Genomic DNA, 55287 nt, shown 5'->3' with positions numbered 1-55287 from the left:
GTTTGCAACACGGTATGGCGAAAACTCGCCGAGCAAGGAGCTAACATGGGGACGGTCATCTTTGATCTGGATGGGACATTGGCGGACACGTCCGGGGATTTGCTGGCCGCAGCAAACCACTGTTTTCGGCAGATGGGATATGGTGACGTTCTTGTGCACGGGCAGGATGCCGGGATCGCTTTGCGCGGCGGTCGCATGATGCTGACCCACGGTCTTGAGCGCGTGGGGGCCTATGACATCGAGACTGTCCACACCTATTATCCCGTGTTGCTGGATGCATATTCCGAAGCCATCGACATTCACACAAGCTTCTATCCGGGTGCGATGGACGCGGTCGAAAAACTGAAGTCCGCAGGTTACGGCGTGGGTATTTGTACGAACAAACCCGAAGCACTGGCGCATCAGTTGTTGAAACAGATGGGGGTGCGGGACAGTTTCGCATCGCTGGTTGGCGCAGACACTCTGCCCGTGCGCAAGCCTGACCCCGAACCGCTGCGCGAAGCGGCGCGGCGTGCGGGCGGTGATCCGGCGCGATGTGTGCTGATTGGGGATTCGGATACCGACCGGAATACGGCACGGGCTGCAGGTGTGCCCTCGGTACTGGTGACATTTGGTCCCTCGGGCGACAATATGGCTGCGTTGGAGCCAGAGGCATTGCTGGATCATTTTGACGATTTGCCGGGATTGGTGCCGGACCTGATCGGTGCAGCGGCCTGACAGGCGATTGTTGCCTTGACCCGGCCTGCGCCCGGCTTCACAACAGGGCCATGACAGAGAAATTCACCGGCAGTTTTACCCAGCAGGAACCTATCCCGGATGACGCGATCGACGCGGCGATGGCCGTGCTTCGCCATGGCCGTTTGCACCGCTACAATGTGGCACCTGGCGAATTGGGTGAAACAGCCTTGCTGGAGCAGGAATTCGCGGCACAGCTTGGGTCAAAGTATTGTCTGGCTGTGGCTTCAGGCGGTTATGCGCTGGCAACGGCCTTGCGCGCGGTTGGCGTGAAGCCGGGTGATCCCGTCCTGACCAACGCATTTACGCTTGCACCGGTTCCGGGGGCCATCGCCTCGGTCGGGGCGAAGCCGGTGTTTGTCGGCGTAACCGAAAACCTGACCATTGACCTAGACGATCTGCAATCCAAGCTTGGGCAGTCCAAGGTCCTGATGCTGAGCCATATGCGCGGACATCTGTGCGACATGGACAGGTTAATGCAGATTTGTGATGCGGCGGGCGTCACTGTGATCGAGGATTGTGCCCACACCATGGGGGCCGCTTGGAACGGTGTGCCGTCCGGGCGCAGCGGCGCAATCGGCTGTTACTCTTGCCAGACCTACAAGCACGTGAATTCGGGTGAGGGTGGTCTGCTTGTCACTGATGACGAAGAGTTGGCGGCCAAAGCCATCATGCTGTCCGGGTCATATATGCTGTATGAACGCCATCTGGCTGCTCCCCCGTCAGAGGTCTTTGACCGGATCAAATACCACACTCCGAATATTTCGGGACGAATGGACAATTTACGGGCTGCGATCCTGCGACCTCAGCTACGCGACCTTGATGCGCAGGTCGCGCGATGGAACGAACGCTACCAAGTGATCGAAAACGGATTGCGCGGTACGCCCGGATTGACTGTTGTGGAAAGGCCCGAGGCTGAAACCTATGTCGGCTCTTCCATTCAGTTTCTTTTGTTGGACTGGGCTGCCGAGCGCATTTCAGAGGTCATCCGCCGTTGTGCTGCGCGCGGGGTCGAACTCAAGTGGTTTGGCGGGGCAGAGCCCACCGGCTTCACGTCACGCTATGACAGCTGGCGCTATGCAGAAAGCGAGCAGATGCCCGAAAGTGACCGCGTTCTGGGCGGCATCATGGACATGCGCGTTCCGCTGACCTTTACGCTGGAGGATTGCAGCCTGATCGCGCGCATTATTCGTGCCGAAGTGGGTGCGGTTTATCAATCCTGAGCGCCGCAGCCGCAGGTTCTGGTGATGTCGCCCAGAGTGTTTTTTTGTTGCCACCATTCTACGATGTTTTTCTTCTGCTTGCCTGCCGGGATGGTAGTTGGTGAAAGGGAGCAGCATTGCCGCTCGTTGGGCGGGAGTGGACCGGAATGCGCATAATCGTGTGTCAGTGTCTGTAACGGCACCATTGCCGGACCTGAGTTGGCGATTGTCTTGGACGCCGTGTTTGCCTGCTTGCCTTCAGAAACGCGCTATCCGGGTCGGTTAGCGGTTTCGCTGTCAAAAGTTTCGACAATCCTGTGACTCGATGGCTCTGGATTAAAATTGAGTGATTTTGGTCGGTTAGTCGAATTCATTTTTAGTAATTGATGAGTGTTCGGTGCATTTGCACTCCTTGGCCGCGACCGGGTGCAATTACTGTGCTTGACCCACCGCGCTGTCCGTGCCAATTTATTTGAACAGATGTTCATTAATTCCGGGAGGAGAGCGGGGATGTTCACTGCGACAATGCAATTCGATCTGGGTGAAGATGTGAACGCCCTGCGTGAAATGGTACACCGCTGGGCGCAGGAGAGGGTCAAGCCGATGGCCGCCGAGATCGATGCCAGCAACGAATTTCCCAACGAGCTTTGGAAGGAAATGGGCGAGCTGGGGCTGTTGGGCGTAACCGTGCCCGAAGAATATGGCGGTGCCGGTATGTCCTATCTGGCCCACACCATTGCGGTGGAAGAGATTGCGCGCGCCTCGGCTTCGGTTTCGCTTTCATATGGTGCGCATTCCAACCTCTGCGTGAACCAGATCAAGTTGAACGGCAACGAAGAGCAAAAGCAGAAATATCTGCCGCGCCTCGTTTCTGGTGAACATGTGGGCGCGTTGGCGATGTCCGAACCTTCGGCCGGGTCGGATGTGGTGTCAATGAAGCTGCGCGCCGAAAAGCGCAATGACCACTACCGCCTGAATGGCAACAAGTACTGGATCACCAATGGCCCGGATGCCGATACGCTGGTGGTCTATGCCAAGACCGACCCCGAGGCCGGTTCGAAAGGCATCACGGCCTTTTTGGTCGAAAAAGAGATGAAGGGGTTCTCGACCTCTCCCCATTTCGACAAGTTGGGTATGCGTGGGTCGAACACGGCTGAACTGATCTTTGAGGATGTGGAGGTGCCGTTCGAGAATGTGCTGGGCGAAGAGGGCAAGGGTGTTGCCGTTCTGATGTCCGGGCTGGATTACGAGCGGGTGGTGCTTGCAGGCATCGGAACCGGCATCATCGCGGCTTGTTTGGACGAGATCATGCCGTATCTGGCCGAACGCAAGCAGTTCGGCAAGCCGATCGGAACCTTTCAGCTGATGCAGGGTAAGATCGCGGATATGTACACGGCCATGAATTCTGCACGGGCCTATATCTACGAAGTGGCCAAGGCCTGTGACCGGGGCGATGTCACGCGCCAGGATGCGGCGGCCTGCTGTCTGTACGCTTCGGAGCAGGCGATGACTCAGGCGCATCAGGCCGTGCAGGCGATGGGTGGGGCCGGATTCCTGTCGGACGCTGCCGTCAGCCGCATATTCCGTGACGCCAAGCTGATGGAGATCGGTGCGGGTACCAGTGAAATTCGCCGGATGCTGATCGGGCGCGAATTGATGAACGAAATGCTCTGAGCGTGAAACGCCCCGCAGCCGAGGGAACTGCGGGGCGTTTCGGTGAAAGGATCAGAAGCGATGGACGTAGGACACGCCAATCAGCCACGGATCGATTTCGGCTTTGCCGATGTTGCGTCCGTTAAGCGTGACATCCGAGTCGATATCGAACCAGCGGACGTTCAGCCGAACACCGTTGTCATCGTTGATCATATAGTCCAGGCCAACCTGCAGCGACACGCCGAACGAGTCGTCGATCTTGAGGCCGGGGAGCTCTTCGTCGAAGAAGGTGGTGTAGTTCAAGCCGGCGCCGACGTACGGTTTCCAAGCGCTGTTGGTGGGGAAGTGATAGTTCAGCGACAGGGTGGGCGGCAGTTGTTTGACGCTGCCTGCGTCAATGCTGCCGCCGAGCGTGATGTCATGCTTGAACGGAGTGGCAGCCAGCAACTCGATCCCCAGATTGTCCTGAATAAAGTATTCGACGGTGAAGATCGGGCGGGTATCCGAGCTGATATCCGTGCTTTGGCCAAGGACCGTGCCGTTGTCGGATTTGGGGTTGAGGTATCCAAGACCGATACTGGCCGTCCAGTCGCCTTTCGATTGCGCAAACGCGGGTGCTGCAAGGGCGACGAGCGCAGTGGACAGAGTGAATGCGGCGAGTTTCTTGTTCATCTTCAAGCCTTTGGTTTCGTTAACACACACGCATTGCGCCATGCGCAACATCCTCTCTCTGATCTGTGTCAAAACGAGTGCTGTGAGTTCCATTCGACTCGACCCGAAGCGCCCAATGAAATAAGGGGAATTCGCCATGCCTCGCTCTGAGCGCATACCCGGATTGCATTCAGCGGGCGGCTGGGATGTGCCTGATCGGCTGAATATGGCAAGCCAATGCCTGTCCAAGCCGAAACAGCAAGTTGCACTGATTGATCTGACGGAAGGTAGTTTCAGGCAGGTCACCTATGGCCAGCTGTCAGACATGACGGATGGAATCGCTCGCGCGCTGCTGCAGCGGGTGCAGCCCGGTGATCGGGTTGGTGTGTTGCTCAGCCAGTCACGCTGGTGTGCGGCGGCCCATCTTGCGATCTGGAAAATCGGAGCGATTTCGGTTCCCTTGTTCAAACTGTTCAAACGGGACGCCCTGAAGTCCCGCGTTGGCGATGCGGGTGCCCAATTTGTGCTGACCGACGCCGAGGGCGCCGCCATGCTGACGGATCTGGCCACCCCGTTGATCGCAGCTGAAATCGGTGAAGCTGGTGAGCCGGTGCCATTCGCCGATGCCAGCTCCGAAGACCCTGCAGTGCTGATCTATACCTCCGGGACAACGGGCAGTCCAAAGGGTGCCTTGCACGGTCATCGGGTGCTGACCGGCCATCTGCCCGGCGTTTCGATCAGTCACAATCACCTGCAGGACGGTGATTGCTTGTGGACACCTGCCGACTGGGCCTGGATCGGTGGATTGTTCGACGTGCTGATGCCGGGCTTGGCGCTGGGCGTTCCGGTTGTTGCCGCGAGGTTGGAGAAATTCACGCCTGAGGCCTGCGCCGAAGTGATCGAACGCGGCGGTGTGCGCAACGTTTTCTTCCCGCCGACTGCATTGCGGATGCTCAAGGCTGCGGACCAGTCCATTCCGGGCCTGCGCTCTGTCGCTTCGGGCGGTGAGCCGCTGGGCGCCGAAATGCTGGCTTGGGGGGAAAAGGCTTTCGGCCTGACGATCAACGAATTCTACGGTCAGACCGAATGCAATATGGTCGTCTCTTCCTGCGCCCGGGATTTCCCGGTGCAGCCCGGCTGCATCGGCAAGCCGGTGCCGGGGCATGAGGTGGCGGTGATCGACGATGACGGTAATCCGACAGAGGAAGAGGGCGATGTGGCCATCCGGCGCGGTTCGGCCTCGATGCTGCTGGAATACTGGAACCGACCTGAGGCAACGGCCGAGAAATTCCGGGGTAACTGGCTGATTACCGGCGATCGTGGCGTGTGGGAAGGCGACTATCTGCGTTTCGTGGGTCGGGATGATGACGTGATAACGTCCGCTGGATACCGCATCGGTCCGGCCGAGATCGAAGATTGCCTGCTGACGCACCCGGCGGTGGCGACGGTGGGCGTGGTCGGCAAGCCCGACCCGCTGCGGACCGAGATCGTCAAGGCTTATGTCGTGCTGAAACCGGGGGGCGAGGCGTCTGGCGCTGAGTTGCAGGAATGGGTCAAGGACCGTCTGGCGCAGTATTCCTATCCACGTGAAGTCGCGTTTCTTGAGGAACTGCCGATGACAGTGACCGGGAAGGTGATCCGGAAGGAATTGAAGGCGCTGGCGGCAGGGGAAGTGTCTTAATGAGCATTTCTGATCGCATAAGCGGCCTACGATGCCCAAACTGCACCACTCTATTGCCGAGTTGGAAAATGTGGGGGACCGCTTATGGTACGGACGTTGGTGTCAAATTCGTACACTGCATAAATTGCAACGAGAAACTCCGTGTGACTGCGTTTTCAACGTTTGTTTATTGGGTTGTCTGCTTTGCTTGCGCCTTTGCCGTTTCCTATTCGTTTGATTTCGAAGGAGGTGGCAAAACCGTTCAGGAACTGCGCGAATTGTTTAACTGGCCCGGATTTCTGCTCGGTACGCTAAAAATCGTAAGCGTTCTTATCGTAACAATCTGGGGCGTTCTTCCGTTGGCAAACCGTTTATTCAAAATCGAGGTGGCTGAATGAAGCTCACATCCAAAGCTATGCCTACTTCTGAGGGCTTCAAGGCAAACCGCGCAGCGCATCTCGATGCGCTTGCCCAAATCTCTGCTGCTGCCGAAGCGGCCCGCATGGGTGGTGGCGAGAAATCACGCGCACGCCATGAATCGCGCGGCAAGATGCTGCCCCGCCGTCGGGTTGCGAACCTGCTGGACCCTGGGTCTCCGTTTTTGGAAATTGGTGCAACGGCGGCGCATGGGATGTACGGCGATGCAGCTCCGTCCGCCGGGGTTGTTGCCGGTATTGGCCGGGTGCAGGGGCTGGAGGTCATGGTGGTCTGCAACGACGCCACCGTTAAGGGCGGCACCTATTATCCGATGTCGGTCAAGAAACACCTGCGCGCGCAGGAGATTGCCGAGGAAAACAATCTGCCCTGCATCTATCTGGTCGATAGTGGCGGCGCGAACTTGCCCAATCAGGATGAGGTCTTTCCAGACCGAGACCATTTTGGCCGCATCTTCTACAATCAGGCGCGGATGAGCTCAAAGGGCATCCCTCAGATCGCGGTTGTCATGGGGTCTTGTACGGCGGGCGGCGCTTATGTGCCCGCGATGTCGGACGTGACGATCATCGTCAAGGAGCAGGGCACGATCTTTCTGGCCGGTCCGCCCTTGGTCAAGGCCGCAACAGGTGAGGTTGTCAGCTCCGAGGACCTGGGTGGCGGTGACGTCCACACCCGTTTGTCCGGTGTGGCCGATTATCTGGCCGAGGATGACGCCCACGCGCTTGCACTGGCGCGCCGCGCGGTTGGATCGCTGAACCGACGCAGGCCGCAGACGGTGGATTGGGCCAGCCCCGAAGACCCGGCATATGACCCCGAGGAAATCCTAGGGGTTGTCCCGGCTGATCTGCGCACTCCTTATGACATTCGTGAAGTGATCGCCCGGCTGGTTGATGGATCGCGTTTCGACGAATTCAAGCCGCGCTTTGGCGACACACTCGTGACAGGGTTTGCCCATGTCAAAGGCTGCCCGGTTGGGATCATCGCCAATAACGGCGTGCTGTTTTCAGAGGCCGCGCAAAAGGGCGCGCACTTTGTCGAGCTATGTTCGCAGCGCAAAATCCCTCTTGTGTTCCTGCAGAACATCACCGGGTTCATGGTTGGGCGTAAATACGAGAACGAGGGCATCGCACGGCACGGGGCCAAGATGGTGACCGCCGTGGCGACGACCTCGGTGCCCAAGATTACGATGTTGGTGGGCGGCTCTTTCGGGGCCGGGAACTACGGCATGGCGGGCCGCGCCTATCAGCCCCGGTTCTTGTGGACATGGCCGAATTCTCGAATCTCGGTCATGGGTGGAGAACAGGCGGCAGGTGTACTGGCCACCGTCAAACGAGACGGCATCGAACGGCAGGGCGGCACATGGTCGGTTGAGGAAGAGGCCGAATTCAAACGCCCGACGCTGGAAATGTTTGAGGAGCAATCGCATCCCCTCTACGCATCCGCGCGTCTATGGGATGATGGCATCATCGATCCGCGCAAAAGTCGTGATGTGTTGGCGCTTTCGCTGAGCGCAGCCTTGAATGCACCCATCGAAAAGACACGTTTCGGCGTGTTCAGGATGTGACCGCGATGGAGAATTTTCTGAGAAAGTTCTTTTGGCAAAACCCTTCTTTGAAGGATTCCGCCGGGGAAGGAAAAGTTAAGCATGTTCAATAAAATCCTGATTGCCAACCGGGGCGAGATTGCCTGCCGGGTGATGGAAACGGCTCAGAAGATGGGCGTCTCCTGCGTGGCCGTTTATTCGGACGCTGACGCCGCCGCCAAGCACGTTCAAATGGCGGATGAGGCGGTGCATATCGGTGGTGCGGCACCGGCTGAAAGTTATCTGAAGGGGGATGTGATCATTCAGGCCGCGCTCGATACCGGCGCGCAGGCAATTCACCCCGGTTATGGCTTTCTGTCTGAAAACCCCGATTTCGTGGATGCTGTTGAGGCTGCGGGTCTGACCTTCATCGGCCCCTCGGCGGCAGCGATTCGCAAGATGGGCCTTAAGGACGCGGCTAAGGTGCTGATGGAACAGGCTGGAGTTCCGGTGGTTCCCGGATACCACGGTGACAATCAGGACGACGAACACCTTGCCGGAGCTGCTGATGCTATCGGCTATCCGGTGTTGATCAAGGCAGTTGCCGGCGGTGGCGGCAAAGGCATGCGCCTTGTGGAAAGGCCCGAGGATTTCGCAGCGGCTTTGGACAGTGCACGGGGTGAGGCACGCACAGCGTTTGGTAACGACGCCGTGTTGGTCGAGAAATTCGTCGCCAAACCGCGTCACATTGAAGTGCAGGTTTTCGGCGACGGTACAAACGCGGTCCATCTGTTTGAACGTGACTGTTCGCTGCAACGGCGACATCAGAAAGTGATCGAAGAAGCCCCGGCCCCCGGCATGACGACCGAGATGCGTGAGGCGATGGGGCAGGCCGGTGTGCGCGCGGCCGAGGCGATCGGGTACAAGGGGGCAGGGACGGTTGAGTTCATCGTCGATGCCTCGGACGGATTACGTCCGGACCGCTTCTGGTTCATGGAAATGAACACTCGATTGCAGGTGGAACACCCCGTTACCGAGGCGATCACCGGCATAGATCTGGTCGACTGGCAGCTGCGGGTTGCCTCAGGGGAACGCTTGCCCGCGCGGCAAGAGGAATTGGCGATTTCAGGTCATGCTTTCGAAGCGCGGCTTTATGCAGAAGACGTGCCAAAGGGCTTTTTGCCTGCCACCGGAACACTGACGCATCTGGAGTTTCCGAAAACGTGTCGCGCCGACAGCGGTGTTCGGGCCGGTGATACGATCAGCCCCTGGTATGATCCCATGATTGCCAAGGTTATCGTGCACGGTCCAACGCGTGAGGTCGCCTTGGCGTCGTTAAGCCGCGCATTGTCCGGAACCGAGGTCGCAGGCACCGTCACAAATCTGGCGTTCCTGGGTGAACTGGCGCGGCACAATGGCTTTGCTTCGGGGGACGTGGATACCGGGCTTATTGCCCGAGATCTTGATTCACTGGTGCAGGAGGTTTCGCCTGAACCGATACAGACAATCGCCGCTGCGATGGCTGCGTCTCAGTTGACGGATACTCAGGATGTCAGCGGCTTCGCCCTCTGGGCACCGTTGCATCGCGCTGTTCAATTAACTTGGGGCGGTGACGTTGTGAATCTGGATGTTCAGGTGCAATCTCCTGATCTGCAAAACTGGACAATCGACGATACCCGGTTTGTTGCAGAGCGGAGTGATGGTGTCTGGTGCTTAGGAGGTATGAAGTTGCCTCGGGTTGCAATCTCCGGTTCGGTCGCTACGGTTTTTGGCGCCAACGGGACGGTTTTTGGAATTGTTGATCCGCTTGACCGCGACACCAGTGCCACCGGTGATGTCAACGTGATCGAGGCGCCGATGCCGGGGTTGGTCAAGGCCGTCTTTGCGAAAGCAGGTCAAGCGGTCAAAGAAGGTGACCGGATGGCCATTCTGGAAGCCATGAAGATGGAGCATTCGTTGCTTGCGGCGCGCGATGGTGTCGTGGCGGAGGTGCTGACCGACGCGGGCAGTCAGGTTGAAGCCGGCGCGGCACTGGTGAGGTTGGAAGAAGTCGAGTGATCCGGCAATCCCGGTGTGATTAAAAGAACTTCGGAGGGAATAATGGGCGACCGCGTTGAAATTTTTGAAGTTGGCCCGCGCGACGGGTTGCAGAACGAGGCACGCGAAATTCCGGTCGCCAGCAAGGTCGCGTTGGTCGATTGTCTGAGCCGTGCTGGTTTCAGCCGGATCGAGGTTGCCAGCTTTGTCTCACCTAAATGGGTGCCACAGATGGCGGGCAGCGGCGAAGTTCTGGCGGGTATCACCCGTGCAGACGGCATTCGCTATGCGGCGTTGACCCCCAACATGCGCGGATATGAGGATGCGCTTGCTGCGAAAGCCGACGAGATTGCAGTATTTGCATCGGCGTCGGAGGGTTTCTCGAAAGCGAATATCAACGCGACAATTGAGGAATCGATAGAGCGGTTCGTGCCGATCCTCGAAGCCGCGCGTCACATCGATTTGCCGGTGCGCGGCTATGTCTCTTGCGTGACCGACTGCCCCTATGACGGTCCTACGCCGCCGGAAAAAGTGGCCGAAGTCGCGGATCTGCTGTTCTCGCACGGGTGTTATGAAATTTCGCTGGGCGATACGATTGGTCAGGCGACGCCGGACTCGATTGCACATATGCTTTTGGCCGTTCGCGAACGGGTGCCCGTAACCCGATTGGCGGGGCATTTCCATGACACGTCAGGGCGCGCCATAGACAACGTCGACGCCTCGTTGGCGCTGGGCGTGCGGGTGTTCGATGCAGCGGTTGGCGGTCTGGGGGGATGCCCCTATGCGCCGGGGGCTGCCGGAAACGTGGCGACCGAGGCGCTGGCTGCGCATCTTGAGCGGCTAGGATACGAGACCGGGCTTGACCTCGCGGTTATTGAGGAGGCGGCGACAATGGCGCGCGCCATGAGGCAGGAATAAGGGCAAGGCATGTTCGAAACGATCTCATTGGTGACTGATGAACGCGGTGTCGCGACGCTGACACTTAACCGTCCAGAAAAACACAACGCCATGTCTGCACAGATGATTTCTGAACTGACTGAGGCTGCTAAACGTCTTGCCGGGGATGATGCGGTGCGGGTCGTGGTTTTGACCGGCGCGGGCAAGACGTTTTGCGCGGGGGGCGACCTGGGATGGATGCAGGCCCAGATGGCGGCTGATCCCGACACCCGGTTTGCTGAGGCGCGCAAACTGGCCGAGATGTTGCAGGCGTTGAATACCTTGCCCAAACCGCTGATCGGCGCGTTGCAGGGCAATGCTTTTGGTGGCGGTGTAGGGATGGCATCTGTATGCGATGTGGCAATTGGCGTGAACAGCCTGAAAATGGGACTGACCGAGACTCGTCTGGGTCTGATCCCGGCCACGATCGGGCCATATGTAATAGCCCGGATGGGTGAAGCGCGGGCGAGGCGCGTGTTCATGTCCGCACGATTGTTTGACGCGTCCGAGGCGGTGGAGCTTGGACTTCTTGCAAAGGCGGTGCCGTCAGATGATCTGGCGGGCGCGGTCGAAGCCGAAGTGGTGCCATATTTGTCCTGCGCCCCCGGCGCGGTTGCATCGGCCAAGCAACTGATCGGGACACTTGGTCCTGGAATTGATGACAACGTGATCGACCAGACGATTCAGGCGCTGGTCGATCGCTGGGAAACGGACGAGGCCCACGAGGGGATCGAAGCGTTTTTCGAAAAAAGAAAACCTGCATGGAAAACTTAGGTTTAGCATCTGTTGCTCGAAAGTCGACAATCGCAAAACCAGTTGGAAATCTGTCCCGATTTGTTCCGAATAATGCGCCGGTGCGTGGTTGTGTTCGGTTGACCCTCTGACCCCGCGCGGATAGAGAATGTCCAGTCAACACGCCAATTGACGGCGCACCCTTTTGGGGCACGCGCAGGAAAGGAGCTATTCGTGGAAGACCTGTTGCGGGAGTATCTCCCGATCCTGGTGTTTCTTGCCGTTGCCGTAGGCCTTGGAATCGTCCTGATTCTTGCGGCTGTGGTTCTGGCCGTCCGCAATCCCGACCCCGAAAAGGTCAGCGCATATGAATGTGGGTTCAACGCCTTCGACGATGCGCGGATGAAATTCGACGTCCGATTCTATCTGGTCTCGATTCTTTTCATCATCTTCGATCTGGAAATCGCCTTCCTGTTCCCATGGGCCGTCGGGTTCAAGGACATCAGTGATGTGGGGTTCTGGTCGATGATGGTGTTCCTGGCAGTGCTGACCATTGGCTTTGCCTATGAATGGAAGAAAGGGGCCCTGGAATGGGAGTGATGACGGGCGCAAACACCGCCGGCGTCGACAAGGAAGTCGCCACCCAGGCCCTGAATGCCGAGTTGCAGGACAAAGGGTTCCTTCTGACCTCGACCGAAGACATTATTAACTGGGCCCGTACCGGCTCGTTGCACTGGATGACCTTTGGTCTGGCCTGCTGCGCGGTTGAGATGATGCACACCTCGATGCCGCGTTATGACGCGGAACGGTTCGGCATCGCCCCGCGCGCCTCTCCGCGTCAATCCGACGTGATGATCGTGGCCGGTACTCTGACCAACAAGATGGCCCCGGCGCTGCGCAAGGTCTATGACCAGATGCCCGAGCCGCGCTATGTGATCTCAATGGGGTCCTGTGCCAATGGCGGTGGTTACTATCACTATTCTTATTCAGTGGTACGCGGCTGTGACCGTGTCGTGCCGGTCGATATCTACGTCCCCGGCTGCCCTCCGACGGCTGAGGCGCTGCTGTACGGCCTGATGCAGCTGCAACGCAAAATCCGCCGCACCGGCACCATCGTACGCTGAGGAGAGAGCTGATGAGCGACGCACTCAAGGAACTCGGCGCGCAGTTGGAGCTGAAACGGGCCGATTGTGTTCTGTCCTGGGATGTGACCCATGGCGAACTGAATATCGATGTTGCCCCGTCAAACCTGGTGGAGTTCGTGGAGTTTCTGAAATCCGATCAGAACTGCAAGTTCTCATCACTGGTTGATATTACTGGCGTCGACTACCCCGAACGGGTCAAACGGTTCGACGTGGTCTATCACTTCCTGTCGATGTACCAGAACCAGCGTATCCGCCTGCGGGTGTCCATCCGTGAAGAGGACATGGTGCCCTCGATCGTGGACGTTCACCCCTCGGCCAACTGGTTCGAGCGTGAAGTATTCGATATGTTCGGGATCCTGTTCTCGGGTCACCCGGACCTGCGGCGTATCCTGACTGACTATGGTTTTCGCGGCCACCCTCTGCGCAAGGACTTCCCGACCACCGGCTATACCGAGGTGCGGTACGATGAGGCGCAAAAGCGCGTGGTCTACGAACCTGTCAGTCTGGTGCAGGAATACCGTCAGTTTGACTTCATGTCACCGTGGGAAGGTGCGAATTACATTCTGCCGGGGGATGAAAAGCAGGAGACCGAATAATGGGTGGCATCTGGTGGCTGATCCTGTCTGCGCTAACCATCATTCCGATGGTGAAGATATTGCCGTTTTTCGGGATCAACAAATACTGGTGCCTTCTTTGTCTGATCCCATTTGGCACGATTGCGTTGCTGTGGTGGGTTGGATTGAAACTGCAAGAGCTGGAGCGCCGTTGAGATGCTGATGCTGCTGGGGGAACTGTTCGCACTGGGTGCGCTGGGGGTCCTGCTGGCAGGGGCCGCAGCCAAAGCTGCCGAGGCGAAAAAGGTCCGGGTTCGGGCCGAAGCGAAAAAGAACAAACGGGGGCGTTGATGGACGGCTCAAGATACGATGACGGCAGCACGGACGCGCTGAGCGGAGAACAGAAGATCCGCAATTTCAATATTAACTTCGGCCCGCAACACCCTGCGGCACACGGAGTTTTGCGTCTGGTGCTTGAACTGGACGGCGAGATCGTCGAACGCTGCGACCCACATATCGGCCTGCTGCACCGCGGTACCGAAAAGCTGATGGAAAGCCGGACGTATCTGCAGAACCTGCCGTATTTTGACCGTCTGGACTATGTGGCCCCGATGAACCAGGAACACGCCTGGTGTCTGGCCATCGAAAAGCTGACCGGAGTCGAGGTGCCGCGCCGTGGGTCGCTGATCCGGGTGCTGTATTCCGAGATCGGGCGCATCCTGAACCACCTGCTGAACGTGACCACGCAGGCGATGGACGTCGGCGCGCTGACCCCGCCGCTTTGGGGCTTTGAAGAACGCGAAAAGCTGATGGTGTTCTATGAGCGGGCCTGTGGCGCCAGACTTCATGCGGCCTATTTCCGCCCGGGCGGTGTGCATCAGGACCTGCCGCCGGAATTGCTGGATGATATCGAGGCGTGGAGTCACGAATTCCCGGCAGTTCTCGATGATATCGACGGTCTGCTGACAGAAAACCGCATCTTCAAGCAGCGCAACGCTGATATCGGTGTCGTGACCGAAGACGATATCCAGAAATATGGTTTCTCGGGTGTTATGGTGCGTGGGTCTGGTCTGGCATGGGACCTGCGTCGCGCGCAGCCCTATGAATGCTATGACGAGTTCGAGTTTCAGATCCCCGTCGGCAAGAATGGCGACTGCTATGACCGTTACCTCGTCCGCATGGAAGAGATGCGCCAGTCGCTGCATATCATCCGTCAGGCCATCGCCAAGCTGCGTGACTGCCCGGGCGACGTTCTGGCACGCGGCAAGATCACCCCGCCGAAACGCTCGGACATGAAGACTTCGATGGAAAGCCTGATCCATCACTTCAAGCTTTACACCGAAGGTTTCCACGTCCCAGCGGGCGAAGTGTATGCCGCCGTCGAGGCCCCCAAGGGCGAGTTTGGCGTTTATCTGGTCGCCGATGGCACCAACAAACCCTACCGCGCCAAACTGCGCGCGCCGGGTTTCCTGCATCTGCAAGCCATGGACCACGTCGCCGGAGGGCACCAGCTGGCTGACGTCGCCGCCATCATCGGCACCATGGACGTCGTATTTGGAGAGATTGACCGCTAATGCTCCGCCGTCTTCATCCCGAACAACCCGAAAGCTTTGCCTTCACCGCTGCTAACCAGCAATGGGCCGAAGCGCAGATCACCAAGTACCCCGAGGGGCGTCAGGCCAGCGCGGTCATCCCGCTGCTGTGGCGCGCGCAGGAACAAGAGGGCTGGTTGACCCGTCCGGCGATCGAATCCGTCGCTGACATGCTGGGCATGGCCTATATCCGCGTGCTTGAGGTTGCGTCCTTCTACTTCATGTTCCAGCTGCAACCGGTTGGGTCTGTCGCGCATATTCAGGTGTGCGGCACCACGTCGTGCATGATCTGCGGGGCTGAGGATTTGATCGCGGTCTGCAAGGAAAAGATCGCCGCCAAGCCGCATGAGCTGTCCGCAGATGGCAAGCTCAGCTGGGAAGAGGTGGAATGCCTCGGGTCCTGCACCAATGCGCCGATGGCTCAGATCGGCAAAGATTATTATGAAGATCTGACTGCTGATAGCTTTGGCAAAATCCTTGATGATCTGGCGGCGGGCAAGGTGCCGACACCGGGGCCGCAGAATGGCAGGTATGGGGCCGAACCACTCAAGGGGTTGAGCAGCCTCAAGGACTATGAAAGCGGCAAGACACAGTACAATGCCAGCGTGCAACTGGCCGCAGACATTGGCGACACCGTCAAGCGGATCGACGGGACCGAGGTTCCGATCCTGACCCCTTGGCTGGGCAAGGATGGTAAGGCCGCGGCGACAAAGGCGGCGCCGAAGCCGCCCAAGGCTCCGGCTCCGGCGAAACCTGCGGTGAAACAGGCTGAAGAGGCGCGGGCGGCAAAGGAAGATCAGCCCGAAACTCTGACCGGCCCTCGTGACGGGAAAGCCGACGATCTGAAGATGCTGAAGGGCGTTGGTCCCAAGCTGGAAGAGACGCTGAATGAGCTGGGTTTTTACCACTATGACCAGATCGCGGCCTGGACTGCGGAAAACGTGGCATGGGTAGATGCGCGGCTGAAGTTCAAGGGCCGGATCGAGCGTGATGGATGGATCGAACAGGCCGGAAAACTTGCGGCGGGTGAGGAAACCGAATTCGCCAAACGTGCCAAGGAAGACGGCACTTACGAAGACTGAATGACGGTGCCCATCCGGGGCATCAGGGTGAGATGGACAAGGACAAGGAACAGGCCATAGCCCGCAAGGGCCGCCATATCGGCATCGTCATCGCTGTGACGATGGCGCTTTGGCTTGCCATGAACTTGTTCATCGGTCCCGCACTGGAACTGACGACGCGACATGCACTGCTGTTTGATTTTGCCGCTCTGGCAGGGTTCATCTATGCAGGCGTCAACATTTTTCAACTCTGGCGCATGCGTCAGGATAGCCAAAGGTAAGTAGCGATGCTGAAGGATCAGGACCGGATCTTTACCAACATCTACGGGATGCACGAGCGTACGCTGAAAGGCGCGCAGGCCCGGGGGCATTGGGACGGCACCGCTGGCCTGATCGACAAGGGGCGCGACTGGATTATCCAGACCATGAAGGACTCTGGCCTTCGTGGACGCGGAGGCGCTGGTTTCCCGACGGGTCTGAAATGGTCATTCATGCCCAAGGAAAGCGATGGTCGTCCGGCCTATCTGGTTGTGAACGCGGATGAATCCGAACCCGGCACCTGTAAGGACCGCGAGATCATGCGCCATGATCCACATACGCTGATCGAAGGTTGCCTGATCGCATCTTTCGCGATGAACGCGCATACCTGCTATATCTACCTACGCGGCGAATATATCCGTGAGCGTGAGGCGCTGCAGGCCGCGATTGACGAAGCCTATGACGCCGGTCTGCTGGGCAAGAACGCCGCCGGGTCGGGCTGGGATTTCGACCTGTTCCTGCATCATGGGGCAGGGGCCTATATCTGCGGTGAGGAAACCGCTCTGATCGAAAGCCTTGAGGGCAAGAAGGGTATGCCGCGGATGAAACCTCCGTTCCCTGCGGGCGCGGGGCTTTATGGCTGCCCTACCACTGTGAACAACGTTGAATCCATCGCTGTCGTGCCGACGATCCTGCGCCGTGGTGCCGACTGGTTCGCGGGTTTTGGCCGCCAGAACAACGCGGGCACCAAGCTGTTTGCGATCTCGGGCCATGTCAACAACCCTTGTGTCGTCGAAGAGGCGATGTCGATTTCCTTTGAAGAGCTGATCGAAACCCATTGCGGCGGAATTCGCGGTGGATGGGATAACCTGCTGGCAGTTATCCCCGGGGGATCGTCGGTGCCTTGCGTGCGTGGTGAGAACATGCGCGATGCGATTATGGATTTCGACTACTTGCGCGGCGAATTGGGCTCGGGCCTGGGTACGGCGGCTGTGATCGTCATGGACAAGTCCACCGACATCATCAAGGCAATCTGGCGTCTATCGAAGTTCTACAAGCACGAAAGTTGCGGTCAGTGCACGCCTTGCCGCGAAGGCACCGGCTGGATGATGCGTGTCATGGACCGGCTGGTGCGTGGTGAGGCCGAGCTGGAAGAGATCGACATGCTGTTCGACGTGACCAAGCAGGTCGAAGGACACACGATTTGCGCCTTGGGCGACGCGGCTGCCTGGCCGATCCAGGGCCTGATCCGCAACTTCCGGGATGAAATCGAGGACCGCATCAAGGCCCAGAAATCGGGCCGAATGGGTGCGATGGCAGCGGAGTGAACCTGATGGATATCTTTGCCGAATATTCCCATGCGATTGCCTCGCTGATGATCTTTACTTTGATTGTTTTGGCCCTCTCGCCGTTTTCGGCTCTGGCCAAGGCAGGCAAGGGGCTGGCACCGGGCGCGACACCGGAGCAAGATTATTCGGATAAAGCCTACCGTTTGAACAGGGCATACCTGAACGGAACCGAAACGCTGCCCGCCTATCTGGCGGTCACGGTGGCCGCGATCCTGCTTGGGGCCAGCCCGGTTTGGGTTAACCTGCTGGCATCGCTGGTACTGGTTGCGCGGGTTGTCATGCTGGTGATCCACCTGCGTGGTATCGGGAAACCCCACAGCGGGCTGCGGTCGGTTTTCTACGTGATCGGATGGGCCTGCATGGTCGTTCTGGCACTGATGGCACTGGTGGCGGCGTTTTGATTCAGCCTGACGGATATCATCTGGCGGAACTGAACGTGGGCCGCCTGCTGGCACCCACGGACGATCCGCGTGTGGCCGAGTTCATGGCGAACCTTGATCGCGTGAACGGGCTGGGCAAGCGTATGCCCGGTTTCGTCTGGATGATGGAAGGATCGGGTGAACCGGGTACCGGGAACACCGAAAACGCCATCGGCGATGACCCGCAATTCGTCGCCAATCTGACAGTCTGGGAAGATGTGCAGAGCCTTGAAAAGTTTGTCTGGGGGACAATTCACAAACAGTTCTACGAACGCCGTCAGGAGTGGTTCGAAGTTCTGGGGCAAATGCACTTTGCGATGTGGTGGGTACCAGCCGGTCACAAACCCTCGCTTGATGAGGCAGTCGAACGGCTTGAACATCTGCGTTCAAATGGTCCCAGCGACCATGCCTTTGGCTGGAATGAACTGAAACAAGCCACCCAATGGCGCAACAACGTTTGCGCCCCGGTAGCAGCGGAGTGAGAGCGATGAAGATCATATCGCAAAACCAAACCGTTGCGCCGGACCATCCGGCCCATGCTGCTGAACCGGAGATCTGCTGCCATGAATAAACATATCTCAGCCCTTGGACTGATCGCCGCGCTGGCCATTGTCGCAAGTTGCGGACGAGGATCGAACGATCAGGTCCTGTTCGACGGTCACGCGTTTCGAACCAAGGCCAAAGTTGTCGACAAGAAGGTGACGCTTGCGGATTTCACGGTGACCGTGGATGGCGCTTCAGTGTCGCTGGATGGTGCACGCGAAGCCGGCCGCTTTGAAGGAACCAAATACTGCATCGCCAATTACGGCTCGTCCAAGATCGACTGGAAGGTTGGACCGGACACCGATCCTAAGAACCTGCGCATTGTGGATGACACGCTGACTTTTGCAGGAACCTGCCAAAGACCATGAGCGGTGTTTTTGCATATCATCTGAGGCAAGGCCCGATGTTATTGAATAGCGTGGCCAAATCCTTTCGCTTGGGAAAACCCAAGACGAAAGGAATTGCCATGTCTGGTTTCAAGATTGCCGTATTGTCCGCTTTGCTGATCGCTCCGACGTTCGCACAAGCCAAGCCGCCCTTGCGCGAAGTCAAAGAGATCGACAACGAACTCTACTACATCGCCATTGCAAATGAGATTTCTGAGTACTGCGACGATATCAGTGGACGCAGACTCAAGGCGATCGGGGTGATGTGGGGTTTGAAGTCAAAGGCCAATAAACTGGGTTATTCGGATGCGGAAATCCGCGCCTATGTGGAATCCGATGCCGAAAAGGCACGGATGCGGACCAAGGGCGAGTCCTACCTGGCCCAGCACGGCGTTTCCTACGGGCAGCCACAGACATTCTGCACGCTGGGGCGGGCAGAGATTGAAAGAAACAGCGCCATTGGCGTGTATTTGAGGGCGAACTAGACCATGTCTGACCTCCGCAAAGTCAATATCGACGGGCAGGAAATCGAAGTCGACGGCGCGATGACCCTGATCCAGGCCTGCGAAGAGGCCGGGGTCGAGGTGCCGCGCTTCTGCTATCACGAGCGCCTGTCGATTGCCGGGAACTGCCGGATGTGTCTGGTGGAGGTTGTTGGCGGCCCGCCCAAACCTGCGGCCTCTTGCGCCATGCAGGTCCGCGATCTGCGTCCGGGGCCTGAAGGACAGGCGCCGGAGGTCAAGACAAACTCGCCCATGGTCAAGAAAGCCCGCGAAGGGGTGATGGAGTTCCTGCTCATCAACCACCCGCTGGATTGCCCGATCTGCGATCAGGGCGGTGAATGCGACCTGCAGGATCAGGCGATGGCCTATGGTGTGTCGGGCTCGCGCTTCAAGGAAGCCAAGCGTGCGGTCGATGATCTGGATCTGGGGCCGTTGGTCGGCACTGCGATGACCCGCTGCATCAGTTGTACCCGTTGTGTGCGCTTCACGACCGAAGTGGCTGGAATCACTCAGATGGGTCAGACCGGACGTGGCGAGGATGCCGAGATCACCTCGTATCTGAACCAGACGCTGGATTCGAACCTGCAGGGTAATATCATCGACCTGTGCCCGGTTGGGGCGTTGACATCAAAGCCATATGCCTTCACTGCGCGTCCTTGGGAACTGACCAAGACCGAGAGCATCGACGTGATGGATGCCTTGGGTTCGAACATTCGTGTGGATACCAAGGGGCGCGAAGTGATGCGCTTTTTGCCGCGTAACCATGACGGCGTGAACGAGGAATGGATCAGCGACAAGACCCGCTTTGTGTGGGACGGTCTGCGTCGTCAGCGTTTGGACAAGCCTTACGTGCGCGAAAACGGCAAGCTGCGCCCGGCGACATGGCCCGAAGCACTGACCAAAGCGGCTGAGGCACTGAAAGGGGCTGAGAAGCCCGCAGGGATCGTCGGTGATCTGGCACCGGTCGAGGCTATATTTGCCCTGAAACAGATGATCGAAGGGCAGGGCGGTGTTGTTGAATGCCGCACTGACGGGGCCAAGCTGCCTGCGGGTAACCGGGGCGCTTATGCCGGGACCGCAGCGATTGAGGATATCGACGCTGCCGAACGTATCCTTCTGATCGGAACCAACCCGCGCGAAGAGGCACCTGTCCTGAATGCGCGCATCCGCAAGGCATGGGCGCATGGGGCTGAGGTCGCTCTGGTTGGCCCGGCTGTGGACCTGACTTATGGCTATCACCATGTCGGAGATGATCGCGCGGCGCTGCAACAGGTCGTGGACATGGGTGGCGACGATGTGATCAAGGGCAAACGCTCGTTGGTTATTGTCGGGCAAGGCGCACTGCAAGAGGCCGACGGCGCTGCTGTTCTGGCCGCCGCGCAGGCCATAGCTGCCAATACAGAAAGCGGCTTGATCGTTCTGCACACCGCCGCCGCGCGCGTGGGTGCCATGGATGTGGATGCCACCAACGAGGATGGCATGGACGCCGTCAGCGCGGCGGATGTGATCTATAACCTCGGGGCGGATGAGGTCGAAATCGGTGAGGGCGCTTTTGTCATCTATCAGGGCAGCCACGGCGATCGGGGCGCGCACCGCGCTGATGTGATCCTGCCGGGTGCGGCCTATACCGAAGAAAACGGCCTGTTCGTCAACACCGAAGGCCGCCCGCAACTCGCGATGCGCGCAGGCTTTGCTCCGGGTGAGGCAAAGGAAAACTGGGCCATCCTGCGAGCGTTGTCCGCGGAACTGGGGGCGACATTGCCCTTCGACTCGCTGGCGCAATTGCGCACTGCCCTGCTCGAGGCGGTTCCGCATCTGGCTCGTATCGACGAGGTGATCGAGAACGAAATTCAGCCGTTGGATGCCGCGCCACTGGGCAAAGCGACGTTCCGCAATGCGGTCACGGATTTTTATCTGACCAACCCGATTGCACGCGCCTCGCAACTGATGGCGGAACTATCCGCGCAGGCTCAGGCCCGCAAGAACCAGAAGATCGCGGCGGAATGAACCAGAGCTGTTTCATATCGCTCTCTGACACCTGTGCTGTGCTAAGTGGCGCAGGCAACAGAGAATTGCGCGTGAAACGCAACAATAAGGGTGGCGCAACGGCTGCAGATGCTGTTTACACCAACGCGCCGACCCAGCCGCAGTTTGCGCAGGCACATGGCCTTTGCAACGCCCGCGGAAAACGGAATACCCACGGTGTGAGGACCAATGGCTGAATTCTTTAACACCCCAGGCGGAATAGCCATCATCATTCTGGCGCAAGTGCTTGCAGTCGTTGCCTTTGTGATGATCTCGCTGTTGTTCCTTGTGTATGGCGACCGCAAGATCTGGGCCGCAGTTCAGATGCGCCGAGGCCCCAACGTTGTGGGCGTCTATGGCATCCTGCAATCGGTGGCGGACGCGCTGAAATATGTGGTGAAAGAGGTCGTGATCCCCGCGGGTGCTGACCGCACGGTTTTCATCCTTGCTCCGCTGACATCCTTCGTACTGGCGATGATCGCCTGGGCGGTGATCCCGTTCAACGATGGCTGGGTTCTGTCGGATATCAACGTTGCCATCCTCTATGTTTTTGCTGTGTCTTCGTTGGAAGTTTATGGCGTGATTATGGGCGGTTGGGCGTCGAACTCAAAGTACCCGTTCCTGGGTTCGTTGCGTTCTGCGGCGCAGATGATCTCGTATGAGGTCTCTATCGGCCTGATCATCATCGGCATCATCATTTCGACCGGTTCGATGAATTTCGGAGACATCGTCCGGGCACAGGATGGCTCGTTCGGCTTCTTCAGCTGGTATTGGCTGCCGCACTTCCCGATGGTCTTCCTGTTCTTCATCTCGGCGCTTGCAGAGACCAATCGCCCCCCATTCGACCTTCCGGAAGCGGAATCAGAACTGGTTGCCGGCTATCAGGTCGAATACTCGGCCACACCTTTCCTGTTGTTCATGGCGGGTGAGTACATCGCAATCTTCCTGATGTGCGCGCTGACGTCGCTGCTGTTCTTCGGTGGCTGGCTGTCCCCGATTCCAGGCCTGCCCGATGGCGTGCTGTGGATGGTGGCGAAGATGGCGTTCTTCTTCTTCATCTTCGCGATGGTCAAGGCGATCACGCCTCGCTACCGCTATGACCAGCTAATGCGGTTGGGCTGGAAAGTATTCCTGCCGTTCTCGCTGGTCTGGGTGGTGTTCGTGGCCTTTGCGGCGAAATTCGACTGGTTCTGGGGTGCGTTCGCCCGTTGGAGCGTAGGAGGCTGATCATGACCCAAATCGACTACACCCGCGCTGCCAAATATTTTCTGCTGCAGGATTTCTGGGTCGGCATGAAGCTGGGGCTGAAGTATTTCTTCGCCCCCAAAGCCACCATCAACTATCCGCACGAAAAGGGGCCGCTGTCCCCGCGCTTTCGCGGTGAGCATGCTCTGCGCCGTTATCCCAACGGCGAGGAACGCTGCATCGCCTGCAAACTGTGCGAAGCCGTCTGCCCGGCACAAGCCATCACCATCGATGCCGAACCGCGCGAAGACGGCAGCCGCCGCACCACGCGCTATGACATCGACATGACCAAATGCATCTATTGCGGCTTCTGTCAGGAAGCTTGCCCGGTCGATGCTATCGTCGAAGGTCCGAACTTCGAATTCGCGACTGAGACCCGCGAAGAGTTGTTCTACGACAAGCAGAAACTGCTGGATAACGGCGAACGCTGGGAAGCCGAGATCGCTCGCAATCTGGAAATGGACGCGCCGTACAGATGAGTGACACGCCCCAAAATCCGTTTGAGCTGATGATGAAGCAGGCTCAGGAAATGGCCAAGGCGATGAACCCGGCGATGGAGAATTTTTCGCCCAAAGGGTTCGAGGCACTGTGGCCGACCATGCCGAAAGAGGTCATGGAGATGATGTTCGGCAACACCGTCAACAAAGACGGGCTGGATGCCAAAACCCGCCTGCTGCTGACACTGGCCGGGCTGACCTGTCAGGGCGCTCAGGCGGACTCGGCGGTGCGTCAGACCGTGCGCCACGCGCTTGAGGCTGGTGCCAAGAAACAAGAGATCGTGGAAACGATCGGTCAGATGTCGGTCTTTGCCGGCATCCCGGCCATGACCCGTGCGCTGGATCTGGCGCAAGAAGTCATGGGCGATAACGAGGATGAGGATCAATGACCGTCTTTGCCTTCTATCTGTTTGCCATCAGCGCCATCACCGGCGGGCTGTTCACGGTGATCAGCCGCCAGCCGGTGCATTCGGTGCTGTGGCTGATCCTGTCCTTCCTTTCCTCGGCGGGCCTGTTTGTTCTGCTGGGGGCCGAGTTCGTGGCGATGCTGCTGATCATCGTCTATGTGGGCGCGGTCGCGGTTCTGTTCCTCTTCGTGGTGATGATGCTGGACGTGGACTTTGCCGAGCTGAAGGCCGAGATGGCGCGCTATATGCCGCTGGCGCTGTTGATCGGATTGGTGATCCTGATGCAGTTCGTCATGGCCATCGGAGCATGGGACAGCGCGCAGGGTGCTGCGGCTAACCTAGCACAGCCGGTTCCGGCGGACCGCCACAACACTGAGGCGCTCGGCGTCATTCTTTACGATCAATACTTCCTTCTGTTCCAACTGGCGGGCCTGATCCTGCTGGTGGCCATGATCGGCGCCATCGTTCTGACGCTGCGCCACCGTCAGGACATCAAGCGTCAGGACATCGTCGGCCAGATGATGCGTGACCCGGCCAAGGCGATGGAGCTGAAGGATGTGAAACCGGGGCAGGGACTTTGAGACGATGATCGGACTTGAACACTATCTTACGGTCGCGGCGACGCTGTTCGTCATCGGCATCTTCGGTCTCTTCCTGAACCGCAAGAACGTCATCATCCTGCTGATGAGCATCGAATTGATGCTGCTGGCGGTGAATATCAACCTGGTGGCGTTTTCCAGTTTCCTCGGCGATCTGGTCGGGCAGGTGTTTACGCTGTTTGTGCTGACCGTGGCGGCGGCCGAGGCGGCGATCGGGCTGGCCATTCTGGTCTGCTTCTTCCGCAACCGCGGCACCATCGCGGTTGAAGACGTCAATATGATGAAGGGGTAAGGGAACATGGAAACTACCATCCTCTTTGCCCCGCTCGTGGGCGCTATCCTATGCGGGTTCGGTTGGAAGTTCATTGGCGAAAAAGCTGCCATGTGGACCGCGACTGGGCTGCTGTTTCTGGCCTGTCTGCTCAGCTGGATCGTGTTCTTCACCTTCGACGGGCACACCCAGCAGATCGAGATCATGCGCTGGATCGAAAGCGGTTCGCTGTCGACAAGCTGGGCGATCCGTCTAGACCGCCTGACCGCGATCATGCTGATCGTGGTGACAACCGTTTCGGCGCTGGTGCACCTCTATTCCTTCGGCTACATGGATCACGATCCGCAATGGCGCGAAGGCGAAAGCTATAAGCCCCGTTTCTTTGCCTATCTCAGCTTCTTTACCTTCGCGATGCTGATGCTGGTGACGTCGGACAACCTGGTTCAGATGTTCTTTGGTTGGGAGGGCGTGGGTGTCGCATCCTACCTGCTGATCGGGTTCTACTATCGCAAACCGTCAGCCAACGCCGCTGCCATCAAGGCTTTTGTCGTCAACAGGGTGGGTGACTTTGGCTTTGCACTGGGGATTTTTGCGCTGTTTTTCCTGACCGACAGCATCAATTTTTCCGACGTGTTTGCCGCCGCACCGTCACTGGCGGAAAGCAAGCTGACCTTCCTGTGGGGCGAGTGGTCTTCGATCGAGGTCGTCTGCGTGTTGCTGTTCATCGGTGCGATGGGCAAGTCAGCGCAATTGATCCTGCACACCTGGTTGCCGGACGCGATGGAAGGCCCGACGCCCGTGTCGGCGCTGATCCACGCTGCGACAATGGTGACGGCGGGTGTGTTCCTGGTATGCCGGATGTCGCCGTTGTTCGAGTTCGCGCCGGGTGCTGCGGGTTTCGTGACCGTGCTGGGTGCCTCGACTGCATTCTTTGCTGCGACCATTGGTTTGGTTCAGACGGACATCAAACGTGTCATCGCTTATTCGACCTGCTCTCAGCTGGGGTACATGTTTGTGGCTGCTGGTGTGGGCATGTACTCGGCGGCAATGTTCCACCTGTTCACGCACGCCTTCTTTAAGGCCCTGCTGTTCCTTGGTGCCGGTTCGGTCATCCACGCGATGCATCACGAGCAGGACATGATGAACTATGGCAATCTGCGGAAAAAGATTCCCTATACCTTCTGGGCGATGATGATCGGCACTTTGGCCATCACTGGGGTTGGTATCCCGCTGACGACCTTTGGTTTTGCCGGGTTCCTGTCCAAGGATGCCATTATCGAGAGTGCCTATGCGGGTGGTTCGGCCTATGGCTTCTGGCTGTTGGTAATCGCGGCAGCGTTCACTTCGTTCTATTCGTGGCGCCTGATCTTCCTGACCTTCTATGGTGAGGAGCGCGGAGACAAGCATACGCACGAACATGCGCATGAAAGCCCGATGTCCATGCTGGTTCCGCTGGGTGTTCTGTCATTGGGTGCCGTGTTTGCGGGTATGATCTGGTACGGCAACTTCTTTGGCCATGCGGATCAGGTCGGGAAATTCTACGGAATCCCGATGAGCGGCGCTGAGGTGCACGCAGATGCGGGCGATCATGGCGAAAGCAAAGGGCATGGTGAAGAAGAGCACGGTGACGAAGCTGCAGCCACGCACGGTGAAGAAGCTGGCCATGGCGAAGAAACCGCGCATGCGGCGACGTCGGATGAAGGACATGGTGAGGCCGTTGCAGATGATGGCCACGGCAAGGCCGCTGATGGGCACCATGCATCCTTTGCAGGTAAGCCGGGTGAAGGCGCGATCTATATTTCGCCAGACAATCATGTGCTTGATGATGCACATGCCGCACCGAAATGGGTGAAAGTGTCACCGTTCATCGCGATGGTCCTGGGCTTTGCACTGTCTTACCTCTTCTACATCGTGAATCCTTCGTTGCCGGGGCGTCTGGCGGAAAACCAGCGCCATCTGTACCAGTTCCTGCTGAACAAGTGGTATTTTGATGAGATTTACGACGCAGTTTTCGTCAAGCCGACACTGGCCTTGGGGCGGTTCCTGTGGAAGCGCGGTGACGGCAACACAATCGACGGCTTCCTGAACGGAGTAGCAATGGGCGTTGTACCCTTCTTTACCCGCCTCGCAGGCAAGGCGCAGACGGGTTACATCTTTACTTACGCCTTCTGGATGGTTCTGGGCATTGCCGCCCTAGTCACCTGGATGTCGATCGGCGGAGGCGCTCACTGATGGACAATATCCTATCCATTGTCACATTCATTCCCGCCATCGCGGCGCTGATACTGGCGCTGTTTCTGCGGGGGGAAGATGCTGCCGCGCAACGGAACGCGAAATGGGTTGCACTGGTTGCAACGACCGTGACGTTCCTGGTGTCGATTGGCATCTATACCGACTTTGATCCGTCGAATACCGGCTTCCAGATGGTGGAAGAGGGTAAGTGGCTGATGGGCCTTAAGTACAAGATGGGTGTGGACGGTATCAGCGTTCTTTTCGTTCTTCTGACCACGTTCATCATGCCACTGACCATTCTGGCCAGCTGGAACGTGACTGACCGCGTCAAGGAATACATGATCGCCTTCCTGCTGCTGGAAACACTGATGCTGGGCGTGTTCATGGCGCTGGATCTGGTGCTGTTCTACCTGTTCTTCGAAGCGGGCCTGATTCCGATGTTCCTGATCATTGGTATCTGGGGCGGCAAGGAACGCATTTATGCCAGCTTCAAGTTCTTCCTATATACCTTCCTCGGCTCGGTGCTGATGCTGGTCGCCATGGTGGCGATGTATGCGGATGCGGGCACAACCGACATTGAAGCGTTGATGAGCCATCAGTTCTCGTCCGAAAGCTTCAGTGTTCTGGGCATCTACGTCGTTGGCGGGATGCAGACACTGATGTTCCTGGCCTTCTTTGCTTCGTTTGCGGTGAAAATGCCGATGTGGCCGGTGCATACCTGGTTGCCCGATGCCCACGTTCAGGCGCCGACTGCCGGTTCCGTGGTTCTGGCCGCGATCCTATTGAAAATGGGTGGATACGGTTTCCTGCGTTTCTCGTTGCCGATGTTCCCGGTGGGATCAGCTGTGATGACGGACCTTGTGCTGTGGATGTCAGCGATTGCCGTCGTCTACACCTCGCTGGTTGCGCTGGTGCAGGAGGACATGAAAAAGCTGATCGCCTATTCCTCGGTCGCGCATATGGGTTTTGTCACGATGGGGATCTTTGCGGCGAACCAGCAGGGCGTGGATGGGGCGATTTTCCAGATGCTCAGCCACGGCTTCATCTCCGCTGCTCTCTTCCTCATCGTCGGTGTGATCTATGACCGGATGCACACCCGCGATATTGAGGCGTATGGCGGACTGGTGATCAGGATGCCTGCATATGCGCTGGTCTTCATGCTGTTTACCATGGCCAATGTAGGGCTGCCCGGTACCTCTGGATTTGTCGGCGAATTCCTGACGCTTATGGGGGCGTTCCAGGTCAATACGTGGGTCACCGCAGTAGCGGCTTCGGGCGTGATCTTCTCGGCCGGTTATGCGCTGTGGCTTTATCGGCGGGTCGTCTTTGGCGACCTGATCAAGGAAAGCCTCAAGTCGATCACCGACATGAGCACGCGTGAGCGTGTGGTGTTTGCTCCGTTGATCGTCATGACCATTCTGCTGGGCGTTTACCCGTCGCTGGTGACCGATGTGATCGGCAACTCTACTGCAGCGCTGATTTCGAACTATGACACGGCTCTGGCCGCGGCTGAGGCCGCGACCCAGGTTGCCGCTTCGCATTAAGGGGGCTTTGGAGACATGATCCAAGCTGATCTGATTGTAATTCTGCCGGAAATCGTTCTGGCGATCTATGCGATGGCGGCGCTGATCGGGGCTGTCTATACCTCGAAGGACGCGCTGGGGCCGCTGTTGGTCTGGACCACCGCTGGCCTTATGGTTTTGCTGTCTTTCTGGATCGCAACGCAAGGTGGTGGCACCAAGGTGGCATTCAACGGAATGTTCACCGATGACAGTTTCGCCCGTTTTGCGAAGGTGGCGATCCTGCTTTCCGCAGCAGCGGTTCTGGTGATGAGTCAGGAATACATGGCGCGCCGGGGTCTATTGCGGTTTGAATACCCCATTCTGATCGCGCTTGCCGCAGTCGGCATGATGATGATGGTCAGCGCCAGCGATTTGATGTCGCTTTACATGGGGCTGGAACTGCAATCGTTGTCACTTTACGTGGTTGCTGCCCTGCGCCGAGACAGTGCCAAATCGACCGAAGCTGGCTTGAAGTATTTTGTGCTTGGCGCGCTCAGCTCGGGGCTGTTGCTCTATGGTGCATCGCTTGTCTATGGCTTTACCGGCACCACCCTGTTCTCGGGCATCATTCAAACGGTCAATGAGGGAGAGGTTTCTGTTGGCCTGCTGTTTGGTCTGATCTTCCTGATATCAGGTCTGGCCTTCAAAGTATCCGCGGTTCCGTTCCACATGTGGACACCGGATGTTTACGAAGGGTCGCCCACACCGATTACCGCGTTCTTTGCAACCGCGCCGAAGGTCGCCGCGATGGCGTTGTTCGCGCGTGTTCTTCACGACGCCTTTGGCTCTGTTGTCTCGGATTGGCAGCAGGTCATCGTGCTGTTGTCGGTTCTGTCCATGTTCCTTGGCGGTATCGCTGCCATCGGGCAACGGGATATCAAACGGCTTATGGCGTATTCTTCGATTGCGCATATGGGCTATGCCCTGATCGGGTTGGCCGCGGGTACGGAAATGGGCGTCAAGGCGATGCTGCTGTATCTGGCAATCTACATCACAATGAACGTTGGCACCTTCGCCTTTATCCTGATGATGGAGCGCGATGGGCAGCCAGTTACCGATATCGACGCGCTGCGTCAGTATTCGCGCCGCGATCCGGGTAAGGCATTGGCGGTTCTGATCCTGATGTTCAGCCTTGCCGGTGTTCCGCCGATGTTGGGCTTTTTTGCCAAATTTGGCGTCTGGCAGGCTGGTGTCGATGCGGGTCTGACCGGTCTGGTCATTGCCTCTGCCATCGCCTCAGCCATCGGTGCGTTCTACTACCTGCGGATCGTATTCTACATGTACTTCGGAGAAGAAAACGAGGATCCGATCGAGACCAACTCATCTCCCGTTCTTTGGGGTGCGCTGATGGGGTCGGCGGCATTGATGCTGTTTGGTGTGTTCTATCAGTTTGGTGTTGAAGGCGCGGCAGCAGCCGCGGCAGCAACGCTTGTCAACTAAGAGAAACCGAAACAACATTGGGGGGCTCGGTCACATGACCGGGCCTTTTTGACATGAGTGACTGGCCACAGGGGTATGGGCTGCATGTCCTGCAGGAAGTAGACAGCACCCTGAGTGAAGCCGCCCGGATCGCGCCCTCTGCACAAGGCCCGGTGTGGATTATGGCGCACCACCAGACGGCCGCCCGTGGGCGGCGCGGGCGCGCATGGGCGAACCCCAAAGGCAATCTGGCAGCCACATTGCTTTTGCCCCCGGACGGCTCGCCTGAGCGTGCGGCGCTGCGCAGTTTTGTGGCCGCACTCGCGTTGTTCGATGCCTGTGTCGCGGTAACCGGGCGTGCTGCGGGGTTGTCGCTGAAATGGCCCAACGATGTTCTGCTGAATGGCGGGAAACTGGCGGGAATTCTGTTGGAAAGCACTGGGCAGGGCAACGGCGTCACCCATCTGGCCATCGGTATCGGTGTTAACCTGACCGAGGCCCCGAGTGTGGACGCGGTTGAACCAGGCGCGGTTCGCCCCGTCTCGTTGTTGTCCGAAACCGGAGCGCAGGTCGAGCCAGAGGACTTTCTGACCGAACTGGCCGCCGCATACGACCGCTACGAGGTTCAGTTCAACACTTATGGGTTCGAGCCCATCCGAACCGCGTGGCTGGCCCGTGCGGCCCGTCTGGGAGAGATCATTACCGCCCGCACCGCGGCGTCGGAAACAGTGGGTACGTTCGAAACGGTGGACGCGCAGGGCAACCTTGTCTTAAACACCGCCAAGGGTCGCGTCGGAATTCCCGCCGCGGACATATATTTCTAAGGGGGCGCAAATGCTTCTGGCCATTGACTGCGGTAATACCAATACGGTGTTCTCGATCTGGGACGGCGAGGAATTTCTGTGCACTCTGCGCACTTCGACCCATCATGCGCGGACGGCAGATGCCTATTTTACTTGGTATTCGACATTGGTGCGGCACTACGGAATCGACGCGCAGATCACGGATGTCATCATCGCATCAACTGTTCCACGCGTCGTGTTCAACCTGCGCGTATTTGCGGATCGGTTCTTTGGCTGCCGCCCGCTAGTGGTAGGCAAGCCCGACTGCCTGTTGCCAGTCAATCCGCGCGTCGATGAAGGCACCCATCCCGGGCCGGACCGGCTGGCCAATGCAGCGGGGGCATTCGACCGGCACGGCGGAAACATCGTCGTCGTTGATTTCGGTACAGCGACAAACTTTGATGTAGTAGCCGCTGACGGGGCTTATGTCGGTGGGATTATTGCCCCCGGCGTGAACCTCAGCCTTGAGGCGTTGCATCAAGGGGCTGCGGCCTTGCCCCATATCGACGTCACCCGCCCGGAAAAAGTGATCGGAACAAACACCGTCGGCTGTATTCAGTCCGGCGTCTACTGGGGGCATTCGGGCCTGATCGAGGGGCTGATCTCCCGTATCAAGGCCGAATATGGAATGCCAATGAAGGTAGTCGGAACTGGGGGGCTTGCGCCCTTGTTCGATCAGGCAGATGTAGGTTTCGACGCAATCGAAGACGATCTGACGATGCACGGGCTGACCGTGATTCATCGCTATAACAAGGATAATGGCTCGGAATGAGCAGTGACAGATTGATTTACCTGCCCCTTGGCGGCGCGGGCGAAATTGGCATGAACGCCTATGTATACGGCTATGGCAAACCCGGGAAAGAAAGGCTGATCCTTGTGGATCTGGGTGTTGCATTCTCGGATATGGACACCTCGCCCGGTGTTGATCTGATATTCGCGGATGTCACATGGTTGAAAGAAAACGCCGATCGGTTGGAGGCGATTTTCATCACCCACGCGCACGAGGATCACATAGGCGCAGTGGCGCATTGCTATGACGCACTCAATGTGCCGGTCTATGCGCGCACCTTCACCGCCAATATCGCTCGGCGTAAGATGGAAGAGCATGGCCAGCCGCCCGAGGCTGTTCACACGGTTTCCAGCTGGCCTGAACAGGTTTCCGCAGGGCCGTTCACTGTTGGGTTTCTGGCGGTGTCGCATTCAATCCCTGAAAGCGCTGGTCTGGTCATCGATACTCCGGCCGGGCGTATCGTGCATACCGGTGACTTCAAACTGGATACGGATCCAGTGGTGGGCGAAGCGTTCGACGCGGAGCTATGGGCCGAGGTTGCGAAACCGGGTGTCAAAGCACTTGTTTGCGACAGTACGAATGTGTTCTCGACCCATCCCGGACGCTCAGAATCCGAGGTTGGGCCGGAGATCGTCAAACTGGTCGAAAGCGCAGCCGGAATGGTTGTCGCCACGACCTTTGCCTCCAATGTCGCACGCGTGAAAACTCTGGCCGAGGCTGGGGAACGGGCAGGGCGGTCTGTTGTTTTGTTGGGTCGCGCTATGCGTCGAATGATCGAGGCGGCGACTGAGACGGGCATATTATCCGACTTTCCGCGTGTCATCAGCGCGGAAGAGGCCGTGGACCTTCCGCGACAAAACCTCATGTTGATCGTAACCGGCAGTCAGGGCGAACGACGCGCTGCCAGCGCGCAACTGGCCCGGGGAAAGTATCGCGGTCTGGAGGTCAAAGAAGGCGATCTGTTCCTGTTTTCGTCCAAGACCATTCCGGGCAACGAGCGCGGCGTGATCCGTATCATGAACCAGTTCAGTGAAAAGGGCGTGGACGTGGTAGACGACAGTTCCGGCCGCTATCACGTTTCAGGTCACGCGAACCGTCCTGATCTGGAAAAAGTTCATGCACTGATTAATCCGCAAATGGTGATCCCGATGCACGGCGAGCATCGCCATCTGCGAGAGCACGTGAAGCTTGCCGAAAGCGGCGGGCGTGCCGGAATTCTGGCGGTAAACGGCATGATGCTGGACCTGTCCGGCAATTCGCCCACCGTTGCCGAATATGTTGAAACCGGACGCACCTATCTGGACGGGTCGGTCAAAATCGGTGCGATGGACGGCGTGGTTCGGGATCGCATTCGAGTGGCTTTGAACGGTCATGTGACCATAACGGTTATACTGGATGAAGAGGACGAGCCGCTTGGCGAGCCGTGGTGCGATACGATCGGCCTGCCGGAAACCGGTTCTTCGCGCGCGGCATTGGTCGAGGTGCTGGAAGAAGATCTGAACCAGTTCCTTATGCGAGCCGGGGCCAAGACGATGCGTGACGATGACAAGCTTGAGGGGGAACTGCGCCGGATCGCGCGTCAGACTTCGCAAGCCGAGATAGGTAAGAAACCCGAAGTCACGGTGGTTGTCAGTCGCATGCGATGAGGCGGCGCACCAATTGGTGCGCCACATCCTCGCAGGCAGTCCGGTCAGTCCAGTTCTGGCATTGGATAACCTCTGAGACGCAGGAACAGGCTGGCCTCTTCATTGTTGAGGAAGAATGGGACCGACAGGGGCGGCGCGCGGTCTTTCACGCGCTCGCCAATCTCAGCCAGAACGACTTCGGTAATGAAAGGAAGATCAAATTCTCGGGCTTCACTGAGTTTGATCCATTGCAGATGCGATAACTCATCCGAGGCACGGGCGAAATCGTCAAGATCGCCCTTAATTTCATCCGCATCCACCAGAAAAAACCGAGCGTCAAATCGCCGTGGGCGTCCGGGGGGCGTCAGGGCCCGGAACACAAACTGAAGGGCGTTTGCGGCTGGTTGATAACCCATGTCCGCAAAACCGGTCCAATCCTCGGGGATGTCCCCGGTCCATGAACCACGGCGTCCTAAAATCAGCCCCGTTTCCTCCCATAGCTCGCGGATTGCTGCGACGGCCAAAGCGTCTTGCAACCCATCTTCGGCTTTTTCAGAAAGCCGGTCGAAGCAAACCGATGGAAGCGGCGTGGCCAATGGAATATCTGCATCCGCCGCATCGACCGCACCACCGGGAAAGACAAATTTGTTGGGCATGAACGCAGCCTTCGCCCCGCGTTGCCCCATCAGAATTGCCGGTTCAGTCATGCGATCACGTAGAACGATCACCGTTGCGGCGTTTCGAATTGCGGTTTTGTCTGTGCTCATTTCCCCTCCTGCCTGTTGAAAGGGGTTAGTCGGATTTTCCGAACCCGTGCATGCGGCGCGCCCATTGATAAGCGACGACCACCCCCTTCAGCCTCGGTAGAAGGTAGAGGGAGAGCGCCAGGCAACCAAGAGCAAAGATCAAAAACAGCGTAAGCGGTTCGGGTCGCCAGTGAACGTAGGATACGTGCAGAGCGGGGGCCATAAGGTGGCCAACGATCAGGATTGTCAGATATGCTGGTCCATCATCCGCGCGATGGTGGAACAGTTCCTGCCCACAATGTGCGCACCCGTCGTTTACCTTCAGGTAGCTGTGCAGCAGCTTTCCCTTGCCACAGTTCGGGCACCTGCAACGAAATCCTTTGACGATGGCCGGCCATGTGGGGCGCTCGTCCGTTGCCGATGCGTCGATTGAGTGATCTGTCATAGTGATACTCGTGCGTTGGAATGGGGCGATATTGCACATGTTTGCTGGCGATGGGAATGAGCCTGCAGGGGTGTTGCGTCGTGATGCCGCGAAAATAGAGGTTTCAGAGTCAGTTTCAATAGATCCGGTTTTGGCAAAAAAATATTTCCAAATGGCGACGGAATTCTGACTGTGCTGCGTTTGAATAGGTAGAAACGGCGGCACAGGGTCGCCGCAATTTGGGGAAATCGCCATGAAACACTCGAGCTTTATTTCGGCAATCGTTCTTTCCGCAGTTGCCTTCACCGGCACTAGCGCATTGGCAATGGGACCGCGGGGCGGGGCACCGGCATCCTTTGAAGAACTGGACGCCGACGGGAATGGCGAAGTGACAAAGGCAGAGCTGGAGGCGCATCGCGCCAGCCGGTTTTCTGATGCGGATACCGATGGTGACGGTAAACTGAGTGTCGAGGAAATGCAGGCGGCCGCGCAGAAAAAGGTAAATGACCGCGTCGCAAAGATGTTCGAACGTCGGGACGCCAACAATGACGGGTTTTTGAGCGAAGATGAAATGCCGAAACCGCGCCGCGCCGACAAGATGTTTGATCGTGTTGATGCAGACGGAAATGGTACCATATCGGAACAGGAATATGCAGACGCGCGCGAAAGAATGGGCAAACATCGCAAGAAGCATGGCCAGGGTGGTGCTGACAAGAACTGATGCGGGATGGAGGATCTGATCTCCATAGCGGATACAACTCGTGGCGGCAGCGCCGCCGCGAGTGAGCCCGGTGATGACGAGTTGCTGGAGCAATTCGCGAATGGAGATGGTGTTGCAGCGCGTTTGCTGACGGATCGTCTGGGGCCTCGCACTTATTCCGTGGCATTGCGGATGCTGGGAAACCGTGCCGAAGCCGAGGATGTCGCGCAAGAGGCGATGATGCGCCTTTGGCGGATGGCACCGGACTGGCGGCCGGGACAGGCCAAGATTTCCACCTGGCTATACCGAGTAACATTGAATTTGTGCGTCGATATACGGAGAAGGAAGCGCCCCGAGGCATTGGATAATGTTCCAGAGCCGCAAGACGCCACCGCAAGCGCCGCCGAACGAATGCAGGAAGCGGCACGAATGGGTGCGCTGGAGGAGGCGTTGGCCCAACTGCCGGATCGGCAAAGACAGGCGGTGATTCTGCGCCACATCGAAGAACTGCCAAATCCGGAAATCGCCGGAATCATGGATGTTTCCGTGGAGGCAGTGGAAAGTCTAACGGCACGTGGCAAGCGTGCTCTGACCGGCATTCTTGCAGATCGCCGAGAAGAACTGGGGTATGACAATGGCTGAGAACGACACCGAACTGGATCGCCTGTTTGCAGCTGCACGGCAAAACCGGAACCATCTGCCGGACGATCTGGCCATTCGCATGATAACCGATGCCGAAGCCGTTCGGTTGGAGCGTTTGAAGCCCAAACCAGCGCCAGCGCATCGGCTAAGGCGGCGCATACTTGACGCCATCGGTGGCTGGCAGGGGCTTGGCGGGTTGGTAGCGGCCAGTGCGGCCGGCGTCTGGATCGGGTTTGCGGCGCCGGGTTTCTTACCCGATCCCGCAAATCTGTGGATGCCACAGGACACCGTCTTTGTGATCGCGGATATCACTCTGGATGAGGTTTATTCGGAGGATGGGCAATGAGTGAAGAAAGAAAAAAGAAGTTCAGGTGGATGCCGGTGATGCTGGCGGTTTCGCTGGCTTGCAATTTGCTGGTGGTGGGGGTCATCGCCGGAACTGCGCTTCGGTTCAGGGATGGTGGAGGTGTCCGGTTCTCGCAAGGGTTTGGGCCTGCATTGTACCGCGCACTGCCGGACCAGGACCGCAAAGCGTTCAGATCGGACCTGGCAGATCGCCACAAGCATGGCGCGCGCGGGCGGTCTCAGGATCTAAAGGCTTTGAGTCAGGCATTACGTTCCGTGCCCTTCGACGCCGAAGAAGTACAGGTTCTCATTGAAAGCAAGGCGCAAGAGCGGGCAGACGTTCATAAGGCGCTGAACCAAATTTGGCTGGTGCGTGTGACCGAAATGTCAGACGAGGAAAGGTCAGCTTACGCGGATCGTTTGGAGGAGATCATGGCCAAGGGTCACCGCCATTGGAAAAAACGGGATTAAGACGCTCACGCAGCGGATCGCAGAAGCCTCCCCGTGACCTCAACCAATAGTGTCGGTTGTGCAGCCAGGTCCGGGGAGATTTACAATCCCCCGGCGCAATGATGCACGCAAATTGTCGTTCTTTAACTTCTTCCCGAGTTGCGCATTCAGCCTCAAAGAAAGCTCGTGTTCGCAGAACGGTCCCTGCATGATTGCATCCGCGCCGCGATCCAACGCTGCGGCGACCAATTCAATGTTTGCCTCGGTTGAAACTGCAATTAACACAGAGTGACGGGTTGCGATGTGAGACCGAAGGTCAGCCAACACTTTCAACCCTGCACGGTCCGTTCCCAATTCGATAACAGCTGCGTCAGGTGTGGGAGAGGGCAGGTCGGCAAGAAAATCCTGTAGGGAGTGATGAGTTAGCGTATGTCGGGTGCCATGCTTCAGTTTGCTCACCCATTTATGTCCGGTTTCAACCCTTTGTGTAAGAACGACAATTTGGGAAGTGAGTTCGGGAGAAATCAGGCCGCCAGCAGGTTCGGCAAATCCGATTGATCGTGGACGCCCTGTTTCGCGCAAGTCCTTGGTATCCGCACGGGAACGCAGAAGGCTGCGGACACGCGCCAGCAAGAGTTTATCACTGCAGGGCTGAACGAGAATGTCGTCCAGTCCGGCTGACAAGGCCCGTAACCGCGTGTCCTTGTCGCCGTGAGGTGATAGGGCAACAATAGGAACGTCGGCCAGCATTTCGTTTGAGCGGATCAGGTTTTTGACATCTGCGGCCGTCCCGTCGGGCAGATTCAGCGCCGACAGGATCAGATCTGGCGGTGCCCGCCGTAGCAACGCCCCCAACCCTTCGATCCGTTCGCCCTGAACGACCCTATACCAAGCTGCAGTTAGCTGCACCTTCAGCATCATACGGTTAGTCGTAATCCCGTCCAGGATAAGGATCGTTTGCTGTTCGGACATTGAATTTGCGCCGTGGTTTGCAAGCATTGCCGAAGTGTTTATGACTCTGGTTAACAAACCCTTTCCAAAATACGCTACGGGGCCCGCTTATGTCGATTTCCGCTGATGCCGCCGAAACTCTGGCGCTGAGAATCCTCGGTTGGTTGGTGAGCAATGATGAGTTGCTGCCGGTTTTTCTGGGTTCAACCGGCGTTTCCGAAGCGGAATTACGGGCACGTGTCAACGAATCTGAATTTCTCGCGTCGGTATTGGGATTCTTGATGCTTGACGATTCCTGGGTTGTGGCCTTTTGTGACGCCAATTCTGTGCCCTATGAACTTCCGGCACAGGCACATGCAGTCATGTCCGGCGCGTCGGATATGCACTGGACCTGACACGAAAACCGGAGATGCGGGATGCCTATCGAAGCCATTTTATTCGACAAAGATGGCACTTTGTTCGACTTTTCAGCCACTTGGAGTGCATTTGGACGTTCCTTTCTGCTGCGAGCAGCCAGCGGGGATGAAGCGCATGCGGCATGGCTGGGAACCAGAATCGGTTTTGATTTGGCGCGCGGAGAATACGCAAGTGACAGCGTGGTGATTGCTGCTCCGGTCGACGAGATTGCCCACGTTTTGCTGCCCCATGTCCCGGGCATGACACATGCCGGTCTGGTCAACATGATCAACGATGAAGCGGCATTGGCCCCACAGGTACAAGCCGTTCCGCTGGCACCCCTGCTGACCTCCCTCAGAGACTCGGGCAGAAAACTAGGGGTGGCAACAAATGATGCGCAAGCGCCTGCCATGGCGCATCTGAGTTCGGTTGGAATACAAGAATATTTCGACTTTATTGCCGGATATGACAGCGGCCACGGTGCAAAGCCCGGACCGGGTCAGTTACTGGCATTTGCTGCACATGTAGGTGTTGAACCCGGGCGTATCGCGATGGTCGGGGATAGCCGCCATGACCTGCAGGCCGGGCGAGCTGCCGGGATGACAACGGTTGGCGTACTGACGGGCCTTGCCGTTGAAAACGATCTCGCGCCGCTGGCTGATGTAGTCTTGCCGGATATTGGGCACATTCCTGACTGGTTGACGGCAGCCTGACCTAAACAGGAATTTCGGCACTTCATCTGCGGAAAGCGACAAAAGCTGTCGCAGACAGAGCGGCCACAAGCACCTGCTTTGGTCCTTCCTTGTGTTAAGCAAACACAAGAGGACCTCATGGCCGACAATATGACACGCAAGCGCCGCAGCGGTGGTCGGGCTGGCGCCGCTTCCCGCAGGGGAGCGGCCGTTATCGATCAGATGCCCTGGAACCCGCCGGTCAACATTGACAGGCCGGTTGAGCCGCTGGGTCCGGAGGGCATCGAAGCGATCCACGAAGGAGCGATGCACATCCTCGAAGAGATCGGTATCGAATTCTACAATGAGGAAGCGATCGGTATTCTGCGCGAGGCGGGGTGCACCATCAACGGCGACAACGTGCGTATGGGCCGTGACTTTGTAATGGAAATGATTGGAAAGGCCCCCAGCAGCTTTACGATCACCCCCCGCAATCTCGAGCGTACGATCGAAATCGGCGGCAAGACGATGCTTTTTGGCAATGTTTCCTCGCCGCCGAATTACTGGGACATGGAGATTGGGAAAAAGGTTCCCGGCACTCGCGAGCAATGCGCCAACCTTTTGAAGCTGACACAATACTTCAACTGTATTCATTTCGCCGGCGGCTATCCGGTTGAGCCGGTGGATATCCATGCCAGCATCCGCCATCTGGATGTGCTGTATGACAAACTGACCCTGACCGACAAAGCGATGCATGCCTATTGCCTTGGCAAAGAGCGGGTCGAGGATGTGATGGAGATGGTTCGCATTGCTGGTGGCCTGACCCATGAAGAGTTCGAGGCGTCGCCGAGGATGTATTCCAACATCAACTCGACATCCCCGCTGAAGCACGATCACCCGATGATTGACGGGTGTTTGCGGCTTGCGCGGCGCGGTCAGGCCATTGTGGTGACACCATTCACCTTGGCTGGTGCCATGGCCCCTGTGACAATGGCGGGTGCGGTGGCGCAATCGCTGGCTGAAGCTTTGTGCGCAATTGCACTCTTTCAGTACGTCCGGCCCGGAATTCCCTGTGTAATCGGTACTTTCACGTCCAATGTCGACATGAAGTCCGGCGCACCAGCCTTCGGTACTCCGGAATATATGCGCTCAACCCAGATGACCGGTCAGATGGCCCGGTTTTACGGTCTGCCAATGCGTTCCTCAGGAGTTTGCGCCGCGAACGTACCAGACGGGCAGGCAATGTGGGAGACATCGAACTCTCTGTGGGCCGCTGTGCAATCCGGTACAAACATGGTCTATCACGCCGCCGGCTGGCTTGAAGGCGGGCTGATCGCCAGCCCTGAGAAATTCATCATGGATTGCGAAATCCTTCAGCAGATTCAAAGGTATATGCAGCCTGAAATCACGGCCACCGGACCCGATGAAATCGCGCTCGATGCGATCAAGGCTGTCGGCAACGACGGGCATTTCTTTGGCATTCAGCATACTCAGGACCGTTATACGACGGCCTTCTATCAGCCTTTCCTGAGTGACTGGAAAAACTACGAAGGCTGGGAAGTTGCGGGAGGAATCTGGACCGCTGAACGTGCCCATCACATGTTCAAGGAGATCATTGGAAACTTTGAAGCCCCGCCCATAGACGACGCGATCCGTGAGGAACTGGCCGACTTTGTTGCCCGCAGAAAATCCGAGGGTGGCGCGCCGACCGACTTCTGATCCTTTGTCCCGACCGCTACCTTGGCGGTCGGGTTAAATTCCGGCGTCCGGAATTCGAAAATTGACCTGCTCAGAGATGATTTTCGGAATTTGTTAAGCTTTTCCGGATGAACATTTGCATGGTGGCAATCGGGAACCAACCATGCATGGGCTGATCAACAAGGCAATTCAATCCTTTGTCTGCTCGACTTACGGCAGAGCTCGATGGTTGCGTGTGACCGAGGCTGCGGAAATCGGCTTTGCCGAGTTTGAAGCTATGTTGGTTTATGACCATGAGGTGTCCTCCGGGGTGCTGGACGCACTGTGTGCCGAGCTGAGGCGAAGCCGCGAGGAAGTTCTTGAAGATCTTGGTACTTTCCTTGTTTCTCACCCAAGTACCGAAGGTTTGCGTCGTCTCCTGAGGTTCGGCGGTCTCACCTACATCGAGTTTCTGCATTCGCTGGATGACCTGGCTGATCGCGCTCAACTGGCGGTTTCGGACCTGAAACTGCCACCACTGGAGCTTTCGGAATTGGGCTCGGCGGAATTCAAGTTGACGTGTCACCGGGGTTTGCCCGGATTTTCCAGCGTGATGGTCGGCGTTTTGCGTGCAATGGCTGACGATTACGGCGCATTGGTAATACTGTCTCATGACAACAGTCAGGATGGGGCGGAAGTTATCTTGATAACCCTGGTAGAAAGTACATTTGCCAAGGGGCGCCACTTTGATCTGGGGGCTCGGGCAACATGATGGGGGTCGATGATCTTGGACGGTTACTGACGACACTTTGTCCAATGTTCGTGGTGCTCGATGAACGTGGAGAAATTCAGAAAGTAGGCCCAACGTTGCAAAAGCTGCGCCCGGCACAGCCAATGCTTGGGCGAAATTTTCTTGAGTTATTCGAGATACTTCGCCCGAGGGACGTAAAGACGGCTCAGGCGCTTTTGACCTCTTCGGGTAACAAGCTCAAGCTGCGGTTTCGGGATCAGCCAAGAACAACGTTGAAAGGAGTGATAGAGGCCATTCCAACCGGATCAGGCGCCGTCGTCAATTTGTCGTTCGGGATATCGATCCTTGATGCGGTTCGGGATTATGAACTTACCAGCGCCGATTTTTCAGGCACTGATCTGGCAATCGAGCTTCTTTATCTGGTCGAGGCAAAATCCGCAGCGATGGAAGCGTCTCGTACTCTGAACAAGCGCTTGCAGGGGGCCATGCTAGCCGCCGAAGAGCAGGCTTTTACGGACACATTGACCGGCCTCAAGAACCGTCGTGCGGCCGATCAGATACTTGATCATCTGTCAGCCTCCCAGACACCATTTGCGCTCATGCACCTTGATCTGGATTTTTTCAAATCGGTGAACGACCGATTGGGGCATGCGGCAGGCGATCACGTGCTGCGGCAGGTAGCACGCGCAATGGTCGAAGAGATTCGGAATGACGATACGGCTGCCCGGGTCGGCGGAGACGAGTTTGTTCTTATCTTCAAAAATCTGACAGACAGGCAAATACTGGAAGGGATTGCCGGGCGTCTCATAGACCGGCTGCAAAGGCCGATCCCATTCGAAGGGTATGATTGCCGGATTTCCGCCAGCATAGGAACAGCGCTTTCCACACAGTTCTCCAGAACTGATGCAGACGAAATACTGAATGCGGCTGATCTGGCGTTGTACGAAGCCAAAAGGACCGGCAGGGCCTGCCATAGGTTCTTTGATACGGTTCATACTTCTCCGAATCTCGAGGGCGTAGTGACTTCGGGGGAGTGTGAACACTCTGCGGAAATATGCCGGAATTCACCAGACACGACTGGGTGAATTGCGAGATTGAAGGGCCAAAGCATAAGAATAGATTCGCCACGGCCCCACGAAATATGGCAGAATTGATGTGTATTGAGTCCATTCGGATATTTTAGGCCAGGGCATTGCCTGACCCGGATAAAGTGAGGTTTCATCATGTTCGCAAAATACATGTGTACTACCGTCATCGCCGCAAGTCTTTGCGCCATTCCCGCAGAAGAAACACAAGCCGACGAGGCTGCAGCATTCATCGGGGGCGCCTTGCTTGGTGGGCTGGTCGTGAATGAGGTCCACAAGAACAAGCAGCGAAAGCAACAGGCTACGCGGCAATCCACGTCCAAAAGCTATTCTTCCGGCATTTCATCGGCACAACGCCAGCAAAACCGTGAAGTACAAACGGCATTGAATTATTTTAGCTACAACGTCGGAGGTGTCGATGGTGTGCTTGGCAGAAACAGCCGCGCAGCCATTTCCCGCTTTCAGGCCGATATGGGATATCCGGCCGACGGGTACCTGAACGACAACGAGCGGGCTTTTCTGGTGAATTCCTATCAGCGCGCTTTGGCCAGCGCACATGTGCCGCCGTACAATCAAATCCTCGCCAGTCAGGGCCAGGCCGGGCTGTTGCGGACTTATAGGAACGAACAACTGGGCATCGTGACGCCTCAGACACCGCCTTCGCAAGGCCAGCTAGCCTATGCACAGCCGCAAGGTCAGTCGGCTACAGTGCCACAATTAGGGGGAACAACACCGCTGGCTACTGCACCTGCTTCGACGCAGCCTCAGGGTCAGCTTGCAGCCCTTCCACAAGTGGGTGGAGATCAGGGCAGCGTTCAGACCACTGCCGCACGTGCTGATACTGGCGGCCAATTGCCCGCATTCGCGTTTGCTCCGACAGGAACGTCGGCCGTGAAACTGTGCAATGATACGAGTATTCTGACCGCGTCGAATACTGAAACACCTGAGGCACTGGCCAAAAGCAATCCTGAACTGGCACTGAATCAGCAGTTCTGTCAGGCGCGCATCCAGTCAATTGCAGAGGCCAACCGTCTGGAGGAAGGCGTGCCCAACATGACGGCACCGCAGATCGAACAGCAGTGCGAGCAGCTGACCAAGGCGGTATCCCCTTACATTCAGGGTATTTCTACGGAAACAGCGGATAGCGTGATTGCCGCAACTTCGACTTTCCTGCAGCAATCCGGCCAGCCGATGAACCAGTTGATATCGGGTGGCGAGATTTGCCTGGGTGTTGGCTACCGTACCGATAACGGAGAAATGGCGATGGCTTCGGCTGCATTGCTGACCGCCGCGGGCGAGCAGGGATATGGTGAACTGGTCAGCCATCAATTGCGCGAAGGTATCGGCGCAACCAAGGCAACCGGTGCTGAGGCGTCGGAATGGATGCAACTGGCGCTGAACGCAGCGGAAAGCGGAAATGCCATTCCGGGTCAAACGCCGGAACGCATTGCGGTTCTCAAGGCTGCATCCGGGCCCGGTGGCAGCGCGTCAACGTCGAGCATTCCAGTATTTCAAACCTCGACCGGGGACTGATTTATCGGCATCCGAAGACGAACTGCTGGGTTAATTGTCAAGGCCGCCGAAAGGCGGCCTTGATCCATTGTATGATTGGTAGGTCATGAGTGGTCGGAGCAACCAAAATGACGACTTAGCTGTGTTGCAATGTGCTTTGGGATTTGGGGTAGCTCGCTGAGCGTCGGCAAAACAACCCCTGAAAAATCTGCAAGTTGCAACTCATTTGGGACATCTTCGGAGACGTGACCACCAGCGCAGGCAAAGAATGGCAGGCAGAGTGTACTGGGTCCGGTATCCTGGGCTGCTTCAGAAATGGATGGTGCCTCTTCTACGAACCCTATTCGAGCGGACTTGAACTCCAGATAGTGGCTCAGCGCCGCTGCAAACTCCCGGGTGACTGACGAAGGGTTCTTGCTTCGGCCAGAACCATGTGCCGCAATGACAAGGGTCGTTTCAATTGAGTCCCAGTGCAACCTATCCAATTCCTCGCGAAGTGTTTGCGCGACAAGTTCAGGCAGCGCGGGGTCAATTCCCAGAGGGTCAAGAATTCGCAACGTACGCTCTCCGAGGCGCTTGGGCAACGCGCCGGTCACAAACCAGCCTTTGGCCATGAAAAGTGGATATATCACCGTATCATTGGGCAGCGTGGTCAGCACCTCTTCCAGCCGTCCCGGTGCTGCCAGAGTAGCGGAATGAACAGACACATCACCGGCAGCTGCGCCCACTTTTCTGGCGAATTCGGACAGCGCGATTTCCGCCGTTTCAGGATCGGACGGTTGACCATGGGCAACTATCACCGCGTGGGGCATTTCGGACTCCGGGTTGGGTATGTCGAACGATGTCGCAAGGTTTGGCAATGTCAATAAATGATTGGAACAGGGCTATCTACGGTCCGAGGACAGCAAGCCACATCCAAACTGAAAGGATTGAAACCCCGGTTCCAATAAGAACCGACGACGCGGCCACCCGTTTGGCCCGCCCATAGATATTGGCAAAAATGTAAGCGTTAAAGCCGGGTGCCATGGCGGCGTTCAGTACCCCCGAGCGGAAAAGATCCTGTGGCAGACCGGCGGATTTGCCAAAGATCCAGACAAGGCTTGGGTGCAGCAAGAGTGATACGCCACACACATATGCGATCGTGCGAAGGTCACCTTCGGGCCGGTATTGGACAAGCACACCGCCAAGAGCGAAAAGGGCGCCGGGTAGCGCCGCCCGCGTTATCAGGCCAAGCGCGTCATCTACAACGACAGGCAGTGACATGCCTGACAGATTTACAACGAAGCCCAGACCGATGCCGATGATCAGAGCGTTTTTGAACATCGCGGTCAGGACAGATCGGACCATGCGACGGCCGCCGTGGCCACGATTCCGAATAACCTCCATGACCGTGATGCCAACGCCGTAACAAAAGGGCGAGTGAAAGGCGATGATCGCATAATTGCCGGTCAGGTTGTCGGGGCCGTAGGCGCGTTCGGTAATGGGAAGTCCCAACAGGACGGAATTTGAAAACAGGCAACAGAACCCGATTGCAACGCAGTCTTCCCAATCCCGCCGAAAAATCAACCGCGCCCCAGCCATGCCCGCAAGGAAGCACAGGGCGGCTGCGGTGTAAAAGCTGGCCAGAAGGCGTGGATCAAAGCTGGTGCTGAGATCGAGATTTGCGATGGCACGAAATAGAAGGCAGGGAATGGCGAAGCCCTGAGTGAACTTCATCAACCCATCAACGTGGACCTCTTTGAAATACCCCGTGCGGGTTGCACCATAGCCTGCACCGATCACAAGAAAGACAGGCAAAATGACGTCGATCAGGCTTTGTATCATGGTGCCACCCGGTCAAATTTGACGGGAGGGGGTATCTGAAGTTGCCGCAGCAGAGTCAGGCCCTACAGCCCATGACGGATCACCATGCCGTCATAGGCAGGCGTAATATGATCCGGGGTTTCCGCATCGACCGTGACATAATCGAGGTCGATATGCATGTTCGTCAGAACGGCACGTTTCGGTTGCAATTCGTCGATCCAGCCCAGCGTTTTTTCGAGATGGGCATGTGTGGGATGGGGCGAGCGGCGCAATGCGTCAATTATCAGGCAGTCGAGATCCCTTAGTTCTGCCCAAGAGGCGTCATAAAGTTCTGCAACATCAGGTAGGTACACCAAGTTATTCATCCGGAAGCCCAATGAATCGATCGACCCGTGATTGACCTTGAAAGGCCGGAAAGGAATAGGGCCGCCGGGGCCATCCACTTCGAACGGTCCATCAATCGTCTTGAGGTCAAGGATCGGTGGATACGGGGACCCATCCGGTTGGATAAACGCATAGCCAAACCGGCTTAGCAGTGCGTTTTGCGTGTCCCCATCCGCCCAGACCGGAATACGCGCGCGCATGTTGAATACGATCATGCGCAGGTCGTCGATACCGTGCACGTGGTCTGCGTGGGAATGGGTATAAACCACGCCGTCCAGACGCCCGGTATCTGCATCAAGCAACTGGCTACGCATGTCGGGCGTGGTGTCGATCAGTACTGTTGTTGTCCCATCCGGGCCATCGCGTTCGACCAGCATCGAGCAGCGGCGGCGGGTATTTCTAGGATTCTCGGGATCGCAATCCCCCCAATGCCCGCCCAGTCGCGGCACACCGCCCGACGAGCCGCAGCCGAGTATGGTGCAACGCAACTCTCCGGTCATGCGGCGACCTTGTAGGTTGCGGCCTTATTGAAAAGCCGGTCGAAATTGGCCTGAGTGCGGGACGCAAACTCAGCATACTCCATACCAAACACCTCGGCCCCTTTGCGTGCCGTATGCGCGGTATAAGCCGGTTCGTTTCGCTTGCCGCGAAAGGGCGGTGGCGCCAGATACGGCGCGTCGGTTTCGACCAGAATGCGATCAATCGGTGCGGCTGCAAAGATATCGCGCAGTTCCTGGCTTTTGGGGAAAGCCGCGATGCCTGACATGGACAAGTAGAAACCAAGTTCCAAGGCGGCTTTGGCCAATTCAGCCGAGGACGAGAAACAGTGCATCACGCAGGAGTACGGCGCGTTGCGATATTCGTCTGCCAGAATGCGGGCCATATCCTCGTCGGCCGCTCTGGAGTGGATGATCAACGGCAGGTCCGTACGTTGGGCGGCTTCTATATGTATACGCAGCGACTGCTTTTGCGTTTCTGCGCTGTCGCTGGTGTAGTAATAATCCAGCCCGGTTTCTCCGATCCCCACGAATTTCGGATGGCGGGCCAGTGCAACCAGTTCTTCGACGGTTGCCATGGGTTCATCAGCCGCGCTCATCGGGTGAGTTCCGGCAGCGTAGAAAACTGGCTCATGGGTTTCGGCGATGGCGCGAACCGTCGATTCGTTGCGCAAGCGAGTGCAAATCGTCACCATGCGCGTCACGCCTGCATTGGCGGCGCGGGTAACGATATCGTCCAACTGGCCCTCGAAATCCGGAAAATCCAGATGGCAATGGCTATCGGTGATTTCCGGAGTGGTTGTGCTGTCGCTCATCTGCTCTGACCGGCGGTTTCCTGTAACTTGAACATCGTATCTAGGACCAGCGCCGCAGGGTCAAGGTTCACCGACTGCCCATGGCGCACACGTGCTGTGATAAGGGCGGCCACCTCGGCCCATTGGCGGGCTTGTTGGGGCGAAGCTGAGAGGCGGGCCAGCGTTGCAGCTTCGTTTTCGGCGGCCTCAGGCAGTGGTGGGGTTCCTACGGCACCCGTAACGGCCAGTCGGGACAAGAGCACATCAATTAGGGTCAGCAACAGTTCGAAACGGTCCGCGGCGCCACGTTGCGCCGATGCCTCGGCCAATGCCAGTGCGCGCTGGCGGTCAAGACGGGGCAGGGAGCCCAGAATGGCGATAAGTTCGGCATAAATTTCCAACCCGCCCAGATTGAGCAATCGGATCGCATCACCTACAGACCCCGCAGCGAGCGCATTCAGATGATCGGTATTTTGAGGAGTTTGCGTACCCGTTTGCGCCAGAGCAGCCTGCATGTCATCTGTACTCAAAGGCGACAACCGCAAGGTTCGGCAGCGCGACCTGATGGTTGGCAAAAGTCGTGAGGGTTGGTGTGATACCAGCAAAAGCGTTGTTCGTGCCGGAGGTTCCTCAAGCATTTTCAGCAGAGCGTTGGCGGCACTGACATTCATCTCATCTGCAGCGTCAACAATGACGACCCTTCGGCCGCCATCCGCAGAGGATAAGCCGAAAAACCGCCCGAGTTTACGGATATCGTCCACGACGATTTCATTCCGTAGCTTTCCCTGATCATTGAGTGAGCGGGTAATGGCAGCCAGACCGGGTTCAGCGCCGGCCAACATCCGGCTCAGGACAGGATGGTCAGAGGCGACACCAAGTGACGTGGGCGATGGAGGCGAACCGAACAACCCATCTTCTTCGGCGGGAGGAGTCGCCAGCAAAAACCCGGCAATGCGCCATGCCAGTGTGGCCTTTCCTACGCCACGCGGGCCGGTCAAAAGCCATCCGTGATGCAAACGGTTCGAATTGTACGCGGTCAAAAACGCCTGTTCTGCGGCGTCCTGACCGAACAACCTGGGGGTTTCACGTGGGTGGGGCGCGCCGGGCGCCTGATCCGGGGTTGGGGTTTCGTCACTCATCCGTGTCTATCGCAATTCCTGCATCACGATATCTGTCACATCAGCGGCAACGCTGTCCATGTTACGGTTGCCATCAACGACCCTGAACCGATCAGAAAACTCCTGGGCCAGCGACAGGAAACCGGCGCGCATCTGACGCTGCAGGTCCGGGCCGAAATCCTCGAACCGTTCTTCGGCCCCTTGCCGCCCCTTCGCACGTGAAAGGCCGGTATCCGGGTCCATGTCGATGAGCAGCGTCAAATCCGGTTCCCGCCCGATCATCAGGGAATGCAACTGATCGACCACACCCCTCAAATCTCCGCGTGAAAGCCCCTGATACATGCGGGTGCTGTCGGCAAACCGATCACAGATCACCACTTTTCCCTCAGCCAATGCGGGTTCGATCGTCCGTTCCAGATGGTCGCGGCGAGCCGCGGTGAACAGCAGCAACTCGGTCTCGGCCGACCAGCGGTCAGGATCGCCTTCGAGCACAAGACGCCGAATCTCCTCGGCACCCGGAGAGCCTCCGGGCTCTCGGGTCAGGATCACGTCTCGACCGAGGGATTGCAAATGATCGGCCAAACGCCGCGCCTGCGTTGATTTTCCTGAACCGTCGATGCCTTCGAACGTCAGAAACAGTCCGGGCTTTGTCACATGGCCTCCAGCGGGCGGTTGATTACGTCTTTCAGCACAATACCCGCAACAGTCATCATTCTTACGACAAATCCGCCAAGTGCGACATCTTCAGCCGCAACCAGCGGACGACGGATTTCAGGCAATCCTTCGGGTTTGATTACCAGTTCCGCCAGCTGCTGACCCCTGGTTACCGGGGCGTTAATCGGACCCTGATAGACCACCTCGGCTTCTATGTCTTTGGCGCCAAGGACCGGAAACAAAAGGTTCAAATCCTGTTCCGGAACCAAGCCTACCGATTGTTGGGCACCCATCCAGATTTCCGCTTGGGCAATTGGGGTTTCTTCGGTTGCGACGGTCTTCTCGACAAAATTTCGAAACGACCAGTTAACCACGGCCTCAGCCTCCTCTGCGCGGCGGGCGGTGCTGTCCAATCCTGACAAAACAAAGATAACCCTGCGGTCGCCTTGCTTGGCCGATCCGACCAACCCATATCCGGCTTCGTTGGTGTGGCCGGTTTTTAGTCCGTCCGCGCCTATATCCAGCTTTAGCAACGGGTTCCGGTTGCGGGCATTGGACGGTGCACGGCCATCAAACGCGAACTCCTCTTCGGCAAAGAGCGGATAGTATTCGGGGAAATCGGCAATCAGGTGGTCCGCCAGTATGGCCAGATCGTGAACGGACATCATGTGACCAGCGGCAGGCCAGCCATTGGAATTCGCGAAGTTGGAGTTGTTCATCCCCATCTGCTGTGCGCGTTGCGTCATGTAGCGGGCAAATCCGGCTTCGGTGCCGTCGGGGCTCAGCGCTTCGGCGATCACGACACATGCGTCATTGCCTGACAGAACAATGATGCCGCGCAGCAGATCCTCGACACGAACCCGGTCCTGAGTGTTCAGGAACATGGTTGAGCCGCCATAACTCATCGCGTGTTCGGAAACTGGTAGCTTTTCGTCCAATGTCAGGCGTCCGTCGCGCAACGCTTCGAACGCCACGTACAACGTCATCAACTTGGACATCGACGCCGGCGGCAGTGGCTGGTCCGCATCCTTTGACAGTAAAACCGTACCGGTTGTCTGATCCAGAACATAAGCAGCCCGGGCCGATGTGTCGAAGGCTTGAACGGGAAGCGCGAGAAGCGCAAAGCCGGCGGCCAGAGCAGTTTTTCGCAGCGAGGACAGCATTTGAGACCTCCTTATTAGTTCTTCACAACATAGGCGTCGGCAAACCCGATTTCTGCCATTTTGGCACGAATCTCGTTGCGCTCCGCCCGGTTCTGAGCCGGGCCAGCAAGCACGCGCCAGATTGTCTTGTCGTCGTTGGACAGCGGAAGGACCTCTGCCGGCAGGCCTGCTTTGCGTACCTTGTCCGCAGCCGCGTTCGCGTTGGCCTCGACGTTGAATGTGCCGACCTGAACATACGGTTTGGACAAAGACGACGTTTTTGATGCGCTTGCAGATGTACTAGCCGCTGTTTCAGTGGGCTGAACAGATGGGTCCGAGGCTTCGATCGCGGCTGCCGCACCGGCAATGGGGTCAAGCTTTGTTTCGGTTATCTCGCCCTTGGTATCTTTTTGCCACCACTTTTTCTTTTTCACCGGTTGCTCTGTAGCTGATGCCGGTTCCAAGGGAGCGTCCGCTGCTTCGATGACCGTCTTTGCAGGTTCGTCGGCCTCCGCAGTTGCCGCGTTAGCTGCTGCCGTTGCAGCCACAGCTGTACCCGCCACAACGGCACTGTCCGGCTCTTTCTTCTGCCACCACTTCCGTTTGGCTGGTTTTTCTACTTCAGATTCTTCTGCATTCGGCTCGTTCGACACAGCGGAGGCCGAAGCTTCAGTGACCGTATCTGTGTCAGCTGCTTCCTCGGTGGATGGTGTTTCCTTGGCCGGTTCAGGTGTTTCTTCTACGGTTTCCCGACGCAGCGCGACAACATGGATGCTGGTAGGTGCGCCCGCCAGCATTCCCAGCTTTTCTGCGGCCCCCGAAGACACCTGCAATCGTGGGCCGGGTAGGTCGCGTTCGCGCCGGAACAGTGCCCCGACAGTGGATTTGCCGTTGGATGTGTTCCGAATGGTAACCCGCTCGGGGTCGGTTACATCCGGATGAGCAACCCAAATGCCGCCCAAAGACGGGCGGCCATCCCAAAGACCCGCCTCGGTCAGTTCAAAAACTTCGGGTGCCTCGACATCGCGATCTGCGGACTTTTTTGCATTAGGCTGAGATGTCGGGGTCTCTGTTCCTTTGGACGTACCGAAGGCGGAACCTGCCCCTTCCTCACAACCTGCCAATGCAAGAATTGCCACTGCCACAACTGTCAGCCTGAACGACCCCACGCGTGTCTCTGTCGCTCGCTTCATTTTGTCATCCCTTGCCTGATACGGGCCATTTTTCCTGCCCAGCCGTCGGTCGGCAGGTTCTGCAACCAGCCTCTTACGGTCTTTGACCGGATCATAACGTGGGCGTTTGACTATGGAAAGCCCGCTGCTTTTTCCTCGGCAAGATTTCCCTCTTTAGGCTTGCCACCGGACAGACTTGGCCTTAGACCCTGCCTGCGTCGGGGAGGTGGCAGAGTGGTCGAATGCGGCGGTCTTGAAAACCGTTGGGCGTGAGAGCGTCCCCAGGGTTCGAATCCCTGTCTCCCCGCCACTCATACCGGTTTCACTTCAGTTGTGTTTTCTGATCCGGAATTGTGCCGAAACTCCCGCGCGTTGTGGTGTGCGCTGTCAATCAAAGATGGAACAGACCGTACACTCCGAGCGCAATTCAGGCCGCAGTCTCAGTGCCGCCATATGGCGGGGTCGGCTTGGGCGGGATTTCCCTGATAACGAGCACTTTACAGGGAATTTTCGTAATGAAGGTCCGGAATCTGTCAATCCTTCTGTCAGAACTGTATGTTTTTCAGAGACTTACGTTGCAAGTTCCCTAAAAGGTGGAACAGGGAATTACTCCGCGGATCAGGGCAGCGAACCGTGTATCTATGAGGCCCGATCTGAATGTGTCAGAAGCTGAACTGACGCTTCTGTTCAGCCCGATCAAGTGGGTGGGTAGCGCTGACCAGACGCTTGAGTGTGAGTTCGGGCGGCTGACTGGATAACTTGATCTGAATTGGCCGCTGAATACGCAAATGCGAAGTCTAGCTTAGCGACCTTTCTCGAAAGGTTTGTTCGATATCCTAAGAATATTCCACTTGCTGGAACAAATTGATTGCCAGGTGTTCAGCGTAATTGCGCCAGTACATCTTCAGCGACCCTTAATCCTTCCAGGTGGGCTCCACTGACCGAGCATTGTTGGTTAGGATGCGTCGCTTCACCGGCGAAGTGCACCCACTCAGCATGAGGCTGGCGTAAGACAGCGCGTTGGTTGTGGCCTCCTGGCTTAGCTCCAGCGTAAGAACCGCGCACATATGGTTCATCCCGCCAGGCGGTCGCGTGCCCCTTGATGAAGTCCTTTCTGATAGACGTACCAAAGAAGCCAACCAGAGTATCGAGCGCGTGCTCTATGGCACTTTCAGGCCCTGCGTTCTGCAAGTCTCTGGAAAAGCTTCCAGAGCTTTCAAAGCTGGTTAGACCGGTGTTTGAGATGTTGCATAGGAAACCGCCACCACGGGCCACGCCCGACGCGTCGGGTTCTAAGTGATATGTCAGCCAAGTATCGGGTTGCACTGGCAACGCGTTGGGTCGGAAAAGGAGCCCCGCGTGATTGTAGTCGCCCATTGTTATAAGCTCGAGCGCTGCTCGCCGCTCGGATTCGAGCGGGGGATCAAAGCGAATGATGTCTTCGGCCAAGACCCCGACGGAAGCTGTTACGACTACGGTACGAGCTTTGATGTTGCCCGTAGCCGTAGCAATTTGTACGCCATCCGCGAGAGATTTTATTTCTGTGACTGGGGTGCCCAGTTTGATTGGCAGACCCTGCGCAGTAAGTGCAATGAGATGTCCAAAGCCTTCACGGCAAAACCAGTCGTCACCGCCTTCCCAGGCACTGATGTCTCGTAGCGAAGTGTCCGGCAAGTCTCTGGCAATCGACAAGGCAAATGTCATTGCTGCCGTAAAAGACCAAGTTCCCTTGTTTTCCCAAATATCAGCCAGGGACCGATCCGTTGGAATTCCGGTGCTTGACTCAATTTCTGCATCGATGCGTGCCGCCTCATTTATCGCGTTATGAATTTCATCGACCTCGTCCCAAAGAGCGGCATCATCCTCCAAGCCATATGTCGTCACGTTGTCCGGGGCCGCATAGAGATCAAGACCAAGTGCGAGACCCGGGGCTTTAAGAGCGTTTACATGTTCGGTGTGCATCCAATGCGCACCCATGTCGAACGGGACACCAAAGATTTCCGTATCCGTGTGTGTGCGCCCTCCGACGCGGTTGGATGCCTCGACGCAGACAACTGAGAGTCCCGCCGATTTGAGAGCACGAGTAGCTGCAATTCCTGCCGCCCCGGCGCCAACGACAACGACGTCAAAGTCATGAACTTTCAATGTTTTCGCTCCAACACTTAGAGTGACCTGAGAGGCAATTTCCGGAGTAGGCTTTTGCTTTCTCAGCATCGTGAGAATTTATAAGGATCTGCATTGTCCAAGGATTTCATCATTTGCGCGGAAGCAGTCATGCGTCGGTGCTTAAGCTTAGATCGCAAACCAATTCTGGAAGTGAAATGCCCTCGTATCTAGCCAGATCGAGCGGGTCTTCCGCATCAAACTTGCTGCAACTTCTGTATATTTCCAGCATTTCAGCAGAAAGCTTGCCGTTCTTAAAAAAATACATCGCTGCAGCATATCTTGTGGCGCCAGAGCCAGGCTTTCCGATGGTCGTTGTCAGGAACTGCTTTTGAGTTTCTGCTTCCGACGTTTTGAAAATACCTTTAGTCACGATTTCGGCTCAGCAGACATCGCATCATTCAACGAGGCGACTTCATCGTCTCCGGGCGCTACTTCAGAGTTATATATAGGCAGTATTTTCCTCAAATGGTCGTGATGAGATCGCACGCCATACTCCAGATCAGAAAGATAGAAGCCTTCGAAAGCCTCTGAAGCCATTGCTTCGTTGGACCAGATCGTCAGCTGAATATCTTCTTCCACTGTTTCTCGATCAATCCTGGCGGCAAGGTACCGCGCTGCTCTTTGTTGGCGGTCTTCGCTCGGGTTTCGGTATGTTGCGCTTCGAAGAATGGACTTTTCTGTTGTGACGGGAAATTCTTGATAAAACAGGGTTGTCTCAGGTGTGACAGCTATTACTGCATTTGGGAAAATACCGTAGTAGAGCCAAGTTTTGTGCAAGTGCTCAGGCAAGTGAGGCTGTGGCTTCGTGAGTTTCTTGTAGTTGCGAACTGCCCACCTACGGCCCTTCGTCGGAGTGAATTTTCCATCAGAACGTGAGACGCCATCGACATAAGGTTCGTCTGAATAGGTCGAGCCATATAAATCCTGAAGGGCAGGGTGCGCGAGCGGGACGTGATACCCTTCGTTGTCGACATCTCGGATCGATTTCCAGTTTACCGGGGTCTCCTCAGTCCAGATTCCGTCCGTCGGAACATGTTCAGCCATTTTGTAGGCAGAGATTTCCTGTTCAATCGGTGCCAGTAGTTCCGCTACCGATGGCTGGGGGCCGGGTTTGAAACGGACAAAGACGAAACCTTGCCAGATTTCCATTTCGATTTCTTTCAGGCCAAACTCGTGCTTGTCTAGATCGGGGAAGGACTCTGGGCGAGCGGCGCCACGCAGCGTTCCATCAAGATTGTAAACCCAGCCGTGAAATGGGCAGACCAGAGCGTTTGCGCATTTTCCTTGTTCTTTGGAGACGAGCCGAGAGCCGCGATGACGACAAACGTTTAGAAACGCTCGGATGTCTGAATTGTTAGCTTTCAAGATCAAAGCACGTTCACCGCACATGTCGAAACACAGAAAGCTTCCGGGTTCTGGAATATCCGAAATGTGGCAGGCTATTTGCCAGTGAGTTTTGAAGAGTTCACTTTTCTCAAGTTCAAGCAGAGCAGCGCTATGATAGCACCACCCAGGCAGCCCGCGTCGGTCCCAATTTGCGGGAACTTCGGTGTTTCTGGCTTCGTCACGCATCAGAACAATCCGCATAATTTTGACTTGGTCAGTCAGTGTTTCAGCTGGGTAGGCGAATCCAAGGATACAATCTTGGTTGTTCCACTGGATCGGCCGTCCATCGAGTGATTGTAGGTGTCGCCCAATTTTTATTGCACGTCAACAGTTTCTGACTGAATGGTCATTCAGAAGAGGATGTGTGACAGTTCTTGTGGGTCTTTTTGGACCAGCAATTTTCACTACTTATGTATAAGTTTTGCGCAAATTAAATGGTTTATGAGAATTTGATCAAAATTAGATCGGCTGAGCTTGACAGTAGAGATTTCATCAGACTACCGTTCTGAATGGCCAGTCAGATAAAGCAAGGTGATTGGGGAGGGATGGGGTGCAAAATGATCGCGCCCGCAACACAGGGCGCGATCATTCGAAATAAAGACTAATCAGACAAAGCAAGCGAAACTGCTGCTGCCACCACTCAGGGAGAGGAAGCGAAATTATGAACTCAATCAGGAAAGTTGCCGGGATTACAGTTTTAGCAGTAACGGCCACTACAATTTCGGGATCGGTATACGCGCAAGAACGTGTGTTGAAGGTTACGAATTGGGGAGAGTACATCGCTGAAGACACTATCGAGAACTTCGAAAAAGAATACGGTATCAAGGTTATTTATGATCCGTACGACTCTGCCGAAGCAATTGATGCCAAGCTGCTGGCAGGAAACAGCGGATATGACGTGGTTAGCCATGCTGGCAGTGATACGGCGAGGTTG

60 protein-coding genes and 1 tRNA gene (1 of these 61 cut by a window edge) are annotated in these 55287 nt (G+C 57.1%); 46 read left to right on the top strand and 15 right to left on the bottom strand.

What is annotated here, in order from left to right; translation table 11 throughout:
- The first annotated feature begins 45 nt into the window (after positions 1 to 45).
- The 3 genes from ACR0NW_RS02955 to ACR0NW_RS02945 all read left to right on the top strand — a co-directional run bounded on the left by ACR0NW_RS02955 (position 46) and on the right by ACR0NW_RS02945 (position 3611).
- Positions 46 to 717 carry an HAD-IA family hydrolase gene (locus ACR0NW_RS02955; RefSeq protein WP_480448918.1) on the top strand — a complete coding sequence of 224 codons (672 nt, stop codon included), beginning with the start codon at positions 46 to 48 and terminating at the stop codon, positions 715 to 717.
- A gap of 50 nt (positions 718 to 767) precedes the next feature.
- Complete coding sequence (locus ACR0NW_RS02950) at positions 768 to 1958, top strand: DegT/DnrJ/EryC1/StrS family aminotransferase (protein WP_480448919.1); 1191 nt, start codon at positions 768 to 770, stop codon at positions 1956 to 1958.
- Positions 1959 to 2447: 489 nt separating this feature from the next.
- A complete protein-coding gene (locus ACR0NW_RS02945; RefSeq protein WP_170650693.1) occupies positions 2448 to 3611 on the top strand; it encodes an isovaleryl-CoA dehydrogenase in 1164 nt (387 codons plus the stop codon).
- A 51-nt stretch (positions 3612 to 3662) separates the two neighbouring features.
- Here ACR0NW_RS02945 and ACR0NW_RS02940 read toward each other — a convergent pair whose 3' ends face one another.
- A complete protein-coding gene (locus tag ACR0NW_RS02940) occupies positions 3663 to 4262 on the bottom strand; it encodes an OmpW/AlkL family protein (protein WP_480449597.1) in 600 nt (199 codons plus the stop codon).
- 136 nt (positions 4263 to 4398) lie between these two features.
- Here ACR0NW_RS02940 and ACR0NW_RS02935 point away from each other — a divergent pair, with 136 nt between their 5' ends.
- The 31 genes from ACR0NW_RS02935 to ACR0NW_RS02785 all read left to right on the top strand — a co-directional run bounded on the left by ACR0NW_RS02935 (position 4399) and on the right by ACR0NW_RS02785 (position 32908).
- Positions 4399 to 5922, top strand: coding sequence for an AMP-binding protein (locus ACR0NW_RS02935; protein WP_480448921.1), 1524 nt, complete (start codon positions 4399 to 4401; stop codon positions 5920 to 5922).
- Positions 5923 to 6065: 143 nt separating this feature from the next.
- Positions 6066 to 6299, top strand: a complete 234-nt coding sequence (locus tag ACR0NW_RS02930) for a hypothetical protein (protein WP_170650690.1) — start codon at positions 6066 to 6068, stop codon at positions 6297 to 6299.
- The gene (locus ACR0NW_RS02925; RefSeq protein WP_480448922.1) at positions 6296 to 7900 is read left to right on the top strand and encodes a carboxyl transferase domain-containing protein; all 1605 of its coding nucleotides are present in this window, start codon (positions 6296 to 6298) and stop codon (positions 7898 to 7900) included. Before ACR0NW_RS02930 ends, ACR0NW_RS02925 begins: the two co-directional genes overlap by 4 nt.
- 81 nt (positions 7901 to 7981) lie before the next feature.
- Complete coding sequence (locus ACR0NW_RS02920) at positions 7982 to 9916, top strand: acetyl/propionyl/methylcrotonyl-CoA carboxylase subunit alpha (protein ID WP_480448923.1); 1935 nt, start codon at positions 7982 to 7984, stop codon at positions 9914 to 9916.
- Positions 9917 to 9958: 42 nt separating this feature from the next.
- Positions 9959 to 10813 (top strand): hydroxymethylglutaryl-CoA lyase, encoded by an 855-nt coding sequence (locus tag ACR0NW_RS02915; RefSeq protein ID WP_480448924.1) that lies wholly within the window; start codon positions 9959 to 9961, stop codon positions 10811 to 10813.
- Between the two features lie 9 nt (positions 10814 to 10822).
- Positions 10823 to 11605 (top strand): crotonase/enoyl-CoA hydratase family protein, encoded by a 783-nt coding sequence (locus ACR0NW_RS02910; RefSeq protein WP_480448925.1) that lies wholly within the window; start codon positions 10823 to 10825, stop codon positions 11603 to 11605.
- 192 nt (positions 11606 to 11797) lie between these two features.
- Positions 11798 to 12163 carry an NADH-quinone oxidoreductase subunit A gene (locus ACR0NW_RS02905; RefSeq protein WP_170325678.1) on the top strand — a complete coding sequence of 122 codons (366 nt, stop codon included), beginning with the start codon at positions 11798 to 11800 and terminating at the stop codon, positions 12161 to 12163.
- A complete protein-coding gene (locus ACR0NW_RS02900) occupies positions 12154 to 12687 on the top strand; it encodes a NuoB/complex I 20 kDa subunit family protein (RefSeq protein ID WP_010442777.1) in 534 nt (177 codons plus the stop codon). The genes ACR0NW_RS02905 and ACR0NW_RS02900 overlap by 10 nt, the downstream gene beginning before the upstream one ends.
- Positions 12688 to 12698: 11 nt before the next feature.
- The gene (locus ACR0NW_RS02895) at positions 12699 to 13304 is read left to right on the top strand and encodes an NADH-quinone oxidoreductase subunit C (RefSeq protein WP_480448926.1); all 606 of its coding nucleotides are present in this window, start codon (positions 12699 to 12701) and stop codon (positions 13302 to 13304) included.
- On the top strand, positions 13304 to 13477 hold the full coding sequence (locus tag ACR0NW_RS02890; protein WP_170433422.1) for a hypothetical protein: 174 nt from the start codon (positions 13304 to 13306) through the stop codon (positions 13475 to 13477). The genes ACR0NW_RS02895 and ACR0NW_RS02890 overlap by 1 nt, the downstream gene beginning before the upstream one ends.
- A gap of 1 nt (position 13478) precedes the next feature.
- The gene (locus ACR0NW_RS02885; protein WP_480448927.1) at positions 13479 to 13613 is read left to right on the top strand and encodes a hypothetical protein; all 135 of its coding nucleotides are present in this window, start codon (positions 13479 to 13481) and stop codon (positions 13611 to 13613) included.
- Positions 13613 to 14836 (top strand): NADH-quinone oxidoreductase subunit D, encoded by a 1224-nt coding sequence (locus ACR0NW_RS02880; RefSeq protein WP_480448929.1) that lies wholly within the window; start codon positions 13613 to 13615, stop codon positions 14834 to 14836. The genes ACR0NW_RS02885 and ACR0NW_RS02880 overlap by 1 nt, the downstream gene beginning before the upstream one ends.
- The gene (gene nuoE / locus ACR0NW_RS02875; protein ID WP_480448931.1) at positions 14836 to 15936 is read left to right on the top strand and encodes an NADH-quinone oxidoreductase subunit NuoE; all 1101 of its coding nucleotides are present in this window, start codon (positions 14836 to 14838) and stop codon (positions 15934 to 15936) included. The genes ACR0NW_RS02880 and nuoE overlap by 1 nt, the downstream gene beginning before the upstream one ends.
- A gap of 32 nt (positions 15937 to 15968) precedes the next feature.
- Complete coding sequence (locus ACR0NW_RS02870) at positions 15969 to 16196, top strand: DUF5337 domain-containing protein (RefSeq protein ID WP_480448933.1); 228 nt, start codon at positions 15969 to 15971, stop codon at positions 16194 to 16196.
- A gap of 6 nt (positions 16197 to 16202) precedes the next feature.
- Positions 16203 to 17501, top strand: a complete 1299-nt coding sequence (gene nuoF / locus ACR0NW_RS02865) for an NADH-quinone oxidoreductase subunit NuoF (protein ID WP_480448935.1) — start codon at positions 16203 to 16205, stop codon at positions 17499 to 17501.
- A gap of 5 nt (positions 17502 to 17506) precedes the next feature.
- Positions 17507 to 17923, top strand: a complete 417-nt coding sequence (locus tag ACR0NW_RS02860; RefSeq protein WP_480448937.1) for an MAPEG family protein — start codon at positions 17507 to 17509, stop codon at positions 17921 to 17923.
- The gene (locus ACR0NW_RS02855; protein ID WP_480448939.1) at positions 17920 to 18423 is read left to right on the top strand and encodes a DUF3291 domain-containing protein; all 504 of its coding nucleotides are present in this window, start codon (positions 17920 to 17922) and stop codon (positions 18421 to 18423) included. Before ACR0NW_RS02860 ends, ACR0NW_RS02855 begins: the two co-directional genes overlap by 4 nt.
- 81 nt (positions 18424 to 18504) lie before the next feature.
- Positions 18505 to 18852, top strand: a complete 348-nt coding sequence (locus tag ACR0NW_RS02850) for a hypothetical protein (RefSeq protein ID WP_480448941.1) — start codon at positions 18505 to 18507, stop codon at positions 18850 to 18852.
- A 98-nt stretch (positions 18853 to 18950) separates the two neighbouring features.
- A complete protein-coding gene (locus tag ACR0NW_RS02845; RefSeq protein WP_480448943.1) occupies positions 18951 to 19355 on the top strand; it encodes a DUF5333 domain-containing protein in 405 nt (134 codons plus the stop codon).
- A gap of 3 nt (positions 19356 to 19358) precedes the next feature.
- Positions 19359 to 21380 carry an NADH-quinone oxidoreductase subunit NuoG gene (gene nuoG / locus ACR0NW_RS02840; protein WP_480448945.1) on the top strand — a complete coding sequence of 674 codons (2022 nt, stop codon included), beginning with the start codon at positions 19359 to 19361 and terminating at the stop codon, positions 21378 to 21380.
- 207 nt (positions 21381 to 21587) lie between these two features.
- Positions 21588 to 22625 carry an NADH-quinone oxidoreductase subunit NuoH gene (gene nuoH / locus ACR0NW_RS02835; protein ID WP_170650675.1) on the top strand — a complete coding sequence of 346 codons (1038 nt, stop codon included), beginning with the start codon at positions 21588 to 21590 and terminating at the stop codon, positions 22623 to 22625.
- A gap of 2 nt (positions 22626 to 22627) precedes the next feature.
- Positions 22628 to 23122 (top strand): NADH-quinone oxidoreductase subunit NuoI, encoded by a 495-nt coding sequence (gene nuoI, locus ACR0NW_RS02830; protein WP_170348157.1) that lies wholly within the window; start codon positions 22628 to 22630, stop codon positions 23120 to 23122.
- The gene (locus ACR0NW_RS02825; protein WP_170494155.1) at positions 23119 to 23529 is read left to right on the top strand and encodes a carboxymuconolactone decarboxylase family protein; all 411 of its coding nucleotides are present in this window, start codon (positions 23119 to 23121) and stop codon (positions 23527 to 23529) included. The genes nuoI and ACR0NW_RS02825 overlap by 4 nt, the downstream gene beginning before the upstream one ends.
- Positions 23526 to 24128: an NADH-quinone oxidoreductase subunit J gene (locus ACR0NW_RS02820; RefSeq protein ID WP_170650674.1), complete on the top strand. Its 603-nt coding sequence runs from the start codon at positions 23526 to 23528 to the stop codon at positions 24126 to 24128. The genes ACR0NW_RS02825 and ACR0NW_RS02820 overlap by 4 nt, the downstream gene beginning before the upstream one ends.
- A 4-nt stretch (positions 24129 to 24132) precedes the next feature.
- The gene (nuoK, locus tag ACR0NW_RS02815) at positions 24133 to 24438 is read left to right on the top strand and encodes an NADH-quinone oxidoreductase subunit NuoK (RefSeq protein ID WP_005984024.1); all 306 of its coding nucleotides are present in this window, start codon (positions 24133 to 24135) and stop codon (positions 24436 to 24438) included.
- Positions 24439 to 24444: 6 nt separating this feature from the next.
- Positions 24445 to 26649, top strand: a complete 2205-nt coding sequence (gene nuoL, locus ACR0NW_RS02810; protein ID WP_480448948.1) for an NADH-quinone oxidoreductase subunit L — start codon at positions 24445 to 24447, stop codon at positions 26647 to 26649.
- A complete protein-coding gene (locus tag ACR0NW_RS02805) occupies positions 26649 to 28193 on the top strand; it encodes an NADH-quinone oxidoreductase subunit M (protein WP_170650672.1) in 1545 nt (514 codons plus the stop codon). Before nuoL ends, ACR0NW_RS02805 begins: the two co-directional genes overlap by 1 nt.
- A gap of 15 nt (positions 28194 to 28208) precedes the next feature.
- Complete coding sequence (nuoN, locus tag ACR0NW_RS02800; protein ID WP_480448950.1) at positions 28209 to 29651, top strand: NADH-quinone oxidoreductase subunit NuoN; 1443 nt, start codon at positions 28209 to 28211, stop codon at positions 29649 to 29651.
- 53 nt (positions 29652 to 29704) lie between these two features.
- Positions 29705 to 30454 (top strand): biotin--[acetyl-CoA-carboxylase] ligase, encoded by a 750-nt coding sequence (locus ACR0NW_RS02795; protein WP_480448952.1) that lies wholly within the window; start codon positions 29705 to 29707, stop codon positions 30452 to 30454.
- A 10-nt stretch (positions 30455 to 30464) separates the two neighbouring features.
- Complete coding sequence (locus ACR0NW_RS02790) at positions 30465 to 31244, top strand: type III pantothenate kinase (protein ID WP_170650669.1); 780 nt, start codon at positions 30465 to 30467, stop codon at positions 31242 to 31244.
- Complete coding sequence (locus ACR0NW_RS02785; RefSeq protein WP_480448954.1) at positions 31241 to 32908, top strand: ribonuclease J; 1668 nt, start codon at positions 31241 to 31243, stop codon at positions 32906 to 32908. The genes ACR0NW_RS02790 and ACR0NW_RS02785 overlap by 4 nt, the downstream gene beginning before the upstream one ends.
- 44 nt (positions 32909 to 32952) lie before the next feature.
- Here the strand turns inward: ACR0NW_RS02785 and ACR0NW_RS02780 are convergent, their stop codons facing one another.
- Together ACR0NW_RS02780 and ACR0NW_RS02775 are read right to left on the bottom strand one after the other, a co-directional pair.
- Positions 32953 to 33654 (bottom strand): NUDIX hydrolase, encoded by a 702-nt coding sequence (locus ACR0NW_RS02780; RefSeq protein ID WP_480448956.1) that lies wholly within the window; start codon positions 33652 to 33654, stop codon positions 32953 to 32955.
- A gap of 25 nt (positions 33655 to 33679) precedes the next feature.
- On the bottom strand, positions 33680 to 34078 hold the full coding sequence (locus ACR0NW_RS02775) for a DUF983 domain-containing protein (RefSeq protein ID WP_480448958.1): 399 nt from the start codon (positions 34076 to 34078) through the stop codon (positions 33680 to 33682).
- Positions 34079 to 34310: 232 nt separating this feature from the next.
- On the opposite strand from ACR0NW_RS02775, the gene ACR0NW_RS02770 reads away from it, so the two are divergent.
- The 4 genes from ACR0NW_RS02770 to ACR0NW_RS02755 are packed head-to-tail and all read left to right on the top strand — an operon-like array spanning position 34311 to position 36215.
- Positions 34311 to 34778 (top strand): EF-hand domain-containing protein, encoded by a 468-nt coding sequence (locus ACR0NW_RS02770; RefSeq protein WP_480448960.1) that lies wholly within the window; start codon positions 34311 to 34313, stop codon positions 34776 to 34778.
- 6 nt (positions 34779 to 34784) lie between these two features.
- Entirely contained in the window at positions 34785 to 35399 is a 615-nt protein-coding gene (locus ACR0NW_RS02765) for an RNA polymerase sigma factor (protein ID WP_480448962.1), read from the top strand.
- Positions 35392 to 35745: a hypothetical protein gene (locus tag ACR0NW_RS02760; RefSeq protein ID WP_480448964.1), complete on the top strand. Its 354-nt coding sequence runs from the start codon at positions 35392 to 35394 to the stop codon at positions 35743 to 35745. Before ACR0NW_RS02765 ends, ACR0NW_RS02760 begins: the two co-directional genes overlap by 8 nt.
- The gene (locus ACR0NW_RS02755; protein ID WP_480448966.1) at positions 35742 to 36215 is read left to right on the top strand and encodes a periplasmic heavy metal sensor; all 474 of its coding nucleotides are present in this window, start codon (positions 35742 to 35744) and stop codon (positions 36213 to 36215) included. The genes ACR0NW_RS02760 and ACR0NW_RS02755 overlap by 4 nt, the downstream gene beginning before the upstream one ends.
- Positions 36216 to 36254: 39 nt before the next feature.
- Here the strand turns inward: ACR0NW_RS02755 and ACR0NW_RS02750 are convergent, their stop codons facing one another.
- Positions 36255 to 37166, bottom strand: a complete 912-nt coding sequence (locus ACR0NW_RS02750; RefSeq protein WP_480448968.1) for a response regulator — start codon at positions 37164 to 37166, stop codon at positions 36255 to 36257.
- 89 nt (positions 37167 to 37255) lie between these two features.
- Here ACR0NW_RS02750 and ACR0NW_RS02745 point away from each other — a divergent pair, with 89 nt between their 5' ends.
- The 6 genes from ACR0NW_RS02745 (at position 37256) to ACR0NW_RS02720 (ending at position 43258) form a co-directional block, all read left to right on the top strand.
- Positions 37256 to 37540 (top strand): DUF3572 domain-containing protein, encoded by a 285-nt coding sequence (locus tag ACR0NW_RS02745; protein ID WP_170650660.1) that lies wholly within the window; start codon positions 37256 to 37258, stop codon positions 37538 to 37540.
- 21 nt (positions 37541 to 37561) lie between these two features.
- The gene (locus ACR0NW_RS02740; RefSeq protein WP_480448970.1) at positions 37562 to 38254 is read left to right on the top strand and encodes an HAD family hydrolase; all 693 of its coding nucleotides are present in this window, start codon (positions 37562 to 37564) and stop codon (positions 38252 to 38254) included.
- A 117-nt stretch (positions 38255 to 38371) separates the two neighbouring features.
- On the top strand, positions 38372 to 39931 hold the full coding sequence (locus ACR0NW_RS02735) for a trimethylamine methyltransferase family protein (protein ID WP_480448972.1): 1560 nt from the start codon (positions 38372 to 38374) through the stop codon (positions 39929 to 39931).
- A gap of 142 nt (positions 39932 to 40073) precedes the next feature.
- Positions 40074 to 40661, top strand: coding sequence for a heme NO-binding domain-containing protein (locus tag ACR0NW_RS02730; protein ID WP_480448973.1), 588 nt, complete (start codon positions 40074 to 40076; stop codon positions 40659 to 40661).
- Positions 40658 to 41725, top strand: a complete 1068-nt coding sequence (locus ACR0NW_RS02725; RefSeq protein WP_480448975.1) for a diguanylate cyclase domain-containing protein — start codon at positions 40658 to 40660, stop codon at positions 41723 to 41725. Before ACR0NW_RS02730 ends, ACR0NW_RS02725 begins: the two co-directional genes overlap by 4 nt.
- A 138-nt stretch (positions 41726 to 41863) precedes the next feature.
- Complete coding sequence (locus tag ACR0NW_RS02720; RefSeq protein WP_480448977.1) at positions 41864 to 43258, top strand: peptidoglycan-binding domain-containing protein; 1395 nt, start codon at positions 41864 to 41866, stop codon at positions 43256 to 43258.
- A gap of 83 nt (positions 43259 to 43341) precedes the next feature.
- Here the strand turns inward: ACR0NW_RS02720 and ACR0NW_RS02715 are convergent, their stop codons facing one another.
- The 8 genes from ACR0NW_RS02715 to ACR0NW_RS02680 form a co-directional block, all read right to left on the bottom strand.
- Positions 43342 to 44049, bottom strand: a complete 708-nt coding sequence (locus tag ACR0NW_RS02715; protein ID WP_480448979.1) for a CbiX/SirB N-terminal domain-containing protein — start codon at positions 44047 to 44049, stop codon at positions 43342 to 43344.
- Positions 44050 to 44125: 76 nt separating this feature from the next.
- Complete coding sequence (locus ACR0NW_RS02710) at positions 44126 to 45061, bottom strand: AEC family transporter (RefSeq protein ID WP_480448981.1); 936 nt, start codon at positions 45059 to 45061, stop codon at positions 44126 to 44128.
- Between the two features lie 62 nt (positions 45062 to 45123).
- Positions 45124 to 45924 carry an MBL fold metallo-hydrolase gene (locus tag ACR0NW_RS02705; protein WP_480448983.1) on the bottom strand — a complete coding sequence of 267 codons (801 nt, stop codon included), beginning with the start codon at positions 45922 to 45924 and terminating at the stop codon, positions 45124 to 45126.
- Entirely contained in the window at positions 45921 to 46736 is an 816-nt protein-coding gene (locus ACR0NW_RS02700) for a TatD family hydrolase (RefSeq protein ID WP_480448985.1), read from the bottom strand. The genes ACR0NW_RS02705 and ACR0NW_RS02700 overlap by 4 nt, the downstream gene beginning before the upstream one ends.
- Positions 46733 to 47854 carry a DNA polymerase III subunit delta' gene (locus tag ACR0NW_RS02695; protein ID WP_480448987.1) on the bottom strand — a complete coding sequence of 374 codons (1122 nt, stop codon included), beginning with the start codon at positions 47852 to 47854 and terminating at the stop codon, positions 46733 to 46735. Before ACR0NW_RS02695 ends, ACR0NW_RS02700 begins: the two co-directional genes overlap by 4 nt.
- A gap of 6 nt (positions 47855 to 47860) precedes the next feature.
- Positions 47861 to 48487 carry a dTMP kinase gene (gene tmk, locus ACR0NW_RS02690; protein ID WP_480448989.1) on the bottom strand — a complete coding sequence of 209 codons (627 nt, stop codon included), beginning with the start codon at positions 48485 to 48487 and terminating at the stop codon, positions 47861 to 47863.
- On the bottom strand, positions 48484 to 49650 hold the full coding sequence (locus ACR0NW_RS02685) for a D-alanyl-D-alanine carboxypeptidase family protein (RefSeq protein ID WP_480448991.1): 1167 nt from the start codon (positions 49648 to 49650) through the stop codon (positions 48484 to 48486). The genes tmk and ACR0NW_RS02685 overlap by 4 nt, the downstream gene beginning before the upstream one ends.
- A gap of 14 nt (positions 49651 to 49664) precedes the next feature.
- Positions 49665 to 50822, bottom strand: a complete 1158-nt coding sequence (locus ACR0NW_RS02680; protein WP_480448993.1) for an SPOR domain-containing protein — start codon at positions 50820 to 50822, stop codon at positions 49665 to 49667.
- A gap of 199 nt (positions 50823 to 51021) precedes the next feature.
- On the opposite strand from ACR0NW_RS02680, the gene ACR0NW_RS02675 reads away from it, so the two are divergent.
- Positions 51022 to 51111, top strand: a tRNA-Ser gene (locus ACR0NW_RS02675).
- Between the two features lie 569 nt (positions 51112 to 51680).
- Here the strand turns inward: ACR0NW_RS02675 and ACR0NW_RS02670 are convergent.
- The 3 genes from ACR0NW_RS02670 to ACR0NW_RS02660 all read right to left on the bottom strand — a co-directional run bounded on the left by ACR0NW_RS02670 (position 51681) and on the right by ACR0NW_RS02660 (position 54539).
- Entirely contained in the window at positions 51681 to 52946 is a 1266-nt protein-coding gene (locus ACR0NW_RS02670) for a flavin monoamine oxidase family protein (protein ID WP_480448994.1), read from the bottom strand.
- Positions 52947 to 53073: 127 nt separating this feature from the next.
- Entirely contained in the window at positions 53074 to 53337 is a 264-nt protein-coding gene (locus tag ACR0NW_RS02665; RefSeq protein ID WP_480448995.1) for a hypothetical protein, read from the bottom strand.
- Entirely contained in the window at positions 53334 to 54539 is a 1206-nt protein-coding gene (locus ACR0NW_RS02660; protein WP_480448996.1) for an aromatic ring-hydroxylating oxygenase subunit alpha, read from the bottom strand. Before ACR0NW_RS02660 ends, ACR0NW_RS02665 begins: the two co-directional genes overlap by 4 nt.
- Positions 54540 to 55014: 475 nt before the next feature.
- Here ACR0NW_RS02660 and ACR0NW_RS02655 point away from each other — a divergent pair, with 475 nt between their 5' ends.
- A protein-coding gene (locus ACR0NW_RS02655) for an extracellular solute-binding protein (protein WP_170650623.1) crosses the window boundary here: on the top strand, positions 55015 to 55287 show its 5' portion. The gene runs 837 nt beyond the window's last position; 273 of the gene's 1110 nt are visible here — the first part of the coding sequence; it begins with the start codon at positions 55015 to 55017; its stop codon lies off the right edge, out of view.

This window comes from Ruegeria sp. CF5 (assembly GCF_056537325.1).
Note: the sequence above shows the minus strand (reverse complement) of the source record. Positions and strands in the feature narration are given on the sequence as shown.

Excerpts from the sequence above, each read along its gene's own strand:
- ACR0NW_RS02955 (WP_480448918.1), top strand. The coding sequence starts at position 46 with ATGGGGACGGTCATCTTTGATCTGGATGGGACATTGGCGGACACGTCC.
- ACR0NW_RS02950 (WP_480448919.1), top strand. The coding sequence starts at position 768 with ATGACAGAGAAATTCACCGGCAGTTTTACCCAGCAGGAACCTATCCCG.
- ACR0NW_RS02945 (WP_170650693.1), top strand. The coding sequence starts at position 2,448 with ATGTTCACTGCGACAATGCAATTCGATCTGGGTGAAGATGTGAACGCC.
- ACR0NW_RS02940 (WP_480449597.1), bottom strand. The coding sequence starts at position 4,262 with ATGAACAAGAAACTCGCCGCATTCACTCTGTCCACTGCGCTCGTCGCC.
- ACR0NW_RS02935 (WP_480448921.1), top strand. The coding sequence starts at position 4,399 with ATGCCTCGCTCTGAGCGCATACCCGGATTGCATTCAGCGGGCGGCTGG.
- ACR0NW_RS02925 (WP_480448922.1), top strand. The coding sequence starts at position 6,296 with ATGAAGCTCACATCCAAAGCTATGCCTACTTCTGAGGGCTTCAAGGCA.
- ACR0NW_RS02920 (WP_480448923.1), top strand. The coding sequence starts at position 7,982 with ATGTTCAATAAAATCCTGATTGCCAACCGGGGCGAGATTGCCTGCCGG.
- ACR0NW_RS02915 (WP_480448924.1), top strand. The coding sequence starts at position 9,959 with ATGGGCGACCGCGTTGAAATTTTTGAAGTTGGCCCGCGCGACGGGTTG.
- ACR0NW_RS02910 (WP_480448925.1), top strand. The coding sequence starts at position 10,823 with ATGTTCGAAACGATCTCATTGGTGACTGATGAACGCGGTGTCGCGACG.
- ACR0NW_RS02900 (WP_010442777.1), top strand. The coding sequence starts at position 12,154 with ATGGGAGTGATGACGGGCGCAAACACCGCCGGCGTCGACAAGGAAGTC.
- ACR0NW_RS02895 (WP_480448926.1), top strand. The coding sequence starts at position 12,699 with ATGAGCGACGCACTCAAGGAACTCGGCGCGCAGTTGGAGCTGAAACGG.
- ACR0NW_RS02890 (WP_170433422.1), top strand. The coding sequence starts at position 13,304 with ATGGGTGGCATCTGGTGGCTGATCCTGTCTGCGCTAACCATCATTCCG.
- ACR0NW_RS02885 (WP_480448927.1), top strand. The coding sequence starts at position 13,479 with ATGCTGATGCTGCTGGGGGAACTGTTCGCACTGGGTGCGCTGGGGGTC.
- ACR0NW_RS02880 (WP_480448929.1), top strand. The coding sequence starts at position 13,613 with ATGGACGGCTCAAGATACGATGACGGCAGCACGGACGCGCTGAGCGGA.
- nuoE (WP_480448931.1), top strand. The coding sequence starts at position 14,836 with ATGCTCCGCCGTCTTCATCCCGAACAACCCGAAAGCTTTGCCTTCACC.
- ACR0NW_RS02870 (WP_480448933.1), top strand. The coding sequence starts at position 15,969 with ATGGACAAGGACAAGGAACAGGCCATAGCCCGCAAGGGCCGCCATATC.
- nuoF (WP_480448935.1), top strand. The coding sequence starts at position 16,203 with ATGCTGAAGGATCAGGACCGGATCTTTACCAACATCTACGGGATGCAC.
- ACR0NW_RS02860 (WP_480448937.1), top strand. The coding sequence starts at position 17,507 with ATGGATATCTTTGCCGAATATTCCCATGCGATTGCCTCGCTGATGATC.
- ACR0NW_RS02850 (WP_480448941.1), top strand. The coding sequence starts at position 18,505 with ATGAATAAACATATCTCAGCCCTTGGACTGATCGCCGCGCTGGCCATT.
- ACR0NW_RS02845 (WP_480448943.1), top strand. The coding sequence starts at position 18,951 with ATGTCTGGTTTCAAGATTGCCGTATTGTCCGCTTTGCTGATCGCTCCG.
- nuoG (WP_480448945.1), top strand. The coding sequence starts at position 19,359 with ATGTCTGACCTCCGCAAAGTCAATATCGACGGGCAGGAAATCGAAGTC.
- nuoH (WP_170650675.1), top strand. The coding sequence starts at position 21,588 with ATGGCTGAATTCTTTAACACCCCAGGCGGAATAGCCATCATCATTCTG.
- nuoI (WP_170348157.1), top strand. The coding sequence starts at position 22,628 with ATGACCCAAATCGACTACACCCGCGCTGCCAAATATTTTCTGCTGCAG.
- ACR0NW_RS02825 (WP_170494155.1), top strand. The coding sequence starts at position 23,119 with ATGAGTGACACGCCCCAAAATCCGTTTGAGCTGATGATGAAGCAGGCT.
- ACR0NW_RS02820 (WP_170650674.1), top strand. The coding sequence starts at position 23,526 with ATGACCGTCTTTGCCTTCTATCTGTTTGCCATCAGCGCCATCACCGGC.
- nuoK (WP_005984024.1), top strand. The coding sequence starts at position 24,133 with ATGATCGGACTTGAACACTATCTTACGGTCGCGGCGACGCTGTTCGTC.
- nuoL (WP_480448948.1), top strand. The coding sequence starts at position 24,445 with ATGGAAACTACCATCCTCTTTGCCCCGCTCGTGGGCGCTATCCTATGC.
- ACR0NW_RS02805 (WP_170650672.1), top strand. The coding sequence starts at position 26,649 with ATGGACAATATCCTATCCATTGTCACATTCATTCCCGCCATCGCGGCG.
- nuoN (WP_480448950.1), top strand. The coding sequence starts at position 28,209 with ATGATCCAAGCTGATCTGATTGTAATTCTGCCGGAAATCGTTCTGGCG.
- ACR0NW_RS02795 (WP_480448952.1), top strand. The coding sequence starts at position 29,705 with ATGAGTGACTGGCCACAGGGGTATGGGCTGCATGTCCTGCAGGAAGTA.
- ACR0NW_RS02790 (WP_170650669.1), top strand. The coding sequence starts at position 30,465 with ATGCTTCTGGCCATTGACTGCGGTAATACCAATACGGTGTTCTCGATC.
- ACR0NW_RS02785 (WP_480448954.1), top strand. The coding sequence starts at position 31,241 with ATGAGCAGTGACAGATTGATTTACCTGCCCCTTGGCGGCGCGGGCGAA.
- ACR0NW_RS02780 (WP_480448956.1), bottom strand. The coding sequence starts at position 33,654 with ATGAGCACAGACAAAACCGCAATTCGAAACGCCGCAACGGTGATCGTT.
- ACR0NW_RS02775 (WP_480448958.1), bottom strand. The coding sequence starts at position 34,078 with ATGACAGATCACTCAATCGACGCATCGGCAACGGACGAGCGCCCCACA.
- ACR0NW_RS02770 (WP_480448960.1), top strand. The coding sequence starts at position 34,311 with ATGAAACACTCGAGCTTTATTTCGGCAATCGTTCTTTCCGCAGTTGCC.
- ACR0NW_RS02765 (WP_480448962.1), top strand. The coding sequence starts at position 34,785 with ATGGAGGATCTGATCTCCATAGCGGATACAACTCGTGGCGGCAGCGCC.
- ACR0NW_RS02760 (WP_480448964.1), top strand. The coding sequence starts at position 35,392 with ATGGCTGAGAACGACACCGAACTGGATCGCCTGTTTGCAGCTGCACGG.
- ACR0NW_RS02755 (WP_480448966.1), top strand. The coding sequence starts at position 35,742 with ATGAGTGAAGAAAGAAAAAAGAAGTTCAGGTGGATGCCGGTGATGCTG.
- ACR0NW_RS02750 (WP_480448968.1), bottom strand. The coding sequence starts at position 37,166 with ATGTCCGAACAGCAAACGATCCTTATCCTGGACGGGATTACGACTAAC.
- ACR0NW_RS02745 (WP_170650660.1), top strand. The coding sequence starts at position 37,256 with ATGTCGATTTCCGCTGATGCCGCCGAAACTCTGGCGCTGAGAATCCTC.
- ACR0NW_RS02740 (WP_480448970.1), top strand. The coding sequence starts at position 37,562 with ATGCCTATCGAAGCCATTTTATTCGACAAAGATGGCACTTTGTTCGAC.
- ACR0NW_RS02735 (WP_480448972.1), top strand. The coding sequence starts at position 38,372 with ATGGCCGACAATATGACACGCAAGCGCCGCAGCGGTGGTCGGGCTGGC.
- ACR0NW_RS02730 (WP_480448973.1), top strand. The coding sequence starts at position 40,074 with ATGCATGGGCTGATCAACAAGGCAATTCAATCCTTTGTCTGCTCGACT.
- ACR0NW_RS02725 (WP_480448975.1), top strand. The coding sequence starts at position 40,658 with ATGATGGGGGTCGATGATCTTGGACGGTTACTGACGACACTTTGTCCA.
- ACR0NW_RS02720 (WP_480448977.1), top strand. The coding sequence starts at position 41,864 with ATGTTCGCAAAATACATGTGTACTACCGTCATCGCCGCAAGTCTTTGC.
- ACR0NW_RS02715 (WP_480448979.1), bottom strand. The coding sequence starts at position 44,049 with ATGCCCCACGCGGTGATAGTTGCCCATGGTCAACCGTCCGATCCTGAA.
- ACR0NW_RS02710 (WP_480448981.1), bottom strand. The coding sequence starts at position 45,061 with ATGATACAAAGCCTGATCGACGTCATTTTGCCTGTCTTTCTTGTGATC.
- ACR0NW_RS02705 (WP_480448983.1), bottom strand. The coding sequence starts at position 45,924 with ATGACCGGAGAGTTGCGTTGCACCATACTCGGCTGCGGCTCGTCGGGC.
- ACR0NW_RS02700 (WP_480448985.1), bottom strand. The coding sequence starts at position 46,736 with ATGAGCGACAGCACAACCACTCCGGAAATCACCGATAGCCATTGCCAT.
- ACR0NW_RS02695 (WP_480448987.1), bottom strand. The coding sequence starts at position 47,854 with ATGAGTGACGAAACCCCAACCCCGGATCAGGCGCCCGGCGCGCCCCAC.
- ACR0NW_RS02685 (WP_480448991.1), bottom strand. The coding sequence starts at position 49,650 with ATGCTGTCCTCGCTGCGAAAAACTGCTCTGGCCGCCGGCTTTGCGCTT.
- ACR0NW_RS02680 (WP_480448993.1), bottom strand. The coding sequence starts at position 50,822 with ATGAAGCGAGCGACAGAGACACGCGTGGGGTCGTTCAGGCTGACAGTT.
- ACR0NW_RS02660 (WP_480448996.1), bottom strand. The coding sequence starts at position 54,539 with ATGCGTGACGAAGCCAGAAACACCGAAGTTCCCGCAAATTGGGACCGA.